This is a genomic window from Pseudoalteromonas sp. P1-8 (genome assembly GCF_001399985.1).
Taxonomy (GTDB): domain Bacteria; phylum Pseudomonadota; class Gammaproteobacteria; order Enterobacterales; family Alteromonadaceae; genus Pseudoalteromonas.
On the sequence record NZ_LJSO01000015.1, the window covers coordinates 1 to 57671 of the forward strand.

General features: G+C 41.8%; 55 protein-coding genes (1 of these 55 running past the window's edge). 32 read left to right on the forward strand and 23 right to left on the reverse strand.

Annotated features, from left to right (window positions below; genetic code table 11):
- Positions 1 to 82: 82 nt before the first annotated feature.
- Together gppA and rhlB are read right to left on the reverse strand one after the other, a co-directional pair.
- Positions 83 to 1576: a guanosine-5'-triphosphate,3'-diphosphate diphosphatase gene (gppA, locus tag AN213_RS17235; RefSeq protein ID WP_055199231.1), complete on the reverse strand. Its 1494-nt coding sequence runs from the start codon at positions 1574 to 1576 to the stop codon at positions 83 to 85.
- Positions 1577 to 1624: 48 nt separating this feature from the next.
- Entirely contained in the window at positions 1625 to 2899 is a 1275-nt protein-coding gene (gene rhlB, locus AN213_RS17240) for an ATP-dependent RNA helicase RhlB (RefSeq protein WP_054554680.1), read from the reverse strand.
- Positions 2900 to 2989: 90 nt separating this feature from the next.
- Here rhlB and trxA point away from each other — a divergent pair, with 90 nt between their 5' ends.
- The 3 genes from trxA to AN213_RS17255 all read left to right on the forward strand — a co-directional run bounded on the left by trxA (position 2990) and on the right by AN213_RS17255 (position 6169).
- Positions 2990 to 3316, forward strand: a complete 327-nt coding sequence (trxA, locus tag AN213_RS17245) for a thioredoxin TrxA (RefSeq protein WP_054554679.1) — start codon at positions 2990 to 2992, stop codon at positions 3314 to 3316.
- Positions 3317 to 3497: 181 nt separating this feature from the next.
- A complete protein-coding gene (gene rho / locus AN213_RS17250; protein WP_054554678.1) occupies positions 3498 to 4757 on the forward strand; it encodes a transcription termination factor Rho in 1260 nt (419 codons plus the stop codon).
- 161 nt (positions 4758 to 4918) lie between these two features.
- Positions 4919 to 6169: a methyl-accepting chemotaxis protein gene (locus tag AN213_RS17255; protein WP_055021645.1), complete on the forward strand. Its 1251-nt coding sequence runs from the start codon at positions 4919 to 4921 to the stop codon at positions 6167 to 6169.
- Here the strand turns inward: AN213_RS17255 and AN213_RS17260 are convergent.
- Positions 6142 to 8976, reverse strand: a complete 2835-nt coding sequence (locus AN213_RS17260) for a tetratricopeptide repeat protein (RefSeq protein WP_055199232.1) — start codon at positions 8974 to 8976, stop codon at positions 6142 to 6144. The two genes, AN213_RS17255 and AN213_RS17260, sit on opposite strands and share 28 nt — an antisense overlap.
- A gap of 158 nt (positions 8977 to 9134) precedes the next feature.
- On the opposite strand from AN213_RS17260, the gene AN213_RS17265 reads away from it, so the two are divergent.
- Positions 9135 to 9716, forward strand: a complete 582-nt coding sequence (locus AN213_RS17265) for a DNA-J related domain-containing protein (protein WP_055199233.1) — start codon at positions 9135 to 9137, stop codon at positions 9714 to 9716.
- Between the two features lie 9 nt (positions 9717 to 9725).
- On the opposite strand, the gene dbpA is transcribed toward AN213_RS17265, so the two are convergent.
- Positions 9726 to 11114, reverse strand: a complete 1389-nt coding sequence (dbpA, locus tag AN213_RS17270) for an ATP-dependent RNA helicase DbpA (RefSeq protein ID WP_055199234.1) — start codon at positions 11112 to 11114, stop codon at positions 9726 to 9728.
- Between the two features lie 187 nt (positions 11115 to 11301).
- On the opposite strand from dbpA, the gene AN213_RS17275 reads away from it, so the two are divergent.
- Positions 11302 to 12258, forward strand: a complete 957-nt coding sequence (locus AN213_RS17275) for a tetratricopeptide repeat protein (RefSeq protein ID WP_055199235.1) — start codon at positions 11302 to 11304, stop codon at positions 12256 to 12258.
- 276 nt (positions 12259 to 12534) lie between these two features.
- On the opposite strand, the gene AN213_RS17280 is transcribed toward AN213_RS17275, so the two are convergent.
- Both AN213_RS17280 and AN213_RS17285 read right to left on the reverse strand, forming a co-directional pair.
- Positions 12535 to 14487 carry a S9 family peptidase gene (locus AN213_RS17280; RefSeq protein ID WP_055199236.1) on the reverse strand — a complete coding sequence of 651 codons (1953 nt, stop codon included), beginning with the start codon at positions 14485 to 14487 and terminating at the stop codon, positions 12535 to 12537.
- A gap of 76 nt (positions 14488 to 14563) precedes the next feature.
- Positions 14564 to 15469, reverse strand: a complete 906-nt coding sequence (locus tag AN213_RS17285) for a DUF808 domain-containing protein (protein WP_055199261.1) — start codon at positions 15467 to 15469, stop codon at positions 14564 to 14566.
- Between the two features lie 113 nt (positions 15470 to 15582).
- Here AN213_RS17285 and AN213_RS17290 point away from each other — a divergent pair, with 113 nt between their 5' ends.
- The 4 genes from AN213_RS17290 to AN213_RS17305 all read left to right on the forward strand — a co-directional run bounded on the left by AN213_RS17290 (position 15583) and on the right by AN213_RS17305 (position 18785).
- On the forward strand, positions 15583 to 15870 hold the full coding sequence (locus tag AN213_RS17290) for an MliC family protein (protein WP_054563672.1): 288 nt from the start codon (positions 15583 to 15585) through the stop codon (positions 15868 to 15870).
- Between the two features lie 85 nt (positions 15871 to 15955).
- Positions 15956 to 17422: a 4-hydroxy-3-polyprenylbenzoate decarboxylase gene (gene ubiD / locus AN213_RS17295; protein ID WP_054554671.1), complete on the forward strand. Its 1467-nt coding sequence runs from the start codon at positions 15956 to 15958 to the stop codon at positions 17420 to 17422.
- An 87-nt stretch (positions 17423 to 17509) separates the two neighbouring features.
- Positions 17510 to 18223 carry an NAD(P)H-flavin reductase gene (fre, locus tag AN213_RS17300; RefSeq protein ID WP_054563673.1) on the forward strand — a complete coding sequence of 238 codons (714 nt, stop codon included), beginning with the start codon at positions 17510 to 17512 and terminating at the stop codon, positions 18221 to 18223.
- A gap of 145 nt (positions 18224 to 18368) precedes the next feature.
- On the forward strand, positions 18369 to 18785 hold the full coding sequence (locus tag AN213_RS17305) for a CBS domain-containing protein (RefSeq protein WP_054563674.1): 417 nt from the start codon (positions 18369 to 18371) through the stop codon (positions 18783 to 18785).
- A gap of 9 nt (positions 18786 to 18794) precedes the next feature.
- On the opposite strand, the gene add is transcribed toward AN213_RS17305, so the two are convergent.
- The 8 genes from add to cyaY form a co-directional block, all read right to left on the reverse strand.
- Positions 18795 to 19796 (reverse strand): adenosine deaminase, encoded by a 1002-nt coding sequence (add, locus tag AN213_RS17310; protein WP_055199237.1) that lies wholly within the window; start codon positions 19794 to 19796, stop codon positions 18795 to 18797.
- 103 nt (positions 19797 to 19899) lie between these two features.
- Entirely contained in the window at positions 19900 to 22596 is a 2697-nt protein-coding gene (locus tag AN213_RS17315; protein WP_055199238.1) for a CHASE domain-containing protein, read from the reverse strand.
- A 30-nt stretch (positions 22597 to 22626) separates the two neighbouring features.
- Positions 22627 to 23736 carry a heme biosynthesis HemY N-terminal domain-containing protein gene (locus AN213_RS17320; protein WP_055021649.1) on the reverse strand — a complete coding sequence of 370 codons (1110 nt, stop codon included), beginning with the start codon at positions 23734 to 23736 and terminating at the stop codon, positions 22627 to 22629.
- Positions 23733 to 25553, reverse strand: coding sequence for a uroporphyrinogen-III synthase (locus AN213_RS17325; RefSeq protein ID WP_055021650.1), 1821 nt, complete (start codon positions 25551 to 25553; stop codon positions 23733 to 23735). Before AN213_RS17325 ends, AN213_RS17320 begins: the two co-directional genes overlap by 4 nt.
- A gap of 1 nt (position 25554) precedes the next feature.
- On the reverse strand, positions 25555 to 26493 hold the full coding sequence (gene hemC, locus AN213_RS17330; RefSeq protein WP_055021651.1) for a hydroxymethylbilane synthase: 939 nt from the start codon (positions 26491 to 26493) through the stop codon (positions 25555 to 25557).
- A gap of 36 nt (positions 26494 to 26529) precedes the next feature.
- Positions 26530 to 27420, reverse strand: a complete 891-nt coding sequence (locus tag AN213_RS17335; protein WP_055199239.1) for a DUF2914 domain-containing protein — start codon at positions 27418 to 27420, stop codon at positions 26530 to 26532.
- Between the two features lie 21 nt (positions 27421 to 27441).
- Entirely contained in the window at positions 27442 to 28098 is a 657-nt protein-coding gene (locus AN213_RS17340; protein WP_054563681.1) for an alpha/beta hydrolase, read from the reverse strand.
- Positions 28095 to 28418, reverse strand: a complete 324-nt coding sequence (cyaY, locus tag AN213_RS17345; protein ID WP_054554661.1) for an iron donor protein CyaY — start codon at positions 28416 to 28418, stop codon at positions 28095 to 28097. Before cyaY ends, AN213_RS17340 begins: the two co-directional genes overlap by 4 nt.
- Before the next feature lie 148 nt (positions 28419 to 28566).
- Between cyaY and lptM the strand changes: the two genes are divergently transcribed.
- The 8 genes from lptM to AN213_RS17385 all read left to right on the forward strand — a co-directional run bounded on the left by lptM (position 28567) and on the right by AN213_RS17385 (position 34727).
- The gene (gene lptM, locus AN213_RS17350) at positions 28567 to 28746 is read left to right on the forward strand and encodes an LPS translocon maturation chaperone LptM (RefSeq protein ID WP_054554660.1); all 180 of its coding nucleotides are present in this window, start codon (positions 28567 to 28569) and stop codon (positions 28744 to 28746) included.
- A complete protein-coding gene (lysA, locus tag AN213_RS17355; RefSeq protein WP_054563682.1) occupies positions 28747 to 30000 on the forward strand; it encodes a diaminopimelate decarboxylase in 1254 nt (417 codons plus the stop codon).
- A gap of 64 nt (positions 30001 to 30064) precedes the next feature.
- A complete protein-coding gene (gene dapF / locus AN213_RS17360; protein ID WP_054563683.1) occupies positions 30065 to 30895 on the forward strand; it encodes a diaminopimelate epimerase in 831 nt (276 codons plus the stop codon).
- Positions 30892 to 31503, forward strand: a complete 612-nt coding sequence (locus AN213_RS17365) for a DUF484 family protein (RefSeq protein ID WP_054563684.1) — start codon at positions 30892 to 30894, stop codon at positions 31501 to 31503. The genes dapF and AN213_RS17365 overlap by 4 nt, the downstream gene beginning before the upstream one ends.
- On the forward strand, positions 31500 to 32453 hold the full coding sequence (locus AN213_RS17370; protein ID WP_054563685.1) for a tyrosine recombinase XerC: 954 nt from the start codon (positions 31500 to 31502) through the stop codon (positions 32451 to 32453). Before AN213_RS17365 ends, AN213_RS17370 begins: the two co-directional genes overlap by 4 nt.
- Before the next feature lie 12 nt (positions 32454 to 32465).
- Positions 32466 to 33176 (forward strand): HAD-IA family hydrolase, encoded by a 711-nt coding sequence (locus tag AN213_RS17375; RefSeq protein ID WP_055199240.1) that lies wholly within the window; start codon positions 32466 to 32468, stop codon positions 33174 to 33176.
- A gap of 69 nt (positions 33177 to 33245) precedes the next feature.
- Positions 33246 to 34358: a retropepsin-like aspartic protease gene (locus AN213_RS17380; protein WP_055021657.1), complete on the forward strand. Its 1113-nt coding sequence runs from the start codon at positions 33246 to 33248 to the stop codon at positions 34356 to 34358.
- 9 nt (positions 34359 to 34367) lie between these two features.
- Entirely contained in the window at positions 34368 to 34727 is a 360-nt protein-coding gene (locus tag AN213_RS17385) for a HopJ type III effector protein (RefSeq protein WP_054563688.1), read from the forward strand.
- Between the two features lie 13 nt (positions 34728 to 34740).
- On the opposite strand, the gene AN213_RS17390 is transcribed toward AN213_RS17385, so the two are convergent.
- Together AN213_RS17390 and AN213_RS17395 are read right to left on the reverse strand one after the other, a co-directional pair.
- The gene (locus AN213_RS17390) at positions 34741 to 35148 is read right to left on the reverse strand and encodes an N-acetyltransferase (protein ID WP_054563689.1); all 408 of its coding nucleotides are present in this window, start codon (positions 35146 to 35148) and stop codon (positions 34741 to 34743) included.
- 47 nt (positions 35149 to 35195) lie between these two features.
- Positions 35196 to 35501 (reverse strand): DUF6482 family protein, encoded by a 306-nt coding sequence (locus AN213_RS17395; protein ID WP_054563690.1) that lies wholly within the window; start codon positions 35499 to 35501, stop codon positions 35196 to 35198.
- An 80-nt stretch (positions 35502 to 35581) separates the two neighbouring features.
- Between AN213_RS17395 and AN213_RS17400 the strand changes: the two genes are divergently transcribed.
- The 3 genes from AN213_RS17400 to AN213_RS17410 all read left to right on the forward strand — a co-directional run bounded on the left by AN213_RS17400 (position 35582) and on the right by AN213_RS17410 (position 37925).
- Complete coding sequence (locus tag AN213_RS17400; RefSeq protein WP_054563733.1) at positions 35582 to 36268, forward strand: pseudouridine synthase; 687 nt, start codon at positions 35582 to 35584, stop codon at positions 36266 to 36268.
- A 68-nt stretch (positions 36269 to 36336) separates the two neighbouring features.
- Positions 36337 to 36711: a BlaI/MecI/CopY family transcriptional regulator gene (locus AN213_RS17405; protein ID WP_054554650.1), complete on the forward strand. Its 375-nt coding sequence runs from the start codon at positions 36337 to 36339 to the stop codon at positions 36709 to 36711.
- An 8-nt stretch (positions 36712 to 36719) separates the two neighbouring features.
- On the forward strand, positions 36720 to 37925 hold the full coding sequence (locus AN213_RS17410) for a TonB family protein (protein WP_055199241.1): 1206 nt from the start codon (positions 36720 to 36722) through the stop codon (positions 37923 to 37925).
- 78 nt (positions 37926 to 38003) lie between these two features.
- Here the strand turns inward: AN213_RS17410 and AN213_RS17415 are convergent, their stop codons facing one another.
- Positions 38004 to 38387, reverse strand: coding sequence for an MAPEG family protein (locus AN213_RS17415; protein ID WP_055199242.1), 384 nt, complete (start codon positions 38385 to 38387; stop codon positions 38004 to 38006).
- Between the two features lie 234 nt (positions 38388 to 38621).
- Here AN213_RS17415 and AN213_RS17420 point away from each other — a divergent pair, with 234 nt between their 5' ends.
- Positions 38622 to 39500: a DMT family transporter gene (locus tag AN213_RS17420; RefSeq protein WP_082401736.1), complete on the forward strand. Its 879-nt coding sequence runs from the start codon at positions 38622 to 38624 to the stop codon at positions 39498 to 39500.
- A gap of 40 nt (positions 39501 to 39540) precedes the next feature.
- Here the strand turns inward: AN213_RS17420 and AN213_RS17425 are convergent, their stop codons facing one another.
- On the reverse strand, positions 39541 to 39858 hold the full coding sequence (locus AN213_RS17425) for a multidrug efflux SMR transporter (RefSeq protein WP_054554646.1): 318 nt from the start codon (positions 39856 to 39858) through the stop codon (positions 39541 to 39543).
- The gene (locus AN213_RS17430; RefSeq protein WP_055199243.1) at positions 39858 to 41390 is read right to left on the reverse strand and encodes a carbon-nitrogen hydrolase family protein; all 1533 of its coding nucleotides are present in this window, start codon (positions 41388 to 41390) and stop codon (positions 39858 to 39860) included. The genes AN213_RS17425 and AN213_RS17430 overlap by 1 nt, the downstream gene beginning before the upstream one ends.
- A gap of 260 nt (positions 41391 to 41650) precedes the next feature.
- Here AN213_RS17430 and AN213_RS17435 point away from each other — a divergent pair, with 260 nt between their 5' ends.
- Positions 41651 to 42751 (forward strand): GGDEF domain-containing protein, encoded by a 1101-nt coding sequence (locus tag AN213_RS17435; RefSeq protein ID WP_236702937.1) that lies wholly within the window; start codon positions 41651 to 41653, stop codon positions 42749 to 42751.
- On the opposite strand, the gene AN213_RS17440 is transcribed toward AN213_RS17435, so the two are convergent.
- Positions 42744 to 45026 carry a penicillin acylase family protein gene (locus tag AN213_RS17440; RefSeq protein ID WP_055199244.1) on the reverse strand — a complete coding sequence of 761 codons (2283 nt, stop codon included), beginning with the start codon at positions 45024 to 45026 and terminating at the stop codon, positions 42744 to 42746. The two genes, AN213_RS17435 and AN213_RS17440, sit on opposite strands and share 8 nt — an antisense overlap.
- Positions 45027 to 45191: 165 nt before the next feature.
- Between AN213_RS17440 and AN213_RS17445 the strand changes: the two genes are divergently transcribed.
- The 6 genes from AN213_RS17445 (at position 45192) to folX (ending at position 52005) form a co-directional block, all read left to right on the forward strand.
- Complete coding sequence (locus tag AN213_RS17445; RefSeq protein ID WP_054563695.1) at positions 45192 to 48557, forward strand: ATP-binding protein; 3366 nt, start codon at positions 45192 to 45194, stop codon at positions 48555 to 48557.
- A 15-nt stretch (positions 48558 to 48572) separates the two neighbouring features.
- On the forward strand, positions 48573 to 49199 hold the full coding sequence (locus AN213_RS17450) for a YceH family protein (RefSeq protein ID WP_054563696.1): 627 nt from the start codon (positions 48573 to 48575) through the stop codon (positions 49197 to 49199).
- 66 nt (positions 49200 to 49265) lie between these two features.
- Positions 49266 to 50102: an ammonia-dependent NAD(+) synthetase gene (nadE, locus tag AN213_RS17455; RefSeq protein ID WP_054563697.1), complete on the forward strand. Its 837-nt coding sequence runs from the start codon at positions 49266 to 49268 to the stop codon at positions 50100 to 50102.
- Positions 50103 to 50350: 248 nt separating this feature from the next.
- Positions 50351 to 51070 (forward strand): dihydromonapterin reductase, encoded by a 720-nt coding sequence (gene folM / locus AN213_RS17460; RefSeq protein WP_054563698.1) that lies wholly within the window; start codon positions 50351 to 50353, stop codon positions 51068 to 51070.
- An 18-nt stretch (positions 51071 to 51088) separates the two neighbouring features.
- Entirely contained in the window at positions 51089 to 51643 is a 555-nt protein-coding gene (gene folE, locus AN213_RS17465) for a GTP cyclohydrolase I FolE (RefSeq protein WP_055199245.1), read from the forward strand.
- 2 nt (positions 51644 to 51645) lie between these two features.
- The gene (gene folX, locus AN213_RS17470; RefSeq protein WP_054554637.1) at positions 51646 to 52005 is read left to right on the forward strand and encodes a dihydroneopterin triphosphate 2'-epimerase; all 360 of its coding nucleotides are present in this window, start codon (positions 51646 to 51648) and stop codon (positions 52003 to 52005) included.
- Here folX and AN213_RS17475 read toward each other — a convergent pair.
- Together AN213_RS17475 and AN213_RS17480 are read right to left on the reverse strand one after the other, a co-directional pair.
- Entirely contained in the window at positions 52002 to 52436 is a 435-nt protein-coding gene (locus AN213_RS17475; protein ID WP_055199263.1) for a YqaA family protein, read from the reverse strand. The two genes, folX and AN213_RS17475, sit on opposite strands and share 4 nt — an antisense overlap.
- 57 nt (positions 52437 to 52493) lie before the next feature.
- Positions 52494 to 52865 (reverse strand): DUF4870 domain-containing protein, encoded by a 372-nt coding sequence (locus tag AN213_RS17480; RefSeq protein WP_055199246.1) that lies wholly within the window; start codon positions 52863 to 52865, stop codon positions 52494 to 52496.
- Between the two features lie 205 nt (positions 52866 to 53070).
- Between AN213_RS17480 and AN213_RS17485 the strand changes: the two genes are divergently transcribed.
- From AN213_RS17485 to AN213_RS17500, 4 genes are read left to right on the forward strand one after another with little or no spacing between them, the layout of a single operon-like run.
- Positions 53071 to 53772, forward strand: coding sequence for a spondin domain-containing protein (locus AN213_RS17485; protein WP_055199247.1), 702 nt, complete (start codon positions 53071 to 53073; stop codon positions 53770 to 53772).
- 9 nt (positions 53773 to 53781) lie between these two features.
- A complete protein-coding gene (locus AN213_RS17490) occupies positions 53782 to 54486 on the forward strand; it encodes a spondin domain-containing protein (RefSeq protein ID WP_055199248.1) in 705 nt (234 codons plus the stop codon).
- Between the two features lie 59 nt (positions 54487 to 54545).
- Positions 54546 to 55271, forward strand: coding sequence for a response regulator transcription factor (locus AN213_RS17495; protein ID WP_055199249.1), 726 nt, complete (start codon positions 54546 to 54548; stop codon positions 55269 to 55271).
- Positions 55271 to 56746 carry a HAMP domain-containing sensor histidine kinase gene (locus AN213_RS17500; protein ID WP_055199250.1) on the forward strand — a complete coding sequence of 492 codons (1476 nt, stop codon included), beginning with the start codon at positions 55271 to 55273 and terminating at the stop codon, positions 56744 to 56746. The genes AN213_RS17495 and AN213_RS17500 overlap by 1 nt, the downstream gene beginning before the upstream one ends.
- 21 nt (positions 56747 to 56767) lie before the next feature.
- On the opposite strand, the gene AN213_RS17505 is transcribed toward AN213_RS17500, so the two are convergent.
- A protein-coding gene (locus AN213_RS17505; protein ID WP_055199251.1) for a S9 family peptidase crosses the window boundary here: on the reverse strand, positions 56768 to 57671 show its final stretch. The gene runs 1262 nt beyond the window's last position; 904 of the gene's 2166 nt are visible here — the last part of the coding sequence; the start codon falls outside the window, past its right edge; its stop codon occupies positions 56768 to 56770.

The following is a 57671-nucleotide window of genomic DNA, read 5'->3' on the forward strand; positions in this document are numbered from 1 at the left end:
TGAAAAAAATGACTGTTCGCGCAAAATACGAACGAAACGGGTAAAAATAGCACTAAAAAAGGCCCTGAAGGGCCTTTTAACGTTATTTTACTATGAGCTTCCAACCTACTTTTGCTTGTAGCTTGGACTCTAGTTGCAGTTCACTGGCCATTAATGGGTGATATTTTAACCAATCACCATCAAATGTCAGTGTGAGGGTGTTTTCATTAACACTGAGATCAATCGTTGGTAGTACATCATCTTGGCGACGCATTGATAAGATCACAGCGATCCGTACTACCCTTGTTAAGCATTCAGCGAGTAGTTGATGACAACCCAAGTGAGCAAAACTGTTTTTAACAAGATCAGCGCGATGCTCACAAGCAACAGCGGTAATTAGTTTATGCTCAGATTGCGAGAACCCTGGCATATCTGTGTTTTCTATAATGTAAGCCGTGTGCTTATGATAAAGCTTATACTCGATCAGTAAGCCAATCTCATGCAGTTTTGCAACCGTTCTTAATAATGCGATTGCGTTATCATCGATCGACTGCCATTGCCCCATGACGCTTTTAGCCAATTGCTCTGCTAGTTGCGCAACACGACAAGCCTGTTTTTGATCTACATGATAACGATTCATTAAACCATCAACAGTACGCTTGCGGATGTCATGGTTATGAAGCTCTGGCACCATGCTGTATAAAACGCCTTCACGCAATGCACCGCGCGCAAGACCCATTTGTTTTATATCTAACGATTCAAATAAGGCGATCAATATAGCGAGGCCAGAAACAAACACTAGACGGCGCTCTTCGCTCAAGCCTGGAAGCTCAAGATCAGCAATCGTTTCAAATTGCACTGATTGCTCTTTAATAGCGAGAAGTTTATCAAGCGTTAAAAGCTCATCTTGATTTTGTGCAACCATGATTTCTTGAATCGCTTGCACTGTACCTGACGCGCCGCTCGCAATTTGCCATCCGGTTGCTTGGTATTCATCGACAATTTCTGCAACCACTTCACTTGCAGCTTTAATTGCAGCAGCAAAGTTTTCGTTACTGAGCTTTTGATCTTTGAAGTAGCGTTCTAGGAAGGTAACACAGCCCATATGCAGACTTTTATAATGCAGTGCATCAAAACCCTGACCGATAACAACCTCGGTACTGGCTCCGCCAATATCGATAACCAGTTGTTTACCGCTGCAAGCTGAGGTATGAGCCACGCCTTTATAGATTGTCTTAGCTTCTAGCTCACCACTGATAACATTGATTTTATGACCAAGGATCTGTTCAGCTTTATGCTTGAATACATCAGCATTGCTAGCAAGACGTAAAGTTGCGGTCGCAACAATTGTGATGTTTTTCTGTGGTATGTCTTGCAGACGTTCAGCAAACAAGGCTAGGCATTCCCAACCTCGTTGCATGGCTTCAGTGCTAAGGACGTTGTTTTCATCAAGCCCTGCAGCAAGCCTTACTTTACGTTTGACTCGACCGATCGTTTGTAGACCGCCAGCAATCGATTTAGCGATCAGCATATGAAAGCTATTTGATCCTAAGTCGATTACTGCATACACATTTTTTTGCGGTTGAAGTTGCCCCACCGTTCAAAAACCTCTAGTTACTACTAAGTCTTCAACAACGGCCGTTTATTACGACCGTGATTTCTGGTAACTATTATTTGGTCGACGTCCGTTGTTATTACGATTACGTGGGCCTGTAGAATAGTTCCGCTTTTTCTGAATAGTAGGCTTAGTTAAATCATCAAGCAATGCACTTTTATCATAATGTGATAATGGAATGCTGTGTTCTATATATTGCTCAATTTCGTGGAGATTATAGGCATACTGTTCACAGGCAAAGCTAATAGCGTGTCCTGATGCACCAGCACGTCCGGTACGACCAATACGGTGTACATAGTCTTCACAATCATCTGGCAAATCAAAATTAAATACATGACTTACTTCTGGGATATGCAAACCTCGCGCTGCAACGTCTGTTGCTACTAAAAAGTCTAAATCGCCTTTGGTAAATTGAGCCAAAATTGATTGACGCTTTTTCTGATTTACATCACCGGTTAATAACCCAACTCGGTGACCATCGGCTTTCATCCATGCATAAACATTCTCACAACTGTGTTTCGTATTTGCAAACACAATCGCTTTATCTGGCCATTCTTCTTCAATTAAAGTTAACAGTAACTTAATTTTGTCATCTTGTGATGGATGGAATAGCTCTTCTTGAATACGCTTACCTGTTTTTACATCAGGCTCGACTTGTACATGCTCTGGGTTAGTCATATGTTCAAACGCTAATTCCTGCACGCGATAAGACAAGGTTGCAGAGAATAATAGGTTTAAACGCTCAGACGTTTCTGGCATACGTCTAAACATATAACGAATATCTTTTATGAAGCCTAAATCGAACATACGATCCGCTTCATCAAGCACTACAACCTCGATTTCATTGAGGGTATAACAGCCCTGTTTATATAAATCGATTAGGCGTCCAGTAGTGCCAATTAAAATATCAACGCCTTTTTCTAGTTGTGCACGTTGTTTTTCGTAATCTTCGCCACCATATACTAATCCTAAGTTAAGATTACAGTGTGGCGCTAAAATTTTTGCATCTTTGTGTATCTGAATCGCCAGCTCCCTTGTTGGGGCCATGATCAGGGCTCTTGGATGTTTACTAGATGCTTTGCTAGATTGTAATAACCGATGGCACGTGGCAGTTAAAAACGCCAACGTTTTGCCCGTACCTGTTTGCGCTTGGCCCGCAATATCGCGGCCTTCACAAATAAAAGGTAGGCATTTCGCTTGAATGGGTGTGCAATATTCAAACCCATTTTCGGTTAAACCGGCAACCACTTCCGGTGCGATAGCAAAGTCTGAAAACTTTTTATCGGTCAAATGTGTCTTAGTCATAGCGTTTAAGCATAACGTTTAAACTTGCAATAAGAAACAAGAGTGTTTAAATACGCATTAAATATTTCGCCTAACTAATCGGAGATCGCAATGAGCGAGAAAATTATTCAATTAACTGACGATAGCTTTGAAGCTGACGTACTACAATCAGACAAACCTGTACTTGTTGATTTTTGGGCTGAATGGTGCGGACCTTGTAAAATGATCGCCCCTATTCTTGACGAAGTAGCTGGCGAGTTTGATGGCCGAGTTACCGTTGGTAAACTTAACATCGACCAAAATGCAGGCACACCACCAAAGTTTGGTATCCGTGGTATCCCTACATTACTTCTTTTCAAAGATGGTCAAGTTGCAGCAACTAAAGTTGGTGCACTTTCTAAAACTCAATTAGTAGAGTTTTTAGAAAACAACATCTAATGAAAATATAAAAAAAGGGCTTTTTGCCCTTTTTTTAGCTTTATTTTGTTTAAAGACTGGACGCCTTGCTAGTGACCTGCTAGTTTATAAAGCCAACTAATCCTTAGTTATACCAACAAACCTCACTCATGTATCAAACGATGATTTTGAGTATGACAATTGTAATAAAGAACCCACCAATATGCATTTACGCGAATTAAAAGACAAGTCTATCAAAGAGCTTGTAAACTTAGCTGAGTCCATGGGGCTCGAAAACGTAGCCCGTTTAAGAAAACAAGACATTATTTTCGCCATCCTTAAAGCGCACGCTAAAAGCGGTGAAAATATCTATGGCGGCGGTGTACTAGAGATCTTACAAGATGGTTTTGGTTTCTTAAGATCATCTGAAGCATCTTACTTAGCCGGCCCAGATGATATTTATGTATCACCGAGTCAAATCCGTCGATTCAGCATGCGTACTGGTGACTCAATTTCAGGCCTTATTCGTCCACCTAAAGACGGTGAACGTTACTTCGCACTATTAAAAGTAAATGAAGTAAACTTCGACAAACCTGAAAATTCTCGCACAAAAATCCTATTTGAAAACCTTACCCCACTGCACGCAAACGAACGTTTACGTATGGAGCGTGGTAACGGTAGTACTGAAGACATCACAGCACGTGTACTTGATTTAGCCTCACCAATTGGTAAAGGCCAACGTGCACTTATCGTTGCGCCGCCAAAAGCCGGTAAAACGATGCTACTGCAAAACATTGCGCAATCAATCAGCTATAACCAACCTGATTGTGAGCTAATGGTACTTCTAATCGACGAACGTCCAGAGGAAGTTACAGAGATGCAGCGCCTTGTAAAAGGTGAAGTAGTTGCTTCAACGTTTGATGAGCCTGCAAGCCGTCACGTTCAAGTTGCTGAGATGGTAATTGAAAAAGCGAAGCGCCTGGTTGAGCACAAAAAAGACGTGGTTATCTTACTTGATTCAATCACACGTCTTGCTCGTGCCTACAATACCGTAATCCCATCATCAGGTAAGGTATTAACTGGTGGTGTTGATGCAAACGCATTACACAAACCAAAACGTTTCTTTGGTGCAGCTCGTAACGTAGAAGAAGGCGGTAGCTTAACAATTATCGCAACAGCTCTTATCGATACTGGTTCGAAGATGGACGAAGTTATCTACGAAGAGTTCAAAGGTACAGGTAACATGGAATTACACTTAAATCGTAAGATTGCTGAAAAGCGTGTATTCCCAGCGATTGACTTTAACCGCTCAGGTACGCGTCGCGAAGAATTACTAACCAAACCTGATGAACTACAAAAGATGTGGATCTTACGTAAGATCGTTCATGAGATGTCAGAAATTGATGCCATGGAATTCTTAATTGATAAGCTTTCAATGAGCAAAACCAATGACGAGTTCTTTGACTCAATGAAACGTCAGTAACTATTCCTAGTTTTAAAAAAATGCCTGTTTAATACAGGCATTTTTTTTGCGTAAAACTAAGGACATAACACCTTAAAAGTTATACTTTTACAGAATAAGTTTATTGGTAATTAACAGAAATTTGTTCTATACATTATAGGATTAAAGGTAAGGACTCCTCAATGACTCGCATTAAAGTAGCTGTAGCTCTATTCTTAATAAGCTTACTTAGTTGTATTGCTAGTTTTACCGTATTTGAATTATCTGCAGCAGCAATGGTTGTATTTGCACTAATTGTTGTCGTTCCTTGGCTTGCTTTGATTGGCTACGTTTATACGACTGAGCACAAACAACAAGATCACCTAAGTTTTTTTGTTTCTAACATTACTTCTGAGCAAGGCATCGATTTCACTTTCCGTTTTGACGAAAATGATCGTCAATTACCACAAGCTTGTCATGCCCTAAATGCAAGTCTGACGATAGTTGAGCACATGCTTGGCGAAATATACTCGTCATCTGCCCGCTTATTACCTATGGCTGATGCACTTCGTGATACCTATGCATCGATGACTCAAAAAGCCACCATACAAGATGCTCATGGTATTGATTTAGCAGATACCATTACCCGCACCATTGAAGTATCGAAAGAGCTAGATAGAAGTTTAGAACAAATTTTTAATTCAGTATCTGATGCCACCAAATCAGTACAACAAACCCGTTTAGACACAGATAAAAGCCAGGCGAGTCTTATCAAGCTTGCCGATAATATTAACCTCACCAGTGAGCAGATTATTTTACTTAAGCAAGATAGTGATGCGATTGGCTCAGTTATTGATGTTATCAATAGTATTGCCGAACAAACTAATTTACTTGCGCTAAATGCTGCTATTGAAGCTGCGCGTGCTGGCGAGCAAGGGCGTGGCTTTGCGGTAGTCGCTGATGAAGTAAGAAACCTGGCTGCCCGCACCAGTAAATCAACACAAGAAGTGCGTGAGATGGTAGCTAAAATTCAGCACAGTACAGAGCAAGCATATCAATTAATGCAAACCGCACTGAAAGAAACCGAGCGCACGGTTGAGCTATCTGAGGCATCAACTAAAGAAACCAATAAAATTGAACAAGCGATGCTAGAAATTAATGCGTTTTCTGAGAGTGTTCATGAGCAGGTGGCGATGCAAAGCCAAATGTCAGATGAAGCACAAACCAGTATTGATGCAATGGTTGAGCTCAATTCCGATGCTCTTTCAAGTTCACAAATACAAGCTGTATCGAGTAAAGACTTGGTTCGCCTTGCCCATACCTTAGACGATAAGCTTTCGATGTTTCATATTACACCACCAGAAACCGATCACGAACAGCGCATCGATCGCTCACGCTTCGATACCAATCAAGAAATTGAAAAAATTCAAGACGGTGATATTGAACTGTTTTGATCAACCGAAGCATTATGTAGTTGCTCAAGTAGCTGAGCAACTAAGCTTGTTAAGTCAGTAAGCTTATCTTGCTTTAATGCCGACTCAAGTGCCATTGCACTCATCGCAACGTCATCTAACTCAAACATTTTAGCCGCGCCACCTATACGGTGAGCATCCTGCTGTAAATTAAACAATTCATAAGCTGCAAGGTGCTGTTGTATTAATGCGCTTTCATGCTCAAAGCTATTGATAAAGCTTGCCACTAAGTCACTCATATCATGCTGGGACTTAGTTGTGGCACTGTCTTTTTTGCAATGCTTAGCAAGTTGCGTGTAAAACACTTTTTTATCAATCGGTTTAGCAAGGTAACCTGTAAAACCAGCTTCAAGGTAACTGTCGATTTCGTGGCTAATTGCATTAGCCGTTAATGCATACACAGGCTGGGTAAAGCCACATTCTTGTAATAGCTTGAGCGCCTGTAAGCCATCCAATACTGGCATTTGAATATCCAGCAGCACCACATCAGGGAATTCCTTGAGACAATGCTCAACAGCTTGCTCACCATTTTCAACCGCAATCACCTCAAGGCCCATCGACTCTAAATAACGAGAAATTAAACGGCGGTTATCGGGATGATCTTCAGCAAGCAGCACTTTACCAGACAATCCCTTTGTTACTGGCTGCACAAACTTTGCAAGCTCAACTGTTTCCGTGCTTGGTGTATGCTCTTTACACGGCAAGTAAAACGAAAATATGCTGCCTTTATTTAGCTCACTTTCAACACTGATATAGCCACCCATCATCATCGCAAGCTGTTGCGATAGGCTTAAACCAAGCCCGGTGCCCCCAAAGCGACGGCTGATGCTATTGTCGCCTTGCCTAAAACATTCAAAGATTTGCTTAAGCTGCTCAGCGTTCATACCAATACCGGTGTCAGTTACACGAAACCATACGCCTTGCTCCACTTTATAGACTTTTAACTCTACTTCACCTTGATTGGTGAATTTAATTGCATTCGCGCATAGATTTATAAGAATCTGTTTAATGCGGGTAAAGTCGAGCTGACTGTAAAACTGTTCGCCAAGCTCATTATGAAATGAAAAGTTAAGCCCTTTATCTTTGGCTTGACCACTAAGCATAGAATGAACATCAGTAAGTAATCGAACTAAATCACCTTCCTTTAGGCTTAACTCTAGCTTGTTAGCTTCGATTTTACTGATATCAAGTACGTCATTAATCAGCTCTTTTAAGTGATCGCTTTGTTTTTGAATAACAGCCAGCTCATCGTTTAACTGCTCTGGTTTATAATAACCATTCATAAGATTATCGGTTTGGCCTAGGATTGCAGTTAAAGGTGTACGAATTTCATGGCTAATATTTGCTAAAAACTGACTTTTAATTTCATTAGCGCTGCGTAGTTGATCTGCGGTTTCTTCAAGCTCTTTGGTTCGTTTAGCAACCATTAACGAAAGTTGCTCTTTTGCCCCTTTTTCAATATTACGGCGATAAATAGTAATACCCGTCACCACTATCATCACAAACAAGATAAATAGCATAATGCCCAACTGACGTTGTTTAGACATTTCGAGCTCTTGCACATTCTGTAGCTGCTTTAATTCAACAATTTCTTGATTAAGCTGACTTGCTTGGATTTGGCTTTGCAGCTCACCCATAGACTTTAATAATTTTAGACTTTGCTCGCTTTTAAAAGCGCGAACAAACTCATCAAAACTAGCGACGGCTGCTGCATAGTCACCCTTACCTGACTTAATCAGGGCCATCATTCCGGCGCCGTCTTGTACTCTCAAATCATCTTTATATTGTTTAGCCATAAAAACTGAGGTAGTCAGAGTGGCCTCAGCTTCAGTGAGCTTTCCTTGTAATAACTCGATTTTTGCTTGCGACAATAAGCCAGCTAGCTCTAATGTTTTATTATCAATTCTTTTTGCAAACTCAACGGCTTTTTCTGCATGACTTAAGGCAAGCTCTAAATCACCGGTGCGCAGATACACATTAGCAATATTAGCGTGGCGTGAAGAGAGAAAGTAAGCGTTATTTGTTTCTTGGTAGTAGCGCAAGGCACGCTGGTAGTAGTGTAAAGAAAGTTGATACTGGCCAAGCTCTGAGTAAGCCACTCCCATATTGCCATACGACTGAGCAACGCCATCTTCATCGCCTAATTTTTGGAAAATCTCTAGCGTTTCTCGATACATATCAAGCGCAATATCATAGCTCGACAAACGAATATAAATACCCGCTATGTTGTGTAAAATATCGGCTTTATCTTGCTCGCTACCATGCTCTTCATAGATTTCTTTCGCTTCTTTGTAATATTTAAGTGCTTGATCCATATTGAACATGTCAAAGTAAGCAAGGCCAATATTACTGAGTAAGTTTGCTTCGGCAATTGGCTCTGGTAGTTTTTCTGCAACGCTTAATGCCTTGCTATACGCAAGCACAGCTTGTTGCATCAAGCCTTGATAATAATAAGTGACGCCTTGCATTTTTAGACTACGAAAATAGCGATTTGGCGTTGCTGTAAAACTTGTTGCTTGCTCAGCCAATTGGTAGTTTTTCACAGCCGCCGAGAAATTACCTTTATCTAGAGCAAAGTCGGCAAGCTGCATGTATATATCGAGGCTTAGTTCTTGATTTGTCGTACTTTGGTTAAGCAGCTTTTTGGCAAGCTGTTGCTTTTCTTGCCATTGCTTGGATTGGCTAAATTGCTCAAGTAGCGAAGTGGATGCAAAGCTAGACTGCGAAACAAACAAACTACAGCTGAACAATAAAGCAGTGAGCAAGCTTACACGCAGTGATGTGAACATATGGCGAAATCCCTTAAAATCAACTTAGCCTGAAAATGAAGTTATTTAAGCTCGGCTAAATGCATTCCCTAGTATCTAAAAACATTAGCGTAGTTTCAAAAAAGCAGCTGTGATAGCGTATACCACTGTAGATTACACTAAAGATAGGCTTGCGAACAATGGTTAACCCACTGATTGATGAGATTTTTTACCTTCTTTTGGAACAGCCTATTTGGAAGGTTCATACGCTTGCCAGCGCACTTAGTGAATCAGGAAAAATAGAGCAATTAGACAATGACCCACAAAAAGATCTGTTTAAACGCAACTTTTTAGTTATGAATGGTCTTTATCAACTACAAGCACAACTTGCACCTGAGCAACAGCTACAGATTGCGTCACTTCACATTGAACTTGTTAGTAAGCAAACGGGTAACGCATTAGAAAGTCATGATCCACTACGAGATTACTATTTAGATTGGCAAAACTTTGATACAACGAGCGATGAAATAGATGCGTTGTTAAGTGATTTTTGGCAGCGTTTTTCGTCATTTAGCCCAAACAAGGGCATTCACTCATTACCTCAGGAGCAGCTATTACAATTACTAAAGGCATGGCAGCTACCTACTGATTTTTCGGAAAAACAGTTACAAAAGCGTTGGCGACAACTAGCGCTAAAGCACCACCCAGACCGCCAAGGCTGTGCAATTGAGTTTAAGAAAATACAACTCGAATATGAGCAACTTAAAGCAAGCTGCTCATAACTCAACAATTTATCTGCTCAAACGTCGCGCACGGATCTTGCGCTTTTTAATATTACCTTCAGTCAATTTACGTAACGCAGGTTTTGCAGCAGCTCGCTCAACAGCAATAAAGGCCACATTATCAAGTACGTTAATTTTACCTACCTGATGACCGGCAATTCCCTCTTTGCCTGTTAATGCTCCTAAAATATCACCGGCACGAATTTTTTGCTTCTTGCCTGCATCAATCATAATAGTTGCCATGGTTGGCTTATAAGCGGGCTTTTCTAGCAAGCTAAATGGCGGAATTGGTTCAGGGTCAAAATCACGCTCGTAGTGGTCGCCAATTTGTGCCACTTTAAATTGCTCAGCTTCACCATAAATAGAACATGCAATACCCTTTTTACCTGCTCGACCAGTACGGCCAACACGGTGTACATGGGTTTGTGGGTCATGCGCTAGGTGGTAATTCACTACCATGTCCATATCGTTGATATCTAAGCCACGCGCGGCAACATCCGTTGCAACAAGAATACAGGCGCTTTTATTAGCAAAGCGAATTAAAGTACGCTCACGTTCACGTTGATCTAAATCACCGTGTAAGGCAACAGCACTAAACCCTTCAGCATAAAGATCATCACAAATCTGCTGTGTTTCAACCTTGGTGTTACAAAAAACCACACAGCTTTCTGGTTGGAACTTCAACAACAACAGCTTCAATGTATTAAAGCGCTGTTTATTATTATCTAGCTTGTAAAAGTATTGCTTGATTGTGCTTTTTGTTTGCTCTTCTTCTACCTTAATCATTTCTGGGTTGCTAAGCACTCGCTCAGCTATCGCAGCAATTGATTTTGGATAAGTCGCACTAAACAATAATGTTTGGCGTTGGTTAGGAATGCACTCAACAATAGCATCAAGGGTATCTTGGAAGCCCATATCTAGCATTTGATCAGCTTCATCTAACACTAGGGTCTCAACATCATCTAAACGCAATGTGCCTTTGCGAATATGGTCATCAACACGACCTGGAGTACCAACGATGATATGTGCGCCATGTTCTAATGAGCCAATTTGTGGACCAATAGAGACACCACCACATAATGTTAAAACTTTAATGTTATGAATACCACGGGCAAGCTTACGAACTTCTTCAGCTACCTGCTCTGCTAACTCTCGGGTTGGACATAAAATGAGAGACTGAATACGAAAGCGTTTCACATTTAACTTAGCCAGCACACCTAAACTAAATGCAGCCGTTTTACCCGACCCCGTTTTGGCTTGGGCAATAATATCTTTGCCTTGCAAGATCACTGGCAAACTTTGCGCTTGCACTGGCGTCATTTGCGTATAACCTAAAGTTGATAAGTTATCGGTTAACTCTCGCGGCAAAGCCAAAGATGAAAAAGCAGTAGCAGTCACAGTAATATTCCAAACTTGATAATTGAGGGACATCCTCGAAGATGCTGTGGATCATAGCAGAGAATGTGCTGTTTCTCTAAACGAAAACACTGTTCAGCATATTTAATTCATATTTGCTTACAGTTTGCTACTTTCTAACTCTCTGCATTTGTTCTAGTTTATTGATAGCAACCTTCAGGAAGAAACTATGCTTCTATTTAATACCGCTGCAGCTGATGTTTTCTATAAAAAACAAAAAACGTGCCCTCACTGTCATAGTGAACATTATTCTTTAAGCAATCACAGTAAAGTTTTGCGCTTTACTATTTTGCCCATCATGCCACTTTCTATTAATTATCAAAGACAATGTGATGACTGTGGCTATGTTACTCCTGCACCTTGGTATTCACTGCCCGCCTTAGAGTTAGCGTCGTTTATAAAATACTTTATTGGCCTATTCATTATCGTTTACCTATTAACAAATGCATTAATCGGTGCGAATGAACAAACTGAAAATGAGCAAAATTACTTAAACGAGCCAAAGTTATTTGATACCTATTTTGTCTATTCAGATAAATTTACTGGCAAACCAAAACGTATTAATAACTTAAAAGTAGCTCAGCTCGTTGAATTTGATGACAAGAACATGACTTTTAGAGTTGCTAACTACACTTACAAGTACAACAAAGACATCGAAATTGCGATGCGTACCAGCATGCTAGTTCAAGATGATTACTTTTCTAGTAAAACCCTGACTTTCAGTAAGTCACAAATAAAGCAGCTTTATGATGAAGGCAGCATTTATAAAATTATGCGACCTGAGCTTTATAGTTTATTTGGTGGTTTTGTTATGCACCCGCCTAGACCTAAGCCTTTATATACGGGTGTTAAGCTCGATAAACATAATCAGGAAGGGATTACTTACTTCAAAGATGGCCTATACGAGGAAGCGTTGAAAAGTTTTACGCTGTCTGCGGAAGATGGTTATGCATGGGGGCAATTAAACTTGGGTCAGATGTATCGTGATGGCCAAGGGACAGAAGTGAATAACGAAAAAGCAGCTTACTGGCTCAACAAAGCTACCTTACAAGGGAATCCTAAAGCAAAGATTGAGCTCGCAGAGCTATGCTTGAGCTACGATTGTAGTAAATTGAATACTCAATAATCTATTACCCATAAATATCACACATAAGAAAGCAGCCAAATTATATGGTTCTCACTATTTACTTTGAATTTGTTATGTTATAACATTTTTAGTGGCGTAGTATTTATACTCTTTTAAAGCCGAGTTACTCTCCCTGCTCTGCTTTTGAGATTACGCAGCCTGATGGAAGAATCATCTTTTGAGTTTGTATAACTTGAAGGAAGACCTTGCACACTAGCACGCTTACGTTCCCGTGCTAAATCCTTGCCGGCGAGCTTGCTCGCCGGCACTTTTCTTTTAAAGCTTTAAATGATCATCTAAGAAAGCCAATACTTTTTTATAGTAAAGAGTACGGTGCTCTTCTTTATAAAAACCGTGGCCTTCATCATCTAAGAGTTCATAAATATAAGGATGATTCTCTCTCTTTAGAGCCGAAATTAATGACTCAGCTTGCTCTATAGGCGCCCTTCTATCTTCCCCACCATGAACAATTAATACTGGAGCTTTCAACTTTTCTATATTGTAGCTTGGTGAGAAACGCTTTAATTGCTCTTCATCCTCGCCTAATACTACTTTTAGAAAACGTTGTCCGCTATCACGTTCTGATACATCCCCTTCATCAAACATGAGTGGTAAATCATATACACCTACAACCCCAATCGCACACTGGAACATATCAGGTTCCAAGATCGCACTTTGTAACGCGGAATATCCACCAAAGCTGGCCCCCATGATGCAAATGTTACTTTTATCGGCAATACCGTTTGAAATAAGATATTTTACACCATCTATAATATCGTATTGAATTTCCTGCCCCCACTTGCGATGACCGGCACGTTCAAAATTTCGTCCAAAGCCACCTGAACCACGAAAGTTAACCTTGAGTACAGCAATTCCTCTATTCGCAAGCAGCTGAGCCGTTGAATCATATCCCCACCAATCTCTAGGGCCATGAGGACCACCATGCGGCATTACTACTAATGGTAAGTTTTTTTCTTCAGTATTATTTGGAATAGTTAAATAACCGTAGATAGCTAGTCCATCACGTGCTGTAAAATTGATGGGCTTTGTAATCGCCATTTGACTAGGTTTAATCCAACTTCTGGATGAAAATAAAAAACCGAGATTATTAGTTTTAGCATCAAATAAATAATAACTGCCAGGATTAGTGTCACTTGAGGCAAAAATGACGCTCTTATCACCATTTTCGGTACTGCTAACTAATTGAACCTGCTGACCCTCAAGCACTTTTAAAAGAGCCTTCAATTGCTGGCTTTTCTTAGAGTTATTACCTACAAATGTATAGGTTGGATAGCCTAATTCATGTTCGACAGCAAACAGTTCTTTTGAGACTTCATCCACCCACACTTGCTTTGGTGAAACACTGTTTTCTTTGTGAATTAGATCAAATTGTTTAGTTTTAAGGTTTAATTTATAAAGCCCTTTAGCTTCTCCATTAACAGAAGCCGTCACATAAGCAGTTTCATCTGTGCTATCAAAGGCATGCAACCCGACATCACTATATGAAACATCCTTTAAATTAAGCTCTTCCCACTCACCACCTGATTTAGGTCTGATATATATTTTTGGATTAAGATAGTCATCATTCGAAGCTGATACTCTTACGTTACCTTCATGATCAGTCAGAAAACTAGCCATTCTTGAAGGGGAGCGTGTGATCCTTTTTCTTGACCCTCTATAGACATCTACTTCATATACAATTGTATGAGGCTCATTGGCAGCTGTCCATGGAATGGTTAAAACCAACATTTTACGCTTATTTTCTACCAGTGGATCAAGTACATAAGAGGTCCCGAATACAGGAGTTGCCTTTTTAATTCTCGTCCCAGTTTGCCTTTCACCTTGGTAACCAACCAAATACTCCCCTTGACTGCCGTCTGCATTTACACCAAACAACTCACCATGGTATTCAGGATGATCTTTCCAACCTTTTAGATACTCTTTAGCTAATACAATACGCTCTTCATTAACCCAGTAATAGTTACCGACTTGAGCATTACCAGGAAAGTGGATGGCATGAAGAACTTTAAATGTATCTGTATCCAGTATCATTAAAGCATTCTTGCCTTCAGGTTGTGTGATTACAGCTAAATATTTACCAGTAGGGGATATTTTAACACCAGCGAATTCACTTGCTTTACTAAAGTTTTGAATATCAAGTAATTCAGTTTTTGCATTAGCACAGAGACTAACTAGCAAACAGGAAAAAACTATTATTAATCTATTCATAAAATTCCTTTTACATTTAACTTGTTAATTAATTTACTAAAAAATTAATGGTTGGTATACATTCTAAGCATAACTACTACTTTGAAATCCTCTTGTAAAGACTAATAGATATAACAATCAAAACTCCAGCCAAAACACCTAATAAACCATCAAATATAATCGGCGTAGCCAGCTCACCCGTTTTACCAAGTAAACCCGTAATAAACTCTGTGCTGCCTTGCTGGGCGTGATGTAAAACGGGGATCCCATGTACCAATATGCCTCCGCCAACTAAAAACATAGCAACCGTTCCTGCAAAGGCTAAAAAGCGCATTAACTTAGGCGCTGCAGCAAGTAAAAACTTACCTACTAACTCTTTAAACTTACCGCCACTTTGCTGCGCTTTTTGCAGTAAATACAAACCAGCATCATCTAGTTTAACAATCCCTGCAACTAACCCATACACGCCAATGGTCATAATAATTGCTATTACACTAAGCACTAAAGCTTGATTCACCAGTGTAGCGCCAGCAACCGTGCCTAGCGTTATCACGATAATTTCTGCTGAGAGGATAAAATCAGTGCGGATCGCCCCTTTCACTTTTTGCTTTTCGTATTCTTGTAAGTTTTGTTGTTCAGCCAGAGTTTCATCTTCTTGTTGAGCATGACCAAACAGCTTTTCGATAATTTTCTCTGCACCTTCAAAGCACAAAAACAGCCCGCCAACCATTAACAGCGGAGTAATTAACCAAGGCAACCAAACACTAATCAATAATGCTGCGGGCACTAAGATGGCTTTGTTAATAAACGAGCCTTTTGCCACAGCCCAAACCACAGGCAACTCTCTATCGGCAGTTACCCCTGTGACTTGCTGAGCATTAAGAGCCAGATCATCACCTAACACCCCTGCTGTTTTTTTTGTTGCGACTTTACTCATCGTCGCAATGTCGTCTAAAAGTGTTGTAATATCATCAAGTAAGGTTAGTAAATTTGTGCCTGCCATGGTGGTTCCTTGCCCATTAAATACACTATCAACATAACTTATCCTGCCATTTTCACCAACGGTTAATTTTTCTTTGTTAGGCTTATAGCTCATTCAAAAATAGAGGTGTTTCTATGATTAAACCACTTCTCTCAGGGCTCGCTTTAGTTACCTTGTGCGCGTGTGCTGAGCAAAGTGCACCAAGCAATTATCTGTGCGATGAGACCCTCAGCGCCAGTATTGTTGAATACAGTGATGAGGAAGCAAGACTGACATTTAAGGAGAGTGAATTTTTACTCAATCGCCAAGTAAGCGGCTCAGGGGTTAAATACAGTGCCGATAATGTGCTGTTTTGGTCAAAAGGCGATGAAGCCATGTTGATTTTAAAAGGTAAAAAGTACCAATGTAGCTTAACTCAGTAATAGCAAAAGCTTTCGTGGCTAAATTAGCTTAATCAGTGGTTTTGAGTATAATAGCGACAGTTTATTCAGCGTTTAAGCGGCTATAATGAAATATAAAGATCTTCGCGAATTTATCGAGCTATTAGAACAAAAAGGTGAATTAAAACGGATCAAACAAGAAATTGATCCTTACCTTGAAATGACCGAAATTGCCGACCGCACGTTACGTGCCGAAGGTCCTGCTCTGTTATTCGAAAACCCTAAAGGCCACACTATTCCGGTTCTTGCCAACCTTTTTGGTACGCCTAAGCGTGTTGCAATGGGCATGGGGCAAGATGATGTTAGTGAACTGCGCGAAGTTGGTAAGTTATTAGCTTTTCTAAAAGAGCCTGAGCCACCAAAAGGCATTAAAGAGGCACTAGGGCAAATCCCAGTATTCAAACAAGTACTGAATATGCCAGCTAAAGAAGTAAAAAAAGCGCCTTGTCAGCAAGTTATACTTGAAGGCGATGATGTTGATTTAACTAAGTTACCTATCCAACATTGCTGGCCAGGTGATGCTGCTCCCTTGATCACATGGGGTCTAACGGTTACCAAAGGGCCTTATAAAAAGCGCCAAAACTTAGGCATTTACCGTCAGCAGCTATTGGGTAAAAACAAAATTATTATGCGTTGGCTATCGCACCGCGGTGGCGCATTAGATTTTCGTGAATGGTGTAAAGAGCACCCAGGCGAACCTTACCCTGTATCTGTCGCATTAGGTGCCGATCCTGCGACAATCCTAGGCGCTGTAACACCAGTACCAGACACCCTAAGCGAATATGCATTTGCTGGTTTACTACGCGGTAGTAAGACTGAAGTTGTTAAATCGGTTTCAAATGACCTACAAGTGCCTGCTACCGCAGAGTTCGTACTTGAAGGTTATATTATGCCGGGTGAAACAGCACCAGAAGGCCCTTATGGCGATCACACCGGTTACTACAACGAAGTAGACGAGTTTCCGGTGATGACGGTCACTCACATTACACATCGTGAAAACCCAATTTATCACAGCACTTACACTGGCCGTCCACCAGATGAGCCAGCAGTACTCGGGGTTGCTTTGAACGAAGTGTTCGTGCCAATTCTGCAAAAGCAATTCCCTGAAATTGTAGATTTTTATCTGCCACCTGAAGGCTGTTCTTATCGTATGGCTGTGGTCACGATGAAAAAACAATATCCAGGTCATGCTAAGCGCGTAATGATGGGGGTGTGGTCTTTCTTGCGTCAATTCATGTATACCAAGTTCGTGATTGTTTGCGATGATGATGTAAACGCACGCGACTGGAACGACGTAATTTGGGCCATTACCACACGTATGGACCCTGCTCGCGATACGACGATGATCGAAAACACGCCAATTGATTATTTAGATTTTGCATCGCCAGTTTCTGGCCTTGGCTCAAAAATGGGCATGGATGCGACTAATAAATGGCCTGGCGAAACAGATCGTGAATGGGGTGAGCCCATTGTCATGGATCCAAAAATCAAAGAACGTGTTGATGAATTATGGGACAGCTTAGATATTCTCTAGGCTGTGACTATGTTAAACTGCTCAAAATTTAACGGTTATGAGTGCGATTCATAACCGAATTTGCTTCTGTGCTTATAAAGGTAAACTATGCAAACACTACTCGCTGACGTTGTTGCGATCAGCCCGCTTACAGACCATGTACATAAGGTCATTTTGAAACCACAGCAACCTGTGTCATTCGAGGCAGGCCAATATATGCAACTTGTATTAGGCGAAAAAGATAAGCGTGCCTTTTCTATTGCAAGCCGCCCGTCGCAAACTGAACAGATTGAACTACATATTGGTGCCGCGGGTGCTGATTCGTATGCAATGCAAGCGCTTGACCATTTACGTCAAGCTCATACAGAGCAACAGCAAGTTAATGTTGAAGTAGGCTTAGGTGTATCACAGCTGCGAGTTGAGGGTGAGCGCCCAATTATTCTACTTGCTGGCGGTACAGGTTTTTCTTATGCCAAATCAATGGCTGATCACCTTGCTGAAATCGGCTGTGAGCGTCCTGTATTATTTTACTGGGGTGTACGTGAGGAAGCTGCACTTTATGCTCATGATGAAATGCAAGCATGGGCAAACAGCAACCCACATTTCCAATACATTCCAGTAGTTGAAAATGCGCCGCAAAGCTGGAATGGCAAAACCGGTTACGTCCACAAGGCTGTTATGGAAGATATCGTGTCTTTAGAACCATATGATATATACATGGCAGGCCGCTTCGACATGATTGGCGTGGTTCGCGATGATTTTATTAATCATGGTGCGGTACGTGAGAACATGTACGCCGATGCATTTGCATTCATTAAATAACTAACTCATACCGGTTATTTTTAAGGCATCCAATTGGATGCCTTTTTTATTTGTTTTACCTATCGCCTTAATCCGTCTAAACGATTTCACAAACTGCATTTCCTTGACCATACTCTGATTAGAATAACGATGGGGAGAGACCCAAATGCTAAATACAAAAGTACAAGACTTTATGCAACGTAAGTTGCCACACATTACGCCTGAAACTGAAATGACCACCGCGATTAGCGAGCTGCAAAAGTTTAAATTACTAGGCGCACCTGTATTCGATGACAACAAAAGCCTAGTTGGCTTTATTTCTGAACAAGAGCTGCTGCAACCGCTCATGCAAAACAGTTATTTCTGTGATGGTGTAGTGAAGGTAAAACAGCTAATGCGCACCGATGTTGTCACGGTAAGTAGCGATCAAAACATCATAGAACTGGCAGATGGCATGCAAACTGGAAAGCCAAAAAACTACCCGGTTATCGAGGATGGTAAGGTTGTTGGCATGATCAGCCGAGGAGACGTGCTCAAGGCATTGTATGAAAACTATGTCTCATGCCAAGAGCACCAAGTGTAAGTTAGCTGCTTAACGATTAACAGCTAACTGTTTTAAAGCAGCTTTATCTGCATCGCTTAAATAAGCAATTTCAAGCGCATTAGCTTGCGCTTTTTCCATATCGGCTTGGCTTAAGCCTGCCGCAGGTGCTGCTACTTGATACTCATACGCTATTTCAATACCTTCAACTGCTGGATCATCAGTATTAATTGATGCCAAAATACCATGGTCTAAGAAGGTTTTTAACGGGTGTTTTGCAAGCTCAGCAACAGTGCTGGTTTGAATGTTACTGGTTAAGCAAGACTCAATACCAATGCGCTTATCACGTAAGTAATCCATTAGTGCAGCATCTTCAATCGCTTTTACACCATGACCAATACGCGTTGCACCAAGCTCGTTAATTGCTTGCCAAATGCTTTCGCTACCTCGCGCTTCACCGGCATGAATAGTGGCAGCTAAGTATGCATCATGAACTTGTTTAAAGTGATCAACAAATAGCTCACCCGGGAAACCAATTTCATCGCCAGCTAAATCAACCGCGACTAAATCATTTTTAAAAGCAAGAAGCGCATCAAGCTCTTGCTGACAGATTTTGGTGCCATACGTACGCGACATGATGCCGATTAAGTTAGCTTTAATTGGTGCGTTATGACACGCACTTTTTACACCATCAACCACCGCTTCGACAACACCTTGCGGGTGTAGGCCTTGGCTTTGCGCCATATAATATGGGCTAAAACGAAGCTCAACGTAATCGAGGTTTTGGGCAATCGCATCTTCAACGTTTTCGATAGCAATACGACGACAAGCATCGTAATCACCCAATACTTTTACACCCCAATCTAGCTTTTGTAAAAACGCCACTAAATTTGGTTCAGGGTCGATAACCTGTACGTGCGGAATAAGCGCTTCAATGTTGTCAGCAGGTAATTCAAGATTAAACTGACGACCAAGGTCTAAGATCGTTTGTGGGCGAACATTACCATCTAGATGACGGTGAATATCAAGCAAAGGGAGTTTGTTATTGATCATAATTAGCACTCAGGTTCAGTAAATTTGCGCGGATCATACGTACCCACGGCGATATTTCAAGTTTAGATGATTTTATTTACTTTTTAGAGGTCAAATGTCTGCTTTAATGGCTGCTAGCATTATGCAAAAAATGCCACAAAGTTTTAAAAAGTTTATCTGCATCAATTGGTTTAGTTAAATAACCATTCATACCACTGGCTAAGCCTTTCTTTAGGTCATCATCATGAGCATTTGCCGATAAGCCAATAATAGGTAAATCGGTGATCAGCAACTTATTACGAATAACCTTAGTCGCTTGTAAGCCATCCATATTCGGCATTTGAATATCCATAAGCACAAGGTCATAGCTTTTTTCACTGATCATCTTAATAGCCTCGTGGCCATCTTTAGCGATATCAGGTTGGCAGCCTTTAGTTTTTAAAATCGAACTCGCCACATGTTGATTCAATGGGTTATCTTCAACCAATAAAATTGCATCATTGGCAAATGAAACAGCAGTCACATCAATATCAGCTAACTCATCATCACTATGAATCACCTCTTCAAGAGGAGACTCAAATGGCAGCGAAATTGTAAACGTTGAACCTTGCCCCTCAGTGCTACTGAGGCTTATCTCGCCTCCCATCATAACAATGAGTTTTTGACAAATACTCAAGCCTAAACCTGTGCCACCAAAGCGACGAGAGGTTGAGCTATCGGCTTGTGAGAATGGTTTAAACAGTCGCTGCTGGGCCTCTTTACTGATGCCGATACCCGTATCAATAACACTAAAATAAGTAAATTCACCCTGCTGCCAAATACGTAATGTAATCGTGCCTTCTTGAGTGAACTTCACCGCATTGTTTAACAAATTCAACAATACTTGTTTTAAACGAATTGGGTCGGTGTAGATCAGTAAGTGTTCAGAAGCATCAAGCTCAACTCTAAATTCTAAAGAGCGTGAGTTAAGCTCAAACTGCAATAAGTTAGTCAGCTCACTAACCAACGCATTCACATCAATAGGCTCTTGATGTAGCTCCAATCGCCCAGCTTCTATTTTAGAAAAATCTAAAACATCATTGATTACCCGTAATAGTACATTCAGTGCACCATCGGCTTGATCAATATAACCACGGGCTTGTTGCCAGTCAGGCTCTTGCATTGCTAAATAATGCAAACCCTTAATACCATTAATAGGCGTGCGTATTTCATGGCTCATATTCGCCAAGAACTCACTTTTAATTTGGCTGGCTTTATCGGCTTTTAATTTTTCTTCGCGAAGGCTTTGAGTTTGCTTTGCCACTTGCTGACGAATTTGAATATTAGTACCAGTTACAGAAATCAAAAAGGTGATCAATAACCAAACAAACAGCATACCGACTATTTGCGCCAACCAATAAGGCAACCATGACGACTGTGCAACTGACTCCCATAATTTTACCTGCCAAACGCGCTCACCAATAATAAAGTTGAAGCTCGCAATAGCTGTTGTACCTACACGGTGTGGGCTGTAAATTTCGACAGGATTACTGCCGTCAGTAACGTCATAGAAGCTGGCATCGATATCAGTGTTCTGATTAAAATTAAGTGTTTGTGCTAACACTTCTAAATTGACCACGGCGACAACATAACCTCTAAATCCGACCTGGTGATTAGTGTCTGAATAAACTGGGTTGAAGAATAAAACGCCCTTTTCGTTACCATCACCTTGCATCAGGGTAATAGGCTCACTGACGGTGACATTCTTAATTAACCGAGAGTCAGTTAACGCTTGTTTACGTAACTCGTTTGAGGCTAAATCAAAGCCTTGCGCTGGTTCGTTCCCTGCTAAAGGATGAATATATTGCACCGGAAAATAAACCGTTCGCTTACTCACCGGCTGCCACTTCCCTGCAGCATTTTTTTCTTTCACATAATAGTCAGCGCCCAGTTCATCACGCAGTAAATTTTGATAATTATTTAGTTGTGAGTGAATAACCTTAGGAGCCCACTCAAGGGCAAGAATTTCTTCGCTGTATTGTAGTTGCCTTGATGTGAAGCGCTTAAATTCGTCAAAATCAACCATGTCACTACTAGCAAAAAAAGTTGCGAGTAAGGCTAAGTGCGACTTAATTTCATCAACTTGGTGTTCAAGGTTCGTGTGAATAGCACTGACTTTAGCTTGCTGGCGCTGTAAGTCTTTGTCTTTTTTTACACTGGCTGCACCATAAAAGCTGACACAAATAACCACGTAAATTAATAGCGACGGCACAATGATTTGCAGCCGTTGGCGAGTATGATGGTAACTAAATGCCGCTAAAATTAATGGCGTGAATATCAGTACCCCAATGCTATCGCCAATCCACCATGCGATAAAATTATTAAGCGCCGCATAACTCGGAATAACATTGTTAATTACCAGTAAGCCGGTGCCAATTGATGCAGCAATCAAGCTACACAAAGGGCCGCCAATCATTAAACCAAGCATACTTTGCTTCAATGATGATAATTCAATCGGGCGTTTAACGACATGAATGATAATGTAATAGGCAAGCCAAGCTTGGAATGTAGATGCAGTTGTTACGCCAATTGCCTGCAGCATCATTTGCCAGTGAAAAATATCAGTGGCTTTATCAAGGTGAATAAGGTTTACAAAGAATGCCCCTAGCAGAACCCCTGGCAAGGCACGATTTCTAAGTAGCAAGATACTGGCAAGCGCAATACCTGAAGGCGGCCATGCTGCAACCGCATAGCCATCAATCGCCAGCAATGAATTACTTAAGTACCCTGTAAGAAAGTAAGCAAGTGCAATGCTTATTGTCAGTGTAAATAAGTTCTTCAAGCCATCGCTCCTTTGCTGGCTGGAGTAAAATTATTGATAGAGTACCAATGCTTTTTCTGGTTGGGCACTCTTACTGTAGCTTAGCACCGCTTGCTGCAAATAAGCATGGCGATTATCTGCATTAAGCGCTTTATCAAACACTCGCGCGGCTAAGTCGTATTCACCGTGAGCATTAGCTAAACATGCAAGGGCTAGTAATAAGTCTGTATTTTCGGCGTCTTTTTTTAATACATCCTGCAAACTTGATTGCAGCTTGAGTGCATCGCCAGCGCTACTAGTACGTAAAATACGTGCTAAATCTTTATGCTGTAGCGGTTTTTTGATCATTTTAATTAAGCTTAGCTCAATTTTGTTTAACTCACCTGCCTTCGCCATCGCCGTTAAATAGCTTACCTCTGCGTGTGGCTTCAAGTTTTTGGCTAATTGCTCATAACGCTCAGTTAAATCCCCGTTTGACTGAGCTGCAAAGTAACGGTCGAACAATTGTTGCCACTCTTGCTCTGAAAGTACTTTTTTGCGTAATAAACGTGGCATAAAGTCATTAAGTGCCGCCCACTTTTGCTCTTGCACTAAAACATGGGCATACATTTTAAGCTCTAAACGAGAGGCTTTTTTGCGTTCAGCTAACGCTTTAAGGTCAGCAAAAATAGTGCTGGTTTCGCCGCTAGCAATCCATAAATTAGCCACCTTTAGCTGCTTATCTTGGCTTATTTTATCAAGATAGCTAATTGCTTTTTCATTTTCATTATTCGCCAGTGCCGCTTTAGCTAGAAGCGCAAAACGTATATCGCTCCACTTTTGTGCAACACTGTTGTTATCAAGTGCAAGCTCAAGCTCCGTATAATCGTTATTTATTAAGCTCCATACACCTTGCTCAATAGCCGCTTGTTTACGCTCTTCACTGCGCGCAAAGAAACCATGGCGTGTATGGCTATATAAAGATATTACGTAACGGCAAAGCTTATAAAGTAAAAACAGTGCAGCGAATGCCAATATTAAAAGTGCAGTAACGCCCCAAATAGTCCCTTCAATGGTTGTTTTATTAAAGGCAATTAGTACATAACCCTTTTGATCTATAAAAAAAGGGGCAATCCCTAAGCAGACTGCTATTGCAATAATGATTAATAAAAAGCGGATCATTGTGCCCACTCCTTCACCTGCTCAGTACTTTGTAATGACACTTTTGGACTAAAATTGAGCTGCTCTTTCGAAAGCTCAGCAAGACTTTTTAAGGCCGCTTTTGTTTGCGCATCATCTTGTTTGAAGTAATCTTTTACCAAGCTATGAGCAGCATCAACAGCACTAAAATACACACTGCTTTGTTTACTTAATACAGCATCTTGTGCTTGAGCTAAGTATAAACTTAAGCGCTGTTTTACTAGGTGACGCTCTTGCTCACTTAAAAATGGTGCGATAACCATATCTTCACGTGTGCGTACTTCTACAAAGAAGTCTTTAAACTGCTGCCACGACTTCGCAAGGTTTTGACGCCACTCACTCACATTTTCACTTAATTGATTTGGGTCTTCTTTGACGACCTCTTCAGGGAGTGAAATAGCATTAAATACCAGTTCATCAACTTTTTGATTAATGCCATGCAGTTTTAAATAAATTGCTTCAACAGCCACAGGTTCTATGGCATTCAAGGTTTGTAAATCTTGGTGAATTGCTTGGCGAATAGCGCCTGTACCCGGGTGTTCTGCAAGTAAGCTATCTAAGCGAGATAGCACAGCAGCAGCCCCTTGGTAATCGTGCTCTGCCCACAATTTAAACTCGGCCATACGCTGCAGGCTTGTGACTTCTTGCGGATTAAGCGTGAAAGTTTGCTGCTCGGCGCGCTTTAAAGCCGCTTGTAATTGCTGCTGTGTTTGCTCTGCACTTTCATTTAGTGCATCAGAGACCTTTTGTTCACTGTTATAAAGCGAGTGCTGCATTGTTTGTTGGGCACTTTTTAATGCATCAATTTGCTGCTGTAAGCGTAGGTTTTCATCTGTCAGCTCAGTCAATGCCACAGCCGATTGCTGATCGCTATTTAATTTTAGATAAAACTCATAGCCAACTGCACCAGCCACTAAAAGTGAAATAAGTAACGCTAAGCTACCTGTTTTGCTGATGCCTCTTTTAGCTTGTACAGGCGCTTTCGCCCCAATATTTGCCGTTTGCGCTTTTTTCTCTGGCTTTGCAGTCACTGGCTTTGCGGGTTGTTTTGATTCTGCTTCACTCATTTTGCTACCTTGCTGATTAATGCAGGTGAACATAGCGCTGTCGCTCGCCCCTGCAGCAATATGTATCTGTGTTCTTGCGACATTCTGTTGCTTTAAATAATCAGCGATACGCTCACTGGCAACGAAAAATTGTCGCTCTTTCAACCATGCAAGCTGAGGCTCATTTAGGCCATTAAAAATGGCATCCACCGCTGCATTACTGGTAATGACTATACCTTCTACATCAATTGTTTGCCAGTGGTCCATCCACTTGCCCGGTTCGCTCTCAATTGCGCTCCGCTTGTAAACAACCAACTGATTTAATAAAGCACCACGTTGTTTTAAGGTTTTTGCTATGGTCGTGCGCCCACCTTCACCTTTCACTAAAACGATGTTACTTAGTTCAACATCTTGTAGTGTTTTTAATTCAAGCAGACCTTCTGAATCATGCTGTTTGGGCACTGCGGCTCGTCGCCCAAAGGCTTCATAAACCGCATCAGCCGTTTGCTGACCGACCGCATAAAGTTGCGCTGCTTTGTTGATGGTTGGTGTGAGTTTTAATAAGGCATGCACGGCATCTTGCGAGATAAAAATGATTTTATCGGCATTTTCTAGCGGCGCGAGCTCACTACTATTTACGGTGAGGTAATCTAAGGTAAGGACTGGACACAGGGTTGTTTGATAACCCGCCTGCTGAAGCTCAAGAGCAAGCTCAGTGCCTTTTCCTTCTGGACGAGTTATCAAAATATGCATATTAAGCGTCTCTATATACTTCAGCTAAAATTTTATCAGCACCTTGCTCAAGTAGCTTTTCAGCAAGTGTAATACCTAACTGCTCTGCGTCAGCCACAGGGCCTGTCACTTCATCACGCAGCATTTGGCTGCCATCAATAGCGCCCACTAAACCACGTAAATGCACTTGCTCACCATCAACCAATGCAAATGCACCAATTGGCACTTGGCAACCACCTTCTAAACGGCGATTCATAGCACGCTCAGCATTAACACGAATACGTGTTTCATTATGTTCGAGTGGCGCTAACAGTGCTTTTGTCACTTCATCATCAATACGGCACTCAATACCCACAGCACCTTGACCATTTGCAGGTAATGATACCTCTGGCTCGATAAAAGCTGTAATACGCTCAGGCATTTCTAAACGAATTAGACCCGCTGCAGCTAGGATGATTGCATCATATTGACCATCATCTAGTTTTGCTAAACGAGTATTAACATTACCGCGTAAATCACGAATGTCTAAATCTGGGCGAGCTTCGCGAATTTGGCATTGGCGGCGTAAGCTTGATGTACCAACAATAGCGCTTTGTGGTAACTCATCTAAGCTTTTGTAGTTGTTTGATACAAACGCATCGCGCGGGTCTTCACGCTCACAAATTGTGTGTAACGCTAACCCTTCAGGAAACTCAACAGGCACATCTTTCATTGAATGCACCGCGATATCTGCACGACCATCAAGCATGGCTTGCTCAAGCTCTTTTACGAATAAGCCTTTACCACCAATCTTGGCCAGTGGTGTATCAAGGATAATATCGCCTTGCGTCGACATAGGAACCAACTCTACCGTTACATCGTCGTGGAAGTGCTCTAGTTGAGCTTTTACAAATTCAGCCTGCCATAAAGCAAGTGCACTTTTACGGGTAGCGATACGAACTAGTTTTGTTGTCTGTGTCATGAAAAATCCAATTAATTATCAGGCTGATACTAAATATTACTCAGCTAAAATTCTAAATTCTTTTTGGGCCAGTAAGTTGCCATCTGCGTCAATAACTTCAACACGCCAATCACCCAGTTGTTCTGGCATAATGTTTTTCGTTGAATAAGTACGAAAACGTGGACTACTTACGGCCAATTCAATCGAAGCAAGCTGTTGACCTTGGTAATACCATTGGTGACGAACAGCTTGTCCCTGCATATTTCTAAGCTCGCTAAAAAAGCTCAGGCTATTGCTTATTTGCGCTAATTTTACATCGTTTTTTAAAACGTTTACTGGTTCTCGATCAACAACATCGGTTGTTAATACCGCGCGGCTTACTTTATCTGTGTCTATTTTAGCGCCAATTGCGACACTGGCAATATGTGCTGACTGCGAAAACTGCTGCTGAGCATCAGGAGCAGCAGCAATCTCTACTTGCTGTTCAGTTTGTGGTGCTTCTTCACCATCAGGGGTGACAGCTGGTGTTTCAGGTTGTTGCTCATCAACAACCTCTTCACTGTCGAACTCAGTCTCTGCTGTTGTAACGTCAGGTTCTACAATGTTTGAACTCACAACCTCTGCTTTAGTAGTTTCTGTGCTATCAGCCTGCGGTGTTTGCTCATTCATTAACGAAGCATCGACTTCTTTTGGCTCTTCTTGCTCAGCGTCATTTAAAGAAGCTTGTAATTCAGCATTTGTAAACTCTGCTTGCGGTTCATCTTGCGGAGATTGTTCAGCATTTACAGCACCAGTAAAGCTATACACTAAAATAGCCAATGCTACTAAGATAACACTGCTAACCATAAAAATGCGTCGCCAATGCCATTGGTAAGTCACTGCTGTAGGAGTTGAACCTGCCGATTCAACGGCATTCATATTTGCTGTAATTACAAGTTTCTTTGTCATGTTGGCCTCTAAAACCAAAAATTAACTCAAGCGAGCAATTAACCATTCACGAATAGCCATTAACTCTTCACCACAAACTTGGTGCGCCATCGGATAGTCTTGCCAGCTTACTTCCATGTTGTTAGCGCTAAGCACGTCAAATGCTTGTCTGCCTGCACTATGCGGTACCACATCGTCAAATCGACCATGTGCCATAAAAATATTTAACCCCTGCTGCTTGGCTTCATCGGCAAATTTTGCAGGCACACACATATAGGTTGAAAGTGCCATTACACCCGCTAATTTATAATCTAGACGTGGCGCTAAGTGCAGAGATACCACACCCCCTTGCGAAAAACCGGCAAGAATAATTTTGTTTGGGGCGATACCATTTGCTATTTCTTGATCAATAATTGCAGCCACTTTTGCAGCGGATTCGCGAACCCCTTGCTCGTCAGCACGCTTATCTAAATCCATCGATTTAATATCGTACCAAGAACGCATTGCCATACCACCATTTATGGTGACCGGCTGCACTGGCGCATGTGGAAACACAAAACGTACGCCAAGCTCTTTTGGTAGAGCAAGTTGCGGTGCAACTGGGGCAAAACCATCACCCGAATCACCTAAACCATGTAGCCAGATAACCGTTGCTTTGTGGTCGCCTTGTGCTGAGTACTCAACAAACTCTAAACTCATAGTTCAGAACGCCATTCAATTGTTTGACCTGCTTGGCGAGTTGCCGCATCACACATAAATTGCCAAAACTCTGCACCTGAGCGGTTATCAATCCACTTATCGTCGCGTAGTTCAAAATGGTGACCATTAAATTTAGTCGCTACCCAAACTTGGTGTAATGGTGCTTGCTTGTTGATCACAATTTTACTGCGATCAGGAAAGATGATTTCTAAAATACCTGACGCTGATTCATAGTCTAAATCGGCATCACATTCATCGATTTGCTCTTCAATAGTTAGCATTAATGCATCGGCTAGTGTGTGGTATTCATGATCAGTCATTTTAGTGTCCTTTAACTGGCTTTAAGCCTAGATCTGGGGGCAGATTGTGTACATCAAGTGTAACAGGAATAAATTCATCCGCGAATAGCTGCATTTTTTAAATATTCTGTTACTCTGCGATTATAAAGCCAGCAACCGTATTAATCTAATGAAAGAGACTCATAGCCAAAAATTAAAAACCATTTTACCTCTAAGCGCCCTTCTACTAACCCTAGCAGGTTGCGGACAAAGTGGTGCTCTTTATCTGCCAGATGATACTAAGCCGCCTGCAAAGTCTCAGCCGCAAGCTGATCCATCCGAACAACCAGAGCAAAAACAGGACCAATAGATGGACTTTTTTAACTACAATAATAATCAGCTGTTCGCTGAAGACATCGCTGTCAAAGAGCTTGCCGAACAATATGGTACGCCTTGTTATATCTATTCTCGCAAAACCTTTGAACGTCATTATCTAGCATTCGCTGAAGCTGCTAAGTCACATAAGAGCTTGGTGTGCTATGCCGTAAAAGCCAACTCAAATATTGCCGTGCTGAATATTTTAGCGCGACTTGGGTCAGGTTTTGATATTGTCTCAAAAGGTGAGCTTGCGCGCGTTATCCAAGCAGGCGGAGACGCAAGTAAGGTTGTTTTTTCTGGCGTTGCAAAAACCGCTGACGAAATTGCCTATGCACTTGAATTGGGGATCAAGTGTTTTAACGTTGAGTCAGTGGCTGAGCTTGAGCGTATTTCAAAAGTGGCAACGGATCTTAACTTAGTGGCACCGATTTCGATTCGCGTAAACCCAGATATAGATGCAAAAACGCACCCTTATATCTCAACCGGCTTAAAAGAGAATAAGTTTGGTATTGATATTCAAACTGCGGTAACTGTGTATCAACATGCAGCATCATTACCCGGTTTAAAAATTACCGGTGTAGATTGCCACATCGGTTCGCAGCTAACGGAAATAAAACCTTTCTTAGCAGCCCTTGAAAAAGTACTGACTCTTATCGAAGAGTTAAAAGCGGTTGGCATCAAGCTAACTCACCTAGATATCGGTGGTGGTCTTGGGGTGCCTTATAATGGCGAAACACCTCCTCATCCAAGCGAGTATGTTGATAAAATTACCGCTCGATTAGCAGACTACCAAGATTTAGAACTTATTTTTGAACCTGGTCGTGCGATTGCAGCCAACGCAGGTATTTTAGTTACTAAAGTTGAGTTTATTAAACAAAACCAAGATAAGTTCTTTGCTATTGTTGATGCAGGCATGAACGATATGTTGCGTCCATCGCTGTATCAAGCTTGGCAAAGTATTGTACCAGTTGAACCTCGCGCAGATGATACGCCTACTTACAACTACGACATTGTCGGCCCTGTCTGTGAAACCGGTGACTTTTTAGGTAAAGACCGTGAGCTTGCACTTCAAGCCGGTGACCTTTTAGCGCAGCGCAGCGCTGGCGCATATGGTTTTACCATGAGCTCAAACTACAACTCACGCCCGCGTGTTGCAGAGATTATGGTGGATGGCCAACAAAGCCATTTAATTCGCCAACGCGAAACCTTAGAAAGCCTTTGGCAAGGTGAGAAAATTTTACCATAAACGTTTTTATAACCGCCCTGCTCTGTGGCATGATTAGCTCAGAGCAAACCCGAATTAGAGCGTTATGTTAGTTAATTTTTCAAAAATGCACGGCCTAGGTAATGACTTTGTCGTTATTGATAACATTACTCAAAATGTTTTTTTATCACGTGATCAAATAAAGAAGCTGGCAGATCGCCATTTCGGCATTGGCTTCGATCAACTGCTTATGGTTGAAGCCCCTTACTCTCCTGATCTCGATTTTCATTATCGAATTTTCAATGCCGATGGTAACGAAGTTGAACAGTGCGGCAACGGTGCGCGCTGTTTCGCCCGCTTTGTACGTATGAAAGGCCTGACCAATAAGCATAAAATCTCGGTTTCAACAAAATCTGGTAACCTCACGCTTTATATAGAGAAAGATGGCCAAGTAACGGTAAATATGGGCCACCCCAATTTTGAACCGAACAAAATCCCATTAAAAGCCAGCAAGCGTGAGTTGACCTATATTCTTCGCACGGAAGAACATACGGTATTTAGTGGCGCAGTATCGATGGGTAACCCGCACTGCGTTTTAGAAGTTGATGACATTCATAGCGCAGAAGTCGCCACCTTAGGCCCACTGCTTGAAAATCATGAACGCTTTCCACAACGCGCAAATGTTGGTTTTATGCAGGTAATTTCGCAAGATCACATTAAACTAAGAGTGTGGGAACGTGGCGTTAGTGAAACCTTGGCCTGTGGTACAGGTGCCTGTGCTGCGGTCGTGGTTGGTCAAATTCAGAGTAAACTTGCTACTACCGTACAAGTTGACTTACCCGGCGGCAGTTTGCAAGTACGCTGGCAAGGCGAAGGCCACCCTGTACGAATGACAGGCCCTGCTGAGCATGTTTTTGATGGACAAGTGGCACTATGAGCAAACTAACAGAACAACAAATTGCTGAATATTTAAAAGCACACCCTGATTTTTTTATTAAAAACCCTGATGTGCTCGCTGAAGTTGAACTACAACAGCAAACGGCTGGAACAACGTCTTTGGTGCATATTCAACAGCGCCAATTACGTGAACACAATACGCTATTAAAAAATAAAATTGAGCAGCTCGTTGAACAAGCAAAAGAAAACGAGTTAATTTACCGCTTATTTAGCGACTGTCATCGTCAGTTATGGACTAACTACGACTTTACGACACTAGCTAGCAACTTGCGCAATATTATCTGCACGAACCCATCCATTAACGAATGCCACTTAGTTAAGTACGATAAAAAGTTTGATGAATTAATTGCTCATCGCCTGCAAAACGACGGCATTTACTTGGGTCGAGTAAGCCAACAAGAAAGAGACTTACTGTTTTCAGACACGACTCAATCGACTGCTTTATATCTAATTGGTAACACGAAACACCCTGTGGCTATTTTGGCGTTTGGTAGTGATGACGTAAATCACTTCGAACCGGCAAAAGACAGCTTTTTTGTCCTTGAGTTTGTGCGCTCATTGCAACTGCGCTTATTGGAACTTGCATGAGCGATGTGACAACGCCAGACATTAATGAATTAAGTGATGCTTGGCGAACACCCATCCAACTTTTTGCAGACTACTTACGCTATGAAAAACAATACTCAGCGCACACAGTAAACCAATATACGAGCCAACTAGGCTTCGCAGCTTTGTACTTTAGTAAACTATGTGAAGACTGGTTTGCTGTTCAAGGTGAGCATATTCGCCGTTACAGCATGCAAATGCGCAGCAAACAATTGAGTGGTCGCACAATCAGTTTAAAACTAAGCTGTATTCGCAGTTTATATAAATTCTTAAAAGCCAAAAATATAGCCAGTCAGGTACATTATCACAATCCGGCAGAGGCCATTAAAGGGCCAAAATTTTCCAAGCCTTTACCCAAAAATTTAGACGTAGATCAAATGGCTAAGCTTTTAGAACTGCCAGATGATGAGCCTTTAGCTATTCGTGACAAAGCCATGATGGAATTAATGTACTCTTCGGGTCTGCGCATTAGCGAGTTAGTTGGTGCTAACATACAGGATATAAATCCAACTGAAGGCGAAATTTTAGTCCGTGGTAAAGGTAACAAAGAACGCTTATTACCTGTAGGCAGCAAAGCGCTCAGTGCATTAAAAGCATGGCTGAAAATTCGCCCTCAATTTGCACATCCTGATGAAATAGCCGTGTTTGTTAGCAGCCAAAAAAAGCGAATTTCCGTACGCCAAGTTCGCTTACGGATGCAAGAATGGGGAATTAAGCAAGGGATCAGCTCGCAAGTGCATCCGCATAAATTACGCCACTCGTTTGCATCACATATCTTAGAATCATCAGGGGATCTGCGTGCCGTACAAGAACTCTTAGGACACAGTAGTTTGTCTGCAACGCAAGTTTATACGCATTTAGATTTTCAGCATTTAGCTAAAGTGTACGATAACACCCATCCACGCGCTAAAAAGCGCTCAACATCAGAGTAAACCCTTGTCATTATGATCCGATTTAACCGTGCCCTATCGCCAGTTTCAGTTTTAAGTTTTGATTTAGACGACACACTTTACAACAACCATCCGATCATAAAATCAGCCTTACAAGCACAAGCTGATTACTTAGAAGCATTAGACCAATGGCCAGACGATAGCATGAGCTACTGGTTAACATGCCGCGATAATGCTTTAAAACATGATGCAACTTTAATTGATGACGTTACACGCTGGCGACAAGCAGCATTACACTATGCCATGACCGATCTGGGTTTTTCAGCAGAGCAAGCTCAGTTGCATGCCGAAAACGCTTATCAGGCATTCGCTGATGCCCGCAGTCAAATAACCGTGACTGATGAAGTGCTTGAATTACTTGCTAACCTCAGTAAACACTACCGCCTCATCGCCATCACCAATGGTAATGTCGAAGTAGAAAAGTTTAACCTTAATGGTGTGTTTGAGTTAGTTTTACAAGCAGGCCCACACGGAAAAGCAAAGCCGCACAGCGCCTTATTTGATAGCGCAGCCAAAAAATTAGAAGTGCCTCACAAGGAAATTTTGCACATTGGCGATAGCCTAGATACTGATGTCCAAGGCGCCAATAATGCCGGATGCCAAAGCGTTTGGCTAAATAACCAAGCAACGCAATATCGTTATCAAGGATTAGCAGATATTGAAATAAGCAATATCATGGCGCTCAATCATTTGATTAAAAAGTAACGACTTTGAGAAATTTGTTTTATGCTGAGCAAGTAGGCAACAAAGATTTAAAACTGGTGGGCGAAACGGATGAATGCTTTTCTTAAATTAATATTGCTACTTTCTCTTAGTTTAAATGGTTACTTTATTTGGCAGCTTTTTAACCCAGCAAAGCCTATAGAAATAGAAACTGTCGCACCAGCGCCTAAAGTACAAAAAGGCACGGTCTTACCTGCCCACTTCCAGCAAGCAGTTGCACTATTTAGCAATCAGTTATTTGATAAAGCCGTCGCTGAGTACACTCAATTACTTGTGAATGAACCTCGCTATGCAAGGCAGCTAAAGCAAGCTTGGCAACAGCAACTAGAATCATGGCTTTCCCATAAAAAATTCACTTTAAGTGAGCAATTTTTAACGGCCTTTTTAAATAGCCACCCTTACGATGTCACCATGCTTGAACTTGAAGCTAAGCGTTTAATCGCACAAGGTGATACCCAACAAGGAATCATCAATTTACTGGCTCTTAGCAACCAGTTAGACAGCAATGATAAACAACAACTTAACAAACAAATAGACGAGCTAAGCACATCCTATATTGATGAACTTATTGCGACGCAACAATGGCAAGCCCTGCTTAATATTAGTCAACAATGGCTTGATTACACGCCTGGCAATGCGCAGTACTTATATAACTATGCATTAGCTAACTATCATTTAGAAGATTACGTCGCGAGCCAAATAACCCTAGATCAACTGCCTGAAGATCATGACTATAAACAACAGGCCGAGCAATTACACCTATTGATTCAACAAGCCTTAGCAGGTGTTGAAGTTATAAAATTAACCGCTCGAGGTTCGCATTATTTAGTAAACAGTATTATCAACGATGATATTGAAACCGAACTGATGATCGACACAGGCGCTAGCTTTACTGTGATCAACCAAACATTATTAAACTCGCTTAACACTCCAGCAAATTTTCTTGGCGCACTTAAGGTAAACACAGCTAATGGCATTGTTGAAGCACAGCGGTATCAGCTCGAATCCTTTCAAGTCGGACAACAACGTATTCGTAATTTTGAAGTGCTGGTAATAGAAAATCATGCTGGCTATGGCTTATTAGGTATGAACTTTTTAGAGAATTTTAAGTTTAATATCAATCAGCAAGTGAATGAGTTAGAGTTGATAAAGAACAATTTTTAAGGACAAGCAATGACTCTTAACGAATTTCTTTCGAAATTAGCAAGCACACCACAGCAAATTGAGTTTACCGATACCATGGCGGTAATTGACAGCAATTATGATTTTACCCCAAGCGCTTTTAATAATCATGGCTTGCTTAGCGAGGCAAATGAAAATAATGGCTCATGTAAAATTTTTGCCTTTGCAAAGCTTAATCAACTAAGCAAACAAAATACCCTCGATTGTTTTGGCGCGTTTTATCGTGATGATGTATTACACAATCCTGAAGGGCAAGACCACATGAACATTCGCACCTTTATGCTTGCCCCTGAAGCGACCCCTTTCTTAGGAGTTACATTTACCGAGCAAGACGTGCTTAAAGCGAAGTGATTAAAACCAAAAATTAAAGGGGTTTTTCCATAAAATAACGGCAGCCGTCGAGTGGGTAGTTACTCATTTCGTATTTGACTTGGTAGCCGTTTTTTTCGTAAAAGGGTTTGGCTTGAAAATCGAGCGTATCAAGTTGAGCGGTATTTGCACCAAACGCTTTAGCTTTGCTCTCTAATTCAGCTAACAATCGTGTCGCAAGCCCTTTACCACGTGTCTTATCATCACACCAAAGCCAACTAATAAGCAGCCAATTGCCAAATACTTGACCATGGATACCGGCAACAACATTGTTTTGTTTATTAACGAACTTAAAGCCTAAAGGAATACGCTCGGCATTAAAATGCGCGGCGTTGAAAGCCACAATATGTTCTCTTAGCTGGTTGTTTAGATCAGCTGAGTCATCACTTTTTAATTGATACATAGCATACCTATAAAATGTTATGACTCAGTATACGCTTATATCGTTAATCAGTATAAGTGGTTCTTGCCATAAGGTACTTCGAGCATGTTACTCGCCAGCTTTTCGGGCTGACCGCACATTTCATCATAAGCACTGGTGTGGCGTAAAACCATATCACCATAACTTAAGTGATCGAGGCGCTTTTGAATGTGCAACGGGCTAATATCGCGAATAAACTCACCTTGCTCATCAGTGACATAATACTCAACGTTATTTATTAGCACAGACACTTGATACAGCGCCATTTCCAACGAATGAAGGATAACTTTTTGCAGTGGCTGATGGTCTGCAAGCTCTGATAACTTGATAGGCATGTGCGTTCCTCTTTGATGGTGGAACTATCTATACGTGATTTTGGTATACTGTGATCAAATTAATTGTACAAAAATCACTCATGCCAGAAAAAGTACGACTTGCTAAATTTATTGCCCATGCGGGTGTTTGCTCTCGAAAGCAAGCATCGCGTTTGATAGATCAAGGTGAGGTAACAGTAAATGGCCGTGCCGCAAATCATATAGATCATGTTGATGAGCACGATGATGTGATTGTACTTGGCGAAAAAATTTCAGCAAAAGCGCCACTCACCTACTTTGCGTATCACAAACCCGTTGGTATAGATTGCAAATTAAATGCTGACGACCCAACCAGTCTTATTCATAGTCTGCCTAAAACTACCCGGGTTTACCCAATTGGCCGGCTCGACAAAGACTCCCGAGGTTTATTGATTTTGACCAATGACGGTGAGTTTTGTAATCAACTTATCCACCCTGATTACCACCAACCCAAGCGCTATTTAGTCACCGTAGATAAACCTCTTGATAGTGATTTTTGTAAAAAAATGGCAAACGGTGTGCCTGTAGATAAACAAATAACCCTTCCTTGTGAGGTGGCTCAAGTCACCGAAACACAGTTTTGCATCGTCTTAAAACAAGGTTTAAACCGGCAAATACGTAAAATGGCACGTTTTTGTGGCTACAAAGTCATCGACCTGTACCGCACAGATATCGCAAAACTGTCACTCACCACGCTGAATTTGCCCGAAGGGCAGATAGTCAGTATCAAAAAAAGTGACATTCTCTAACAAAAAAGTTTGCATTAATTGATTACGCGTGTAATCTTAAATTAAAGATTACATCTGTAGGCATAAAAATGATTGAACTTTCTAAAGCTGAATTCGAAGTATTAGATGCGGTATGGCTTGGCTACCCAGCCACGGCTAGTGAAGTAATTGCGCGTTTAAGTGACGATAAAGAATGGCACGAAAAAACCATTAAAACGCTACTAAGCCGTTTAGTTAAAAAAGGCGCACTAAGCTTCGAGAAACAAGGTCGCCAATATAACTACACCCCTTGTATTGCTCGTGAAGAATACACATTAAAAGAAAGCCAAAGCTTTATTGAACGCTTTTTTAATGGCCGTATTGCGCCACTGGTGAGTGGCTTTGCTAAATCAGAGCAACTCTCGCAACATGATATTGATGAGCTGAAAAAGGTCATTGATGATTGGGAAAAACAGCAAAAATAAGGCTTGTTATGTTAGATGCATTTTTTAATTGGTTGTTAGATCAACAACTTTTGATCTCATCTGCAATTATGTTTTTATTACTGCTAGAGCGAAAGTTACTAAGCCAGCTATCGGCACGCTTGGTTTATACACTGTGGGCGCTTTTACCAATTAGTTTATTGTTAGCGAACCTACCAGAACACTTAAAACCAATTCAAAACGACTTTATCAGTCAGCTGACTATCACACCAAACACAGCAATAATGCCGCAGTTTACGCTCACTTGGTTTGCTATTTATGGCTTTATTAGTGCCGCACTGCTGATCACTGCCGTATATTTTCATTACCGTTTTCTAGCAAAACTGCAATTAGTACCAATTACGCTTGATCATCACAACAACCAAAGTATACGCATATACCAAAGCAACCAAGTGAGCTCACCTATGGTTGTAGGAGTTATAAACACCAAGCTAGTAATGCCTACAAACTATCAAAGCCATTACAACAGCCATGCTTTAGCGCTTATTTTAGAACATGAATCAGTGCACATTAAACGCAAAGATAACCTAATTAATGCCATCGCGTTAAGTGCCACCATTTTGCTGTGGTTTAACCCTGTCGCTTGGCTTGGTTATGCAAGTCTGCGCCGCATTCAAGAGCTTTCATGTGATGAGCAAGTACTCAAAAATAAATCAACTGAACAACGAATTCTATACAGTAAGGCATTAGTGCACTGTGCAAGCTTTAGCAGAACAGGCTTAATGGCTTATTCACAATACGGAGATAAAAACACCATGTTACAACGTCTAAATCAAATAAAGCAGATCGACAACAGCTCATTTATTGCAAAAACAGCGTTAGTTATTTTTACAGCGGGCATGCTTAGCAGCTTTGCCATTGCAAAACAGCCGATGTCCGTTGAAAAGACAAAGGACTATCAAGCGGTTATGCGTGTAGAGCCGATATACCCAATTCAAGCTGCAGAGCAAGGTATTAGCGGTTCAGTCGTTTTGAAATACGATATTTTACCAAGTGGCGCCACCAGCAATGTTAGTGTAGTAAGTGCAGAGCCTGAAGGTGTTTTCAATCGAGAAGCGAAAAGAGCCTTAAAACAATGGCAATATGCGCCGTCTGAATCTGGCTTTCAAAACGCCTTAGTACAACTCGATTTCGCCTTAGACGAAAACTATCAAGCAAAGGATTTAATAGAAAAAATTAAAGTTAGCTCTAAGTAAAAGTAACCACTTAAGACCCTAAAGCAAGCGCCTTATTTAAGCCGCTTGCTTTGTGGTTTTTAACTTATTGCTTTGTAACTAGAGGCAAACAGCAATCATCGCCACAGCACAAACATAGCCTACTAGCCAAACTAATGAGCGCAGAATATCTTGGTTTATGTAGTAGAAAATACAATACAACACACGGGCAATAACATGCACAATCGCTAGGGTCTCAGTTACCTGATAGACATTATTGCTACCTATAACGACTGCCAGAGCGACAGCAAAAATAATCAGCGATTCAAAGCTATTTTGATGTGCTGCCAACGCACGAGCACCAAAGCCGGTTAGTTTAGCTTGTTGCTCGCGTGGGTGCTTATTGTCGTAGCCTGCCAACTTATTTTGTGCAAAAGCCACAGGCGCTTTGGCTAAATAGGGTATGAGTACTGCGATGAGTGCACAGATAATCAGTGTGGTCATGATATTTCCTTATCTTTTAACTGTAATACCCTACCCTAGCGTAAACAAAAAAAGCCGCTACTTAAAACAGCAGCGGCCAGTAATAGCATCATTGTCACTATAGTCTAATGACGGCATAAAAGCCCTGCGGCATATTGTCACAGCTGAGTTTTTCTCAAGTTGGTCGATAAGCTAATGCTCTCATACTTTGGTTTTGTTACTCTAAGCGCCTCTCCTCATTAATTTATTTTCAATATGACTTGGATTTTCTTAACTATTTTTGCGGCATTTATGCAGTCGTGGCGCAATGCACTGCAAAGTAAACTGAGTGCAACAGTGAGCGTTGCAGGGGTAACGCTTGCTCGCTTTATTATTGCCAGCCCGATTGCTGCCCTGTATTTATTTGTACTTTATCAGTATCAAGACGCCGCACTCCCTGACTTTAATCTGGCTTTTATTGGCTACATTGTTGGCGCCAGTATCGTCCAAATCGTTGCCACCGGTTTGATGGTAAAACTGTTTAAAATGAATAACTTTGCAGTCGGTGCCGGGCTTGCAAAAAGTGAAGCGCTGATGGCGGCCATTTTAGGCGTTATGTTCTTCGGCTCAGCACTCTCACTGCTAGGTTGGGTTGGCGTATTTATTGGTGCAATTGCGGTATTGCTATTAAGTGGCATCGCGAATGTTAAACACTTTAATTTGGGCACCGCACTGCTTGGGCTTGCTTGCGGCACTTCTTTTGCTCTTTCATCGTCATGGATCCGTGAGGCAAGTTTAAATTCAGGGCTGACTTTCCCACACTCGGCCGCTTGGGTGTTGTTACTGATTATCAGCTTACAAACCCTGATGCTGTGCGTGTATATTGCATTCAAAGAACGCGATACATTTAAGAAAATGTGGCATCACAAAGGCACTACTACCGCTGTTAGTGTTTGTAGCTGTTTAGGTTCAATTGGTTGGTTTAGCGCTATGAGCTTGCAGCATGTTGCTTATGTAAAAACACTGGGGCAAATAGAAGTATTCTTTACCATTTTGGTATCGATTCTTTGGTTAAAACAACCTTTAAAGCGCCAAGATACGGCTGGGCTTGTGTTAATTGCACTGGCAGCCATTCTGGTAATGCTACCAAATTAGGCTTATTCCTAGTCATTAAAAAAGCGGCATAGCCGCTTTTTTAATGACTAATTTTTAGGGTTATTACACCGCTAATTATCAGCAATACTCCGGCAATACGGCCAAATGTGGCGGCATCCCCATAAAATAAAATACCAACTAAGAAAGTGCCTGCTGCTCCTATGCCTGTCCATACCGCATAAGATGTTCCCATCGGAATATCCTTTTGCGCCAACCACAGCATAAAACCACTAGCGACCATAAATGCGACGGCTATCGCAATGCCTAACCAGCGACTGTCTGCCTGTTGAGACATTTTAAGGCCAACAGGCCAGCCAATTTCTAAAAGACCTGCGACAATTAAATACAACCACGCCATTAGTGATCTCGCTTTTTCAAGATCACGTCATACAGATCTTCACGGCGGTCTTTTAAGTTTCTAACAGTACCTTCACTGTGAAGGATTTTCAGTTTATCCATATCTAAATCACTGAATAACAGCATTTCGGTATTCGGTGTTGCTTCATTCAAGGTTGCATCATGCGGGAACGAAAAGTCAGAAGGGGTAAGCACTGCTGATTGCGAATACTGTACGTCTAAGCTTTCTACTTCAGGTAAGTTACCAACCGAGCCTGCAATCACAACATAACATTCATTTTCAATTGCGCGTGCTTGTGCACAATGGCGTACACGTAAGTAACTATTTTTTGTATCCGTCCAAAATGGCACGAACAAAATATCTAACCCTTGCTTAGCGAGAATACGTGACAGCTCAGGGAACTCTACATCGTAACAAATTTGAATACCAACACGACCCGCATCCGTTTCAAATACAGCAATTTTATCACCGCCTTGGATCACCCAGTCATTTTGCTCGTGAGGGGTAATATGAATTTTACGCTGCTCATCAATTTTACCGCTGCGGTGGCACAAATAGCTGACATTATAAATCTTGTCATCTTCTGCGAGTGGCATGGAGCCTGTGATAATATTGGCATTGTATTCAACCGCCATGCGTGACATTGCATCACGGAAGGTTTCTGTGTACTCGGCCAAATAGCGAATAGCTTCCGTTTGATTACTTTGTTCGGTAAGACCCATTAACGGGGCATTGAAAAATTCCGGAAACAGAATAAAGTCACTCTTATAGTCAGACACCGTATCAACAAAGTATTCCACTTGCTTGAGCAGCTCTTCAACAGACTCAACACAGCGCATTTGCCACTGTACAGCACCGACACGCACAATTGATTTAGTCGACTCAAGTACCGTATCCGTCGGCTCAAACATAATGTTATTCCACTCTAGTAAAGTGGCATAACCTACTGACTCCTGATCTTCAGGAAGGTATTTTTTAAGTAAACGTTTAACTTGGAAATCATTAGATAACTGAAAGCTTAAAATCGGATCGTACAGCTCTTTGTGGTCAACTTTTTCGATGTACTCCATCGGCGACATCTCTGCACTGTGATTGTAATAACGCGGAATACGCCCACCCGCTAAAATAGCGCGTAAGTTATACTGACGACATAGCTCTTTACGTGCATCGTATAAGCGACGACCCAGTCGCATCCCTCGGTGAGTTGATGAAATCACCACATCTAAACCATAAAGTGCATCACCTTCAGGATCACTAAATACACGGTCATGACCATCAACAATGTCTTCGTAGGTATGTGGGTTAGAAAAGCGCGCGTAATCAACCTGTACACTCAAGGCAATGCCCACTAAAACACCATCGTCAACAATACCTATTTGCCCTTCCGGAAACTGGTCTATTAGCCTAAAAATAGTATGGCTTGGCCAAGCACCACCAAGCCCTGGGTACGCTTGATCCATGAGGGTCTTTATTTGTGGGTACTGTTCTTTGGTTAGATTACAGATCTCTAAATGCGTTTTTTCCGCCGGCATAGCTACTCCTTTTTAGGCACGAGAGAATAATCACAGCAAACATTGCTCAGCATGTTTCTAGATTAGCTTTAACTAGAGTGGCATCAAATGCCCACTCTGCCAAGCCCCAAGCTTAACAAACATGATGTGAACAGGCGCTTAGCCTCATTCATAAACATCAGTGACATGCGTTTACAAAGCAAAAGCGAGCAATTATAAACCTGCATTGCTCAACTTTTCATCTATAATTACGCTACTCTCCATGTGTATTTGAGGTTGGATTGATCAAACACTTATTAAAACAATCAAAGCAATCTGGCTTAGAAGAGATTGAACACGTTAAATTTCTGATTATTTCTAAAATCGCCTATTTCGCGTTGATTGTTCATGTCTTGCTGATCCCCGTATTTGCTCACATAGGTGCAAATACGCTTGCTTTAGTGAATATTTTGAGTGTGCTTGCTTGGGCAAGCGGCATCTTTTTAATTAAGCAAGGACTAACTTCGCTAGCACTTAGAGTATTTTGTCTTGAAGTAATTATTCATGCAGTAATTGTCTGTGCCACCCTTGGCTTAGGCGCAGGGTTCCAGTTTTACCTTTGGACTGTGTCTTGTATTTTAATGATCGATTATCAATTAACCTTTAAGCGTGCAGCTTTATATAGCTTAGTGATGATTGCGATATTCGCCCTGCTATATGTATTTTTTTCAGATGTTCAGTACAGCTTTGCTTACCCAGAATTACTACCACATGTAAATGTAATCAATATTATTATTGCCGGTTTACCTATGGTCTATGGCATGGGTCTAATCAGAGAAATCACTTTGTCGCAACGGGTTGAGTTAACAGAAATGGCAGCCCGCGATCCACTCACTAAGCTCTACAACCGCCGTTTTGCAAAAAAATTAATCACTGCTGCACATCAAAAAAGTATTGAGCAAGAGAGCAGTCTTTGTATTGTTATGGCTGACATCGATAAGTTTAAAAGTATTAACGACAATTATGGCCATGAAAAAGGTGATACGGTGCTCGTTAATGTTGCAAGGCTAATTCGCCAATTTATTGATGATGAAGATATAGCGGTACGCTGGGGTGGTGAAGAATTTTTAATTTTATTAACTAATACAGATGCAAAGCAGGCCTTTACAAAAATTGAAACCTTACGTTTCAGAATCGCCGAACTAGAGGCGCATCATGAATTCCCCGATCTCAATGTCACGATGAGTTTTGGGCTTATTGAATGGCAACCGCTCGCTTCAATAGAAAAAATGCTACAACACGCCGATGAAGCGCTGTATAAAAGTAAGCATGCAGGGCGCAACCAAACAACTATTGCTACAGGCCATCGCCCTGCTTTCAAAGATGCTGATGCGGTTAATTAACCGCATCTATGGTGATACTGTGGGCAATCTCCTGCGGTAATAATGGCGTTAAACCATTACTGACATAATCGTTAAACCCGGCACGATAGAATTCTGACAATGGATGCCCCGACTGCCCACCCGGAATAGCCATGATCGCTTCATCTAAGTGCCCAGGTTGAACAATAAAGCGCTGTGAAGCACCAAAGCTACGTCCTTGCACCGAAGGCATAAAGGTATCACCAAACCCTGGTGCTGTTGGCATATTCAATAAACTTTTAAGTGCGGGTATTTGCTTGGCAAATGGGTGCTCAATCACTAATTCGTTAACCTTGCCCCACTTCCAGCTGTGCGGGTTGTTACCGTATTGCTCGGTTAGTTTAGTGATAACGCGATCAAAAGCTCCTATCATTTGTTGTTGCCAGTTTGCATACTCAGGGTTTAACCATGCTTCAGGCTGCGCTTCGATAAGTTGCCAAACAGCAGGCTCTAAGTCTCGTTTTACTGGTTTTAAGCTACTATCGAGAGCTTTTAGCTTATTCTCTAACGGGCTAAATAAGCCGTTAATCACTTCACTGCGGTAGCGCTTTACTAAGGTGTAGCCAATTGAGTCGCTACAAGCACACGCCTGCCAATTATTTAGCTCTTTTAAATACAGGGCATATTTATCGCCTGCAGTGCTAAGCTGTTTGACCAGCAGTTTATGCCAAGCCGTTAAGAAACGCGCTTCGTTATCATGTTGTAAGTCATAAAAATCTTGTTCGTTGAACTGTTGTTTTTCAAATAAGCGGTCGCGAATTTGTGCCGAGCGAGCCCCCATGGCATAAGCACCATTACCAAAGCGCTGGTCATCCTCTGCGGAAACAACTCGTGAGTTGCCCGTCCATAAACGGCCACTTTCTGGGTTTTTAACAAATGGACGCTGGGTTTCGTTTTCGTGCCACTGTGCAGGATACGCTTGCTCAGCCACAGCTAATTGATGGGGCTCTTTACGGGCAGGCACGGCTCCCATATTCTTCCAAGCTGCATTACCTTTATCATCAACAACCATCAGATTTTGTACAGGAATACCCACCTCAGCAGCAAGCGCTAGTGCATCATCAACCGTGTTTGCTTGCTCAAGCTTAAGTAACTCCATATCAACCGCATACTCATGGTGGGCAACCCAACTTAGCGCATAAGGTTTGCCGTTGATTTCTGTAACTGGGCCATACTCACTCATGGTTAAAGCGTAATTTTCGCTGTTGCCGTCATTGAGTAAGATAGGTTCATCTATCTGCCAGGTTTTCTCTTTACTCTCAAGAGCTATCCAGTCGGCTGTATCTAGATAACCATTGGTGAATCCCCAAGCTATCTTATTATTGGTACCAACAACAATGGCAGGAGCCCCAGGTAGTGACACACCGGTGATTTGCTGCATTTCACCATTGAGTGGGTAATTGAGCTGGGCTCGGTACCAAATGATTGGCACAGCAAACGATAAATGCATATCGTCAGACAGCATTGCAGCACCTGTTTCAGTTAACTGTCCAGTAACCGCCCAGTTATTACTGCCAAGTTCCTTTCGGTCTGCAATGTCAGTCATAGCCCATTGAGCGTCTTTGAGATTAGGAATACCACCGTTATAAGGCGCTAATTGGCTATTATCGAGTGCCGCTTGATAAAGGCTAGGCTGAGTAATAAAGTCAACCATCGCCTTACCATATAAATCTTCGATTTCGATCAGTGTTTTGTCGCGCTCAAAGGTGGCCGTTTGTAAATCTAAATACATACTAAAAATGATTAGTAAGCTGTCTTCGCTTTGCCAAGGTTTTGCTTCAGCGCCTGTGAGTAAATATTCAAAGCTATCGAAACCCACTTGCGCATGGCCTTCATTAACCCCATTCGCGTACGCTTTTAATAGCGCTTTATCTTTAGCAGGTAACTGCGCGACAGCAATCTGACTGCGTTTACGTAACTGATGAAAGCGCATTTTTTTATCAAGCCCAACGGCAGCTTTACCAAATAACTCACTAAGCTCACCTGCAGCATTACGGCGCAGTAAATCCATTTGAAAGAATCGGTCCTGACCATGAGCAAAACCAAGAGCATAGGCTGCATCTAATCGGTTTTCGGCATGAATAACAGCCTGTCCTAAGGTATCTCGCTCAATCTTAACTGATTGCGAAATAGCGTCGCTTTTACCGCGACCATCAAGTGCCGGTAAACTTAAGTTTAATACGCCATAAACAAGCCCCGTTGCGAGTAACATTACAACGAACAAACCTATTAGTAACCATTTGATTATCTTAAACATGCCAATTATCCTTGCGCTAAAGTAACACTATATTAACCTGAGTTTTGTGAAAGAATAGTGTTGCGATACAAATAATTGAAATTAGGTTTATAGATTTGCTGTTCATTGTTAATTACCACAGAAATTGTCTATAGTAGGTAAATAGTATAAAACCTGATATTTCTCATGCCGCTAGCAACCGAAACAGATAATAAAAAACTACAAAAACTGAAGCTAGCCTTCTGGTTTTCACTTGCCTGTATCATCGTGATTGGTCTTGTAATCGACCAAATTAATTACAGCCGCGAGAAAGATACTTTTCGTGCACAGGAACTGGCAAAAGTAAGTGCCTATCGTGCAGAGCTCGAAGCCACCTTAATATCTAACATTCAACTTGTTAGGGGCCTTGCAGTTGCCATTGCTGCCGAACCCAATTTAGACCAAGCCCGCTTCACGCAAATTGCCAGCCCTTTATTTTCAACGTCTTCAGAGCTTAGAAACATCGGCGCGGCCCCTGATATGGTTATTCAGATGACTTATCCTCTTGTGGGTAATGAGAAATCTATCGGGCTAAACTTTTTAGAAAACCCAGCGCAGCGTGACGACGCAATTAGAGCACGAGATGAAAACCGTATTGTTATGGCCGGCCCCTTAGAGTTGGTGCAAGGTGGTCAAGCATTAATAGCAAGAATGCCCGTATTCACTCCACCAGAACTCACTTTTTGGGGGCTCCTCTCTGTTGTTCTCGACATAGATAAAATCTACACAAACTCGGGGTTAATCGCGCTAAGTCAGCATTATGATGTTGCCCTACAAGGCAGAAATGGCCTTGGTGCTAAAGGTGATTTTTTCTTCGGCTCTAAGGACGTGCTCAATACCAACCCTCTGAGCTTTAGAATTAACTTTCCTGGTGGTGAGTGGCAGATGTACGCCACACCAAAATCTGGATGGCAGCCACCAAGTTCTGCTATTTGGCCGCTAAGACTGGCCATTATTTTATTCTGTATCTTGTTTGCTGGCGCCTCTGTATTCTTTTTACGCATGGTTGAAAGACAGTACAAAAGCGAACGTATGTTAGAAACTATGAGTAGCCTTGCTAAAGTCGGCGCTTGGTCTTTTAATCTAGAGACAAGAACCGTCTATTGGTCTGATATGACCAAGCAAATTTTTAAGTTTCCTCTTAATGTACAACCAGAGTGGCCTGCTAACTTTACACATTTTAAGGCTGGTGAAAGCCGGGATAAAATTCGTCGCCTTAACGAGCGTGCAATCAAGTATGGTGAGAGTTTTGAGACTCAAGTGCAAATCATCACTGCTGAAGGTGATGAAGTTTGGGTGCTGCTACATGGTGAAGCCGAGCATAAAAATGGCCGTTGTATAAAGCTTTTTGGTTCACTACAAAATATTGATACCCGTAAGCGAGGCGAGCTAGAAAACAACAAAATAGCCTTACATAATGAGATTTTAGCCTCTCTTACCGTTAATGATGCTGTACTGACGGGTAACCTTAACTTATCTAAACATGTGATTGTGCAAGCAATTTGTCACGCTTTTGATATTGATCGCGCGAGTATTTGGCTATTTAGTGACGATCGCCAATCGCTCAATACTTTTGCTATTCACGACCAAAGCCAGCCTGAATTTAACGAGCCGATTTCACTGCAACAATTTGAATTTCAAAATTATTTTGATGCCATTAACAATCATGCTGTAATTAATGCCAGTGATGCACAGCAACATCCACTGACTAGTGACCTACGTAGCAACTACCTTGATTGGTATAATATACGCTCAATGCTGACTGTGATAATCCCCACAGGTAGCAAAACAATGGGGGTTGTGTGCGCCGAAAAATGTCATAACCGCAGACATTGGAGTAAAAATGAAGAAAGCTTTTTAATCGCAGTTGCGGCACTCATTGGTAGTTTACACGCAAGTCAGCGCCGTATAGAGACCGAACAACAACTCGTTCAAGCAAAAGAAGCTGCTGAACAAGCAGTAAAAGCCAAAAGTGAATTTTTAGCAAGCATGAGTCATGAGATCCGCACCCCTATGAATGGCGTGATCGGGATGCTCAATATCATCAAACAAACCAAACTAGACACCCAGCAAAACCACCATATAGATTTGGCGCAATCATCGGCTGAATCACTATTGCATATCATTAACGATATTTTAGATTTCTCCAAAATTGAGGCCGGTAAGCTCGATATTGAAAATGTTAGCTTTAATGTATCAAAACTACTTGGCGATACTATCGAATCGTTTGCCATTAAAGCAGAACAAAACAATACCAAGTTGCTGCTAGATACCACACACCTTAATCACGGCTTTATCATTAGCGACCCTAATCGGATTAGGCAAATCATCAATAACCTAGTTAGCAATGCGGTTAAATTCACGAAAGATGGTGAGATAATTGTTATCGCCAAACTCGAAACAAACAACGAAGAATTGTTCTTGAACTGCTCTGTTATTGATTCGGGTGTAGGTATTAAGCCTGAAAAACAAGCCGCTCTATTTGACTCATTCACGCAAGCTGATGCATCAACTACACGCCAATACGGCGGTACAGGGCTTGGCCTTGCAATAGTAAAACAGCTGTGTCAGTTAATGGATGGTGATGTCAGTGTGGTTAGTTCATACGGGGAAGGCAGCACCTTTAATTTTACTGTAAAAGTTAAACGTGATCATACAAAGCAAGCGCCAGAGCCAAGCCACATTATAGATAAAAAGCATATTTTAATTGCTGATAATTGTAAGCTCAGTATCAATATTGCCAAAAAGCAATTACAACTATGGGGGGCTGAGGTCGAGACCTATACTGATATGCCAAGCTTACTCAATCGTGCTGCAATGCCAACCGATAATGGCTGCGATGCAATTTTAGTGGATTATCTTTTTTATAGCAGCGCAACAAAAGAGCACCAACAAGCATTCTTAAAATACTTTAATGCCACCAGCTGTAAACGAATTTTAATGGCCCCAATGAGCCTTACTGAAAAACAAACGAGACAAACATTAAAAGTTGAGAGTATTATCTTTAAACCATTAACGCAGTCTGATTTATTTAATTCACTGGCGAACGACAAATACATTGAACAGCAGCAGGTTAATAAAGAGGCCTTAATAACCAAGGTCGTGACCAGTAGCGATAATACTGAGTCGCAAGTCTTGCTGGTTGAAGATAATAAAGTGAATCAGATGGTGGCAGGTTCGTTGCTAAAGCAAGCAGGCATTAGTTTTGATATCGCTGAAAATGGCCTTGAAGCGATTGCAAAACTTTCAAGCCGAGAGCAAAGCCCCTACCAATTAGTGTTAATGGATTGCCAAATGCCAGAAATGGATGGTTACCAAGCAACGCGAGCCATTCGGGCAGGTGAAGCAGGCGCAGCTCATCAGGGGGTTAATATCGTCGCACTCACTGCAAATGCGATGCAAGGTGACAAAGAGCGTTGTTTAAACGCAGGTATGAACGACTATGTCACCAAACCCCTTAAATTTGACTCGCTCAATAAAAAGTTAACAGTGTGGCTAAGCACTGAAGAATAAAAAGAGAGTAAAACCATGCAATTATCATCAATTCAACAACGTGTTATTGGCTGTTTACTCGAAAAGCAAAGTACAACACCCGAACATTACCCGTTATCTTTAAACTCACTGACTAATGCATGTAATCAAAAATCTAACCGTGAGCCAGTATTGTCTCTCACTGAAGCGCAAGTACAAGATACCCTCGATGAGCTTATTGCATCACGGTTAGTCACTGTTGATGAAGGGCTGTCAGGGCGTGTAAATAAATATGCTCACCGCTTTTGTAATACCGAATTTGGCAGTTTGCAATTTACTGAGCAGCAACGCGCCATTATCTGTTTGTTACTGTTACGTGGCCCGCAAACACCAGGCGAACTGAGAACTCGCAGCAACCGCCTCGCTGAGTTCAGTAATGTAAATGAAGTCGAAGCCGCATTAAATGCACTTATAGAGCAAGAACATGTGGCACGCTTAGCACGAGAGCCTGGCAAGCGAGAGAGCCGCTACATGCACTTATTTGTTGACCCAGACAGCATTACTGAGGACATGGCTGCTAAAGAGCCTGTTCAAGATAACAGTAGTGAAGTGCAACAATTACGAAGCGAAATCGAAGATCTTAAGCAACAAATTAACGCAATAAAAGCGCATTTAGGTCTTTAATAAAAACCGCGCCCGTAACATAATGTACAAGACGCTGACAACCACAACGAAAATAGGAGCTCTACCATGCGTGCCGACATTCTGGCGGAAATGAAAGTCCAACCAACTATTGATGTAAAAGCGGAAATCACCCGTCGTGTTAACTTTCTTAAAAGCCGACTTATTGCTGCGCACTCTCGCTCACTTGTATTAGGGATCAGTGGCGGTGTTGACTCATCAACCTGTGGCCGTTTATGCCAATTAGCGGTGGATGAATTAAACCAAGAACATAACACGAACGAATATCAATTTATTGCCGTGCGCTTACCTTACGGCGTACAAGCAGATGAAGACGAAGCACAACTAGCCGTAGATTTTATTCAACCAAGTAAGCGTATGACGGTTAACATTAAAGCGGCTGTTGATGGCATGCATGAACAAGCAATGGCAGCTGTAGTTGGTGGTGGTGCTGAATTACCAGAGCAAGCTAAAATCGACTTTATCAAAGGTAATGTAAAAGCACGCCAACGCATGGTTGCGCAGTATGAAATTGCCGGTTTCAGCCAAGGCTTAGTTGTTGGTACCGATCACAGTGCTGAAAACATCACTGGCTTCTACACAAAATTTGGTGACGGAGCATGTGACTTAGCACCTTTATTTGGTTTATCAAAGCGTCAAGTTCGTGCGCTTGCTGAGCACTTGGGAGCGCCAGCTGTACTTGTGCATAAAGCCCCAACGGCCGACTTAGAATGTGATCGCCCAGGTCTAACTGACGAAGAAGCGCTTGGCCTCACTTACGATCAAATTGATGATTTCTTAGAAGGTAAAGAAGTCAGCAATGAAGTAGAAGAAAAGCTAACAGCAATTTACTTACGTACTCAACATAAGCGCCAAGCGATCCCAACGGTATACGACGAGCTTTAAAAACAGTTAAAACACTAAAAGGGCAATAATCATTGCCCTTTTTCCTTCCTCGTACAGACCCTTAGCAATATTCAAAACCTTCAATCACTCATTATCGGCCGCGCTAAATGATCTAGAGCGCTATGCTTGACGTAAAAGTTAGCAACATGATTGCAGTAAAGATGAAATAGTTCTGTAATTTGGTTTATAGTTGTTACAGTTAAGTACATTACATTTCAAATCAAAAATCTAAGGTTTTATATTAGTTTATGTCATCGCCCATTTTAATTACTGGCGCAGGCCAACGTATTGGACTCGCTCTGGCCGAGCACTTTTTAGCGCAAGGGCAAGAAATCATAGTCACTTACCGTACCCGCCATGAAGCAATTGATGTGCTTGCAGGTAAAGGCGCTATTTGCATCCATGCTGATTTTAATAGTGACCAAGCTATCGGGCATTTTATCGAAGAATTAAAAACCCATACCAACCAGCTCAAGGCAATTATCCATAATGCGTCTAGCTGGGATTGCGAAGCAAATAACCACGATTACGCAGACCTATTCGATAACATGATGCGTATCCACGCCAAAGCGCCCTATTTAATTAATTTAGCAGCTTCTGATTTGCTACTGCATTATCAGCAAAACAGTGGCCAAGCCGCAGATATTATTCACTTAACCGATTACGTAGTTGAAAAAGGCAGCCCTAAGCACCTTGCTTATGCAGCAAGCAAAGCAGCGCTTGATAATTTAACCAAGTCGTTTGCCGCTAAATTTGCACCAGCCATTAAAGTGAATGCTATCGCCCCTTCGTTAATTATTTTTAACGAACACGATAGCGACGAATACAAAGCCAAAACATTAAAGAAATCGCTAATGGGCATTGAGCCCGGCTGCGCCGAGATTATTAACAGCGTAGAACTATTACTAAGCAGTCACTACATCACAGGTCGTTCTATGCCTGTTGATGGTGGCAGACATTTAAAATAACGAATTACTGAGAAAGCTATGCACGATGATTTAAAAAATAGTTACCAACAAATAATTACCGCAGTAGGTGAAGATCCTGCTCGTGAAGGATTACTCGACACACCAAAACGCGCCGCAAAAGCGATGGAGTATCTGACTAAAGGCTATCGTCAAACGTTAGACGAGATCACCAACAATGCGGTATTCACTTCAGATGCCGATGACATGGTATTGATCCAAGACATTGAGCTTTACTCTATGTGTGAGCACCACTTGCTGCCATTTGTTGGCCGCTGCCATATTGCTTATATTCCTGATGGCAAAGTGCTTGGTTTATCTAAGTTTGCGCGAATTGTTGACATGTTCGCACGTCGTTTTCAAATTCAAGAGCAATTAACCCATCAAATTGCTAAAGCGGTTGAAGAAGTAACTGGCGCGAAAGGTGTTGGTGTAATCGTTGAAGCAAAACATATGTGTATGATGATGCGCGGCGTTGAAAAGCAAAACTCAAGCATGCGTACATCGGTTATGTTAGGTAACTTCAGAGCCGATCCAAAAACCCGTAACGAGTTTTTACAACTAGTTAGAGGGTAATGATGGCCAATGCAATTATTAATGTCACTAATCTCAGGCTACGAACCTTTATAGGTTTTAACCCTGAGGAACGTGAGAAAAAACAAGATGTAGTGATTAACTTAGAAATTCACTACCCTGCTGATCAAGCTTGTGAAACTGACGCAGTCGATAAAGCGCTAAACTACAAGACCATTACTAAAGAAGTGATCAGCCTTGTCGAAGAAGGCCACTTTTTGCTGTTAGAAAAACTGGTTGCTGAAATTTTAGCAATTTGCCACCAGCATCAAAGTGTTCACTATGCCAAAGTACGCGTCGATAAACCTCATGCGCTGCGCTTTGCAGATTCAGTATCACTGACCCTTGATTGGCAAAAAAGTTAAAATAACTTTTCTAGCCCTACCGCAAAGGCAAGCACAGCTAAATAACGTGCGCCTTTGCCTAGGCTCACGAGTAACAAAAAGATTGAAAACTTAACCCTAAAAATTCCGCCAACAACCGTTAAAGGGTCGCCGACAATAGGCAGCCAAGCAAATAGCAAACTGTAAATACCGTATTTATTAAATTGCTGTTCGGCTTTGTCTATCGACTTTTGTGAAACAGGAAACCATTTACGGTCTTTAAATCGCATAACCTGCGTGCCCAGCCAATAATTCACACAGCTCCCGAGCACATTACCCACAGTCGCACTTAGCCATAACAGCCAAAGTAGATAGTCACTACTGGCTATCATTGCTGTCATCACTAATTCTGAAGAGCTAGGTAATAAGGTTGCGGAAATAAACGCGCTGAAAAATAACGATAAGTAGGCCATAAACATCACATAAAAAAGCTCAGCAAATGGCTGAGCTTTTAGTATATGGCAATTAGTTTACTTTATAAATTCTATCGCCATTGGGTATTTAACTTCTTTACCATCGTTGGCTTTAATCGCCGATACTACCACCATAATCAATGAGAATAGCGCTACTAATGGCAGCAGAATGACACCAACGACAACAAACATCAGCATAAAGCACACAATGTAAGCAATCATCATGGTTAATTGAAAGTTTAATGATTTGCGACCATGCTCAGCAACAAGTGGCATTTCTTCTCTTTTTACAAGCCAAACAATCAAAGGCCCAATCACCGAACCAAACGGGAAAAGCAAGCCAGCTAAGGCACTTAAGTGACAAAACATTGCCCACGTGCGCTGCTCTTTATCTGCCACAATTATTTCAACTTTTTGATTATCATCCATTTTAAATTCCTTGTTATGGGTCTGTTTGTTTCTCTACTATAAACTGTAATGACTTTTTACCCTAGCTAAATTGGTTAAATTTAAAACTCTCTACTAACACTAAAGACTGCAATCAACGCTGTGATAAAAATGTGATAACTTTGTGAGAGTTTCTGGATATTGCTATTCGATACTGGTTTTGAATCATCAAAAACAGGAATCTCACATGAAAGCTTTACCTTTAACTTTATTCGCTGCATGCGCAGTAACTAGCCTTGCAAGCCAAGCTGCTGAGCTTGATATAAAACTAACTAACCTCACGCAAGGTTTACACTTTACTCCTATTCTCATTACGGCTCATAACAGTGACAGCAAACTTTTTAGCGTTGCTATGCCTGCGTCTACAGCCCTACAGACTATGGCTGAAGGAGGCAATCTCGAGCCATTAATGACTGAAGCCACAGCCGCAAACAGTGACATGGTTGCCAATCCAGCTGAAGGTCTATTAGCCCCAGCAAGCTCAACGATGGCGAGCTTATCCACCAAGGATGGCAATAACTACTTATCTCTAACAGCCATGCTACTGCCTACCAATGATGGCTTTGTAGGTTTAGATAGTTGGATGATCCCAACAGAAGCTGGTACCTACACTATTTATCTCAATGCGTATGATGCAGGAACCGAAGCCAATGATGAGCTTGTTGTTGAGGGTTCAGGAATGCCGGGCACGCCAGGCATTCCTGCCGCACCGGGTGGTAATGCGGGTATGAATGGCAGCGGCGTCACCAGTAGCGAAACCAATATGATGGTGCATATTCATCCGGGTAATTTAGGTGACGACGATTTAGAGGCAGGTATGAGTGACCTCGATAACACCGTACACAGATGGTTAAACCCAGTTGCGATGCTAACAGTTACGGTTAAATAGGAGGTTATTATGCGCTTTTCAAAAAGCTTAATTATCCTCGCACTGAGTGCCAGCCTTGCGGCCTGTGGGGATTCAGATAATGACGAGGTGGAAGTAACAGATCCTGTAATGCCCGTTATGAGCTATGAATTTACAGTACAAGTTACGAATTTAACCAATGCCCAACCATTGTCACCGATTGCAGCCATTGCTCACTCTGAGGGTATGCTTTGGCAAATAGGTGAACCAGCTTCAGCTGCGCTCGAATTAATGGCTGAAGGAGGAGATAACAGTGAATTATTAGCAACTGATTTTGCTATGGCCTCAAGCTCAGCTGAGAGTCCACTCCCTCCAGGTGAGCAAGTCACTTTAATTCTGAGTACTGAGCAGCTTGATTCATTAAAAATCAGCTTAGCGACCATGTTGGTGAATACAAATGACGCGTTTACCGGTCTTAATGCAATAGACGTGTCTTCGTTAGCGGTTAATGAGTCACTGTCTCGCACTAGTTTTGCCTATGATGCAGGCACAGAGGCTAACTCTGAAGCACAAGGCACGATCCCAGGCCCTGCCGACTCAGGCGAAGGCTACAACGAAATGCGTGACGATATTAACCGTGTTGCAATGCACCCAGGTGTGGTTAGTCAAGATGATGGCCTGACAAACTCAGTGCTCACCAGCCAGCATAAGTTTGATAACCCAGTTGCTCGGATCACGATAACGCGGACGCAATAATAATCGCACTCCTTACACAGAAGGTCATAAGGATGTGCCTCTGTGATTTGGAGTGAGCCATGCGCCAAGAAAAATTATTAATCGTCGAAGATGATAGAGCAATCCGCCAACTTATCAGCACACAATTGCACTGCCTAAACTTACATATTGATGAAGCCTCGAGCGCAGAAGCTGCAATAAAGAAGCTTGCCAGCTCAAGTTATGGCTTAGTACTGCTTGATATTAACCTGCCACAAATGGATGGCTTGAGCTTATGTCGCAAAATTAAAGAGCACTACCCAAGTATTGCCGTTATTTTACTGACCGCACTCAGTAGCGATATGGACAGAGTGATTGGTCTGGAAATGGGCGCTGATGATTACATTTGCAAGCCGTTCTTCGCTAGAGAGTTACAAGCACGAATAAAAACGCAATTACGGCATAGGTCACAACTTATAGCAGCTCAATCACACCATGAAGATAGCGCTCAAGCGGCAATTCAACTTGGAGAGCTACACATTGAATTTGCCAGCCACCAAGCATTTTTAGCTGACCAAGCAATTAACTTAACCGCCACCGAATTTGATTTACTGGTCTACTTTGCCAAACACCCAAACCATGTTTTTAGCCGCCAACAGTTACTTGACCAAGTATGGGGTTATCAACACAGCGGCTACGAGCATACGGTTAATTCCCATATAAACCGTTTACGCAGTAAGTTTGAGCAACATCACTCAGCCAATTTTATCGAAACAGTTTGGGGTGTAGGCTATAAATTAAACCCCGGTCAATTGAGTGCAAACTAATGAAATCAATGACGCTTTATCAAAAACTCGCTTGGTCATTAGTGCTTATTTTTAGCCTGTTGTGCGCACTGGTTTTAAATTGGAGTAAGCAGCTAGAGCAAAGCTCGGTACACCATGCTCAGCAAAACTTGCACCTCCAATTAGCCGAACATTTAGTGCATGATAACCCACTGATCCAGCAAGGTGTGTATGACTATAAGGCACTAGAAAACTTATTTCACACGCTGATGATACTTGGTCCGGCATTTGAATTTTATTTTGTAGATCCAGAAGGTCATTTACTGACTTATTCCGCCAAACCGGGGCAAGTCGTGCGGCAACAAATAAACTTAAGCCCGATACAGCAGCTGCTCGACAACCCCACTGCCACGCCAATTTATGGTGACGATCCACGTAGCAACGATGGCGTAAAAATTTTTTCGACCGCACCAGTTTATAATCAGCAACAACTGCAAGGCTATTTGTACGTGATAATTGGCGGGCAAGCTTACGATACAACCCTTAAAAACATTAAAGCCAATGATAACCTTTGGCTAGCCGCAATGTGGTTTGTAGCCGCCTTAGTTGCGCTCTTTATTGCGATGTTGCTGTTGTTTCGGTTTTTCACTTTACCGTTAAAAAAACTCAATAAAGAGCTTAATAAAATAGAAGCAGCGAACTACAGCCTAACCAGAATGTCATTGGATTCTAGCTACAGTGCTGATGATGAAATTGGCAATTTAAGCAAAGGCGTCAATGCCATGCTGGCGCGTATTGATGAGCAGTTTCAGTCATTACAGCAAGCCGATAAGCAACGCAGAGAGTTACTCACTCACTTATCACATGATTTACGTACGCCGCTATCTTCACTGCACGGCTTTTTGGAGGTGATCAATAAACCGAATAGCCACTTAAACGAGCCTGAGCAACGTCATTATCTCAACCTTGCAATGGATAACTGCCAGCAACTAAAACAGCTGATTGAACAAATTTTTGAGCTGGCTAATTTAGAATGCGGCCAAGTAAAAATACAATCCGAGGCCTTTAATTTGGGCGAGTTAATTTATGATTGTGTGGCAAAGCTTGCTCTAACAGCGCAATCAGCGGGAATTTCACTCAAAGTTATTCCTGAAATCTGTGATTTTACCGTGACAGCAGACATTGCAAAATTAGAGCGGGTACTTACAAACTTAATCGAAAATGCCATTCGGCACACCCCACATGGCGGTGAAATTGCCGTTAAGGTTAGCCAGCAAAGTGATCAGTTATACGTAGCAGTGTCTGATACCGGGGTTGGTATTCATGAGGATGAACTCAATGCGATTTTCGAACCTCACTATCAGGCTCGTAATAGTATAAAACGAGGCTCAACTGGCTTGGGACTTGCTATTTGCAAGCAACTGCTCACCCTAATGGATAGTGAAATAAACGTAAAAAGTACCTTAGGAAAAGGCAGTGAATTTCGCTTTAATTTAGCTATGCAGGCACCCGCTTAATCACGGATGCCTGCGTTGTTATTATTTTTCGATACCCGCCAAATCGAGCATAAAGGCGTAATATAAAGCGGTATCTTGCAAGCTTTTAAAGCGCCCAGAAGCACCGCCGTGCCCTGCTTCCATGTCGGTTTTGAACAGCAACAGGTTATCATCGGTTTTATATTCACGTAGCTTAGCAACCCATTTTGCAGGCTCAAAATACTGAACTTGAGAGTCGTGTAAGCCGGTGGTGACTAGCATATTTGGGTAAGCCTGCTTCTTAACTTGGTCGTACGGGGAATATGACAGCATGTAATCGTAATAGACTTTATCGTTCGGGTTACCCCACTCGTCATACTCATTCGTTGTCAGTGGCAAGCTGGCATCTAGCATGGTCGTAACTACATCAACAAAAGGCACAGCAGCAATCACCCCTTTATAAAGTTCAGGTGCTTGATTCACAACAGCCCCCATTAGCAAGCCTCCTGCACTGCCACCCATGGCAAAAATATTATCTTTATTACCATACTTTTGAGCTGCTAATGATTTAGTCACATCAACAAAGTCATTAAAGCTGTTTTGTTTATGGAGCAACTTGCCGTCTTCGTACCAAGGACGACCCAGCATTTGTGAGCCACGGATATGTGCAATCGCAAATACAAAACCGCGATCAAGTAAGCTTAAGCGTGAACTAGAAAAGCTCGGATCCATGGTCGCACCATACGAACCATAACCATATTGCATAAGTGGATTCGAGCCGTCTTTTTTGAACTTTTCTTTACGATAAACAAGGCTCACAGGAATATCCACACCATCTCTAGCCGTCACATAAACTCGCTCAGAGGCATAGTTGTCAGGATTAAAATCACCTAATACTTTACGTTGCTTAAGCAGTGTTTTTTCGCCACTTTCTAGGTTGATATCGTAGCTGCTGCCTGGCGTCGTC

Bases quoted from the DNA above. Each gene is read 5' to 3' on its own strand.
- lysA (WP_054563682.1), top strand. From the start codon at position 28,747: ATGGACTTTTTTAACTACAATAATAATCAGCTGTTCGCTGAAGACATC.
- AN213_RS17480 (WP_055199246.1), bottom strand. From the start codon at position 52,865: ATGGATGATAATCAAAAAGTTGAAATAATTGTGGCAGATAAAGAGCAG.
- AN213_RS17420 (WP_082401736.1), top strand. From the start codon at position 38,622: ATGACTTGGATTTTCTTAACTATTTTTGCGGCATTTATGCAGTCGTGG.
- AN213_RS17335 (WP_055199239.1), bottom strand. From the start codon at position 27,420: ATGACAAAGAAACTTGTAATTACAGCAAATATGAATGCCGTTGAATCG.
- fre (WP_054563673.1), top strand. From the start codon at position 17,510: ATGCAAACACTACTCGCTGACGTTGTTGCGATCAGCCCGCTTACAGAC.
- nadE (WP_054563697.1), top strand. From the start codon at position 49,266: ATGCGTGCCGACATTCTGGCGGAAATGAAAGTCCAACCAACTATTGAT.
- rho (WP_054554678.1), top strand. From the start codon at position 3,498: ATGCATTTACGCGAATTAAAAGACAAGTCTATCAAAGAGCTTGTAAAC.
- folM (WP_054563698.1), top strand. From the start codon at position 50,351: ATGTCATCGCCCATTTTAATTACTGGCGCAGGCCAACGTATTGGACTC.
- AN213_RS17305 (WP_054563674.1), top strand. From the start codon at position 18,369: ATGCTAAATACAAAAGTACAAGACTTTATGCAACGTAAGTTGCCACAC.
- AN213_RS17410 (WP_055199241.1), top strand. From the start codon at position 36,720: ATGTTAGATGCATTTTTTAATTGGTTGTTAGATCAACAACTTTTGATC.
- AN213_RS17415 (WP_055199242.1), bottom strand. From the start codon at position 38,387: ATGACCACACTGATTATCTGTGCACTCATCGCAGTACTCATACCCTAT.
- AN213_RS17495 (WP_055199249.1), top strand. From the start codon at position 54,546: ATGCGCCAAGAAAAATTATTAATCGTCGAAGATGATAGAGCAATCCGC.
- AN213_RS17405 (WP_054554650.1), top strand. From the start codon at position 36,337: ATGATTGAACTTTCTAAAGCTGAATTCGAAGTATTAGATGCGGTATGG.
- AN213_RS17500 (WP_055199250.1), top strand. From the start codon at position 55,271: ATGAAATCAATGACGCTTTATCAAAAACTCGCTTGGTCATTAGTGCTT.
- AN213_RS17485 (WP_055199247.1), top strand. From the start codon at position 53,071: ATGAAAGCTTTACCTTTAACTTTATTCGCTGCATGCGCAGTAACTAGC.
- AN213_RS17475 (WP_055199263.1), bottom strand. From the start codon at position 52,436: ATGGCCTACTTATCGTTATTTTTCAGCGCGTTTATTTCCGCAACCTTA.
- AN213_RS17440 (WP_055199244.1), bottom strand. From the start codon at position 45,026: ATGTTTAAGATAATCAAATGGTTACTAATAGGTTTGTTCGTTGTAATG.
- AN213_RS17370 (WP_054563685.1), top strand. From the start codon at position 31,500: ATGAGCGATGTGACAACGCCAGACATTAATGAATTAAGTGATGCTTGG.
- AN213_RS17395 (WP_054563690.1), bottom strand. From the start codon at position 35,501: ATGCCTATCAAGTTATCAGAGCTTGCAGACCATCAGCCACTGCAAAAA.
- AN213_RS17340 (WP_054563681.1), bottom strand. From the start codon at position 28,098: ATGAGTTTAGAGTTTGTTGAGTACTCAGCACAAGGCGACCACAAAGCA.
- AN213_RS17430 (WP_055199243.1), bottom strand. From the start codon at position 41,390: ATGCCGGCGGAAAAAACGCATTTAGAGATCTGTAATCTAACCAAAGAA.
- folE (WP_055199245.1), top strand. From the start codon at position 51,089: ATGCACGATGATTTAAAAAATAGTTACCAACAAATAATTACCGCAGTA.
- ubiD (WP_054554671.1), top strand. From the start codon at position 15,956: ATGAAATATAAAGATCTTCGCGAATTTATCGAGCTATTAGAACAAAAA.
- folX (WP_054554637.1), top strand. From the start codon at position 51,646: ATGGCCAATGCAATTATTAATGTCACTAATCTCAGGCTACGAACCTTT.
- AN213_RS17380 (WP_055021657.1), top strand. From the start codon at position 33,246: ATGAATGCTTTTCTTAAATTAATATTGCTACTTTCTCTTAGTTTAAAT.
- AN213_RS17400 (WP_054563733.1), top strand. From the start codon at position 35,582: ATGCCAGAAAAAGTACGACTTGCTAAATTTATTGCCCATGCGGGTGTT.
- AN213_RS17275 (WP_055199235.1), top strand. From the start codon at position 11,302: ATGCTTCTATTTAATACCGCTGCAGCTGATGTTTTCTATAAAAAACAA.
- AN213_RS17445 (WP_054563695.1), top strand. From the start codon at position 45,192: ATGCCGCTAGCAACCGAAACAGATAATAAAAAACTACAAAAACTGAAG.
- AN213_RS17425 (WP_054554646.1), bottom strand. From the start codon at position 39,858: ATGGCGTGGTTGTATTTAATTGTCGCAGGTCTTTTAGAAATTGGCTGG.
- AN213_RS17490 (WP_055199248.1), top strand. From the start codon at position 53,782: ATGCGCTTTTCAAAAAGCTTAATTATCCTCGCACTGAGTGCCAGCCTT.
- add (WP_055199237.1), bottom strand. From the start codon at position 19,796: ATGATCAATAACAAACTCCCTTTGCTTGATATTCACCGTCATCTAGAT.
- dapF (WP_054563683.1), top strand. From the start codon at position 30,065: ATGTTAGTTAATTTTTCAAAAATGCACGGCCTAGGTAATGACTTTGTC.
- hemC (WP_055021651.1), bottom strand. From the start codon at position 26,493: ATGACACAGACAACAAAACTAGTTCGTATCGCTACCCGTAAAAGTGCA.
- cyaY (WP_054554661.1), bottom strand. From the start codon at position 28,418: ATGACTGATCATGAATACCACACACTAGCCGATGCATTAATGCTAACT.
- AN213_RS17325 (WP_055021650.1), bottom strand. From the start codon at position 25,553: ATGCATATTTTGATAACTCGTCCAGAAGGAAAAGGCACTGAGCTTGCT.
- AN213_RS17285 (WP_055199261.1), bottom strand. From the start codon at position 15,469: ATGGCAGGCACAAATTTACTAACCTTACTTGATGATATTACAACACTT.
- AN213_RS17320 (WP_055021649.1), bottom strand. From the start codon at position 23,736: ATGATCCGCTTTTTATTAATCATTATTGCAATAGCAGTCTGCTTAGGG.
- AN213_RS17390 (WP_054563689.1), bottom strand. From the start codon at position 35,148: ATGTATCAATTAAAAAGTGATGACTCAGCTGATCTAAACAACCAGCTA.
- AN213_RS17290 (WP_054563672.1), top strand. From the start codon at position 15,583: ATGATTAAACCACTTCTCTCAGGGCTCGCTTTAGTTACCTTGTGCGCG.
- AN213_RS17365 (WP_054563684.1), top strand. From the start codon at position 30,892: ATGAGCAAACTAACAGAACAACAAATTGCTGAATATTTAAAAGCACAC.
- AN213_RS17260 (WP_055199232.1), bottom strand. From the start codon at position 8,976: ATGTTCACATCACTGCGTGTAAGCTTGCTCACTGCTTTATTGTTCAGC.
- rhlB (WP_054554680.1), bottom strand. From the start codon at position 2,899: ATGACTAAGACACATTTGACCGATAAAAAGTTTTCAGACTTTGCTATC.
- AN213_RS17255 (WP_055021645.1), top strand. From the start codon at position 4,919: ATGACTCGCATTAAAGTAGCTGTAGCTCTATTCTTAATAAGCTTACTT.
- AN213_RS17385 (WP_054563688.1), top strand. From the start codon at position 34,368: ATGACTCTTAACGAATTTCTTTCGAAATTAGCAAGCACACCACAGCAA.
- lptM (WP_054554660.1), top strand. From the start codon at position 28,567: ATGAAAGAGACTCATAGCCAAAAATTAAAAACCATTTTACCTCTAAGC.
- AN213_RS17375 (WP_055199240.1), top strand. From the start codon at position 32,466: ATGATCCGATTTAACCGTGCCCTATCGCCAGTTTCAGTTTTAAGTTTT.
- AN213_RS17265 (WP_055199233.1), top strand. From the start codon at position 9,135: ATGGTTAACCCACTGATTGATGAGATTTTTTACCTTCTTTTGGAACAG.
- AN213_RS17450 (WP_054563696.1), top strand. From the start codon at position 48,573: ATGCAATTATCATCAATTCAACAACGTGTTATTGGCTGTTTACTCGAA.
- trxA (WP_054554679.1), top strand. From the start codon at position 2,990: ATGAGCGAGAAAATTATTCAATTAACTGACGATAGCTTTGAAGCTGAC.
- AN213_RS17280 (WP_055199236.1), bottom strand. From the start codon at position 14,487: ATGAATAGATTAATAATAGTTTTTTCCTGTTTGCTAGTTAGTCTCTGT.